The organism is Serratia sp. JSRIV006 (genome assembly GCF_019968685.1).
Classification (GTDB): domain Bacteria; phylum Pseudomonadota; class Gammaproteobacteria; order Enterobacterales; family Enterobacteriaceae; genus Chania; species Chania fonticola_B.
The window spans coordinates 4,136,104-4,193,774 of sequence record NZ_CP074137.1 but is presented as its reverse complement, the minus strand read 5'-3'; the positions used below and the strand labels follow the sequence as shown (position 1 = coordinate 4,193,774).

Annotated in this window: 46 protein-coding genes (2 of these 46 only partly in view); 15 read left to right on the top strand and 31 right to left on the bottom strand. The window is 54.2% G+C overall.

Going from position 1 to position 57,671, the window contains the following annotated elements; translation table 11 throughout:
• The 3 genes from yegS to KGP16_RS19415 form a co-directional block, all read right to left on the bottom strand.
• Positions 1 to 195, bottom strand: the 5' portion of a protein-coding gene (gene yegS, locus KGP16_RS19425) for a lipid kinase YegS (RefSeq protein ID WP_223500211.1). It extends 705 nt beyond the left edge of the window; the window shows 195 of its 900 coding nt (coding positions 1-195); it begins with the start codon at positions 193 to 195; its stop codon lies beyond the left edge, outside the window.
• Positions 196 to 731: 536 nt separating this feature from the next.
• Entirely contained in the window at positions 732 to 2,084 is a 1,353-nt protein-coding gene (yegQ, locus tag KGP16_RS19420; protein ID WP_021178794.1) for a tRNA 5-hydroxyuridine modification protein YegQ, read from the bottom strand.
• A gap of 180 nt (positions 2,085 to 2,264) precedes the next feature.
• The gene (locus KGP16_RS19415; RefSeq protein ID WP_021178793.1) at positions 2,265 to 2,603 is read right to left on the bottom strand and encodes a YegP family protein; all 339 of its coding nucleotides are present in this window, start codon (positions 2,601 to 2,603) and stop codon (positions 2,265 to 2,267) included.
• A 346-nt stretch (positions 2,604 to 2,949) separates the two neighbouring features.
• Between KGP16_RS19415 and KGP16_RS19410 the strand changes: the two genes are divergently transcribed.
• Both KGP16_RS19410 and KGP16_RS19405 read left to right on the top strand, forming a co-directional pair.
• Complete coding sequence (locus tag KGP16_RS19410) at positions 2,950 to 3,213, top strand: antitoxin (RefSeq protein WP_021178792.1); 264 nt, start codon at positions 2,950 to 2,952, stop codon at positions 3,211 to 3,213.
• A gap of 3 nt (positions 3,214 to 3,216) precedes the next feature.
• Positions 3,217 to 3,606, top strand: a complete 390-nt coding sequence (locus KGP16_RS19405; protein WP_021807143.1) for a type II toxin-antitoxin system VapC family toxin — start codon at positions 3,217 to 3,219, stop codon at positions 3,604 to 3,606.
• Between the two features lie 3 nt (positions 3,607 to 3,609).
• Here the strand turns inward: KGP16_RS19405 and baeR are convergent, their stop codons facing one another.
• The 6 genes from baeR to KGP16_RS19375 are packed head-to-tail and all read right to left on the bottom strand — an operon-like array spanning position 3,610 to position 14,643.
• On the bottom strand, positions 3,610 to 4,326 hold the full coding sequence (gene baeR, locus KGP16_RS19400) for a two-component system response regulator BaeR (RefSeq protein ID WP_021807142.1): 717 nt from the start codon (positions 4,324 to 4,326) through the stop codon (positions 3,610 to 3,612).
• A 12-nt stretch (positions 4,327 to 4,338) separates the two neighbouring features.
• On the bottom strand, positions 4,339 to 5,709 hold the full coding sequence (baeS, locus tag KGP16_RS19395; RefSeq protein WP_059201492.1) for a two-component system sensor histidine kinase BaeS: 1,371 nt from the start codon (positions 5,707 to 5,709) through the stop codon (positions 4,339 to 4,341).
• Complete coding sequence (locus KGP16_RS19390; RefSeq protein WP_223500210.1) at positions 5,706 to 7,151, bottom strand: MFS transporter; 1,446 nt, start codon at positions 7,149 to 7,151, stop codon at positions 5,706 to 5,708. The genes baeS and KGP16_RS19390 overlap by 4 nt, the downstream gene beginning before the upstream one ends.
• A gap of 33 nt (positions 7,152 to 7,184) precedes the next feature.
• The gene (gene mdtC, locus KGP16_RS19385; RefSeq protein WP_223500209.1) at positions 7,185 to 10,265 is read right to left on the bottom strand and encodes a multidrug efflux RND transporter permease subunit MdtC; all 3,081 of its coding nucleotides are present in this window, start codon (positions 10,263 to 10,265) and stop codon (positions 7,185 to 7,187) included.
• Positions 10,262 to 13,381, bottom strand: a complete 3,120-nt coding sequence (locus tag KGP16_RS19380; RefSeq protein WP_021807138.1) for an MdtB/MuxB family multidrug efflux RND transporter permease subunit — start codon at positions 13,379 to 13,381, stop codon at positions 10,262 to 10,264. Before KGP16_RS19380 ends, mdtC begins: the two co-directional genes overlap by 4 nt.
• Positions 13,381 to 14,643, bottom strand: a complete 1,263-nt coding sequence (locus tag KGP16_RS19375) for an MdtA/MuxA family multidrug efflux RND transporter periplasmic adaptor subunit (RefSeq protein WP_037376405.1) — start codon at positions 14,641 to 14,643, stop codon at positions 13,381 to 13,383. Before KGP16_RS19375 ends, KGP16_RS19380 begins: the two co-directional genes overlap by 1 nt.
• Before the next feature lie 272 nt (positions 14,644 to 14,915).
• Here KGP16_RS19375 and KGP16_RS19370 point away from each other — a divergent pair, with 272 nt between their 5' ends.
• Positions 14,916 to 15,869, top strand: coding sequence for an aldo/keto reductase (locus KGP16_RS19370; protein WP_223500208.1), 954 nt, complete (start codon positions 14,916 to 14,918; stop codon positions 15,867 to 15,869).
• Positions 15,870 to 15,911: 42 nt separating this feature from the next.
• Here the strand turns inward: KGP16_RS19370 and KGP16_RS19365 are convergent, their stop codons facing one another.
• Together KGP16_RS19365 and yegD are read right to left on the bottom strand one after the other, a co-directional pair.
• Positions 15,912 to 16,457 carry a GNAT family N-acetyltransferase gene (locus tag KGP16_RS19365; RefSeq protein ID WP_021807135.1) on the bottom strand — a complete coding sequence of 182 codons (546 nt, stop codon included), beginning with the start codon at positions 16,455 to 16,457 and terminating at the stop codon, positions 15,912 to 15,914.
• A gap of 40 nt (positions 16,458 to 16,497) precedes the next feature.
• Positions 16,498 to 17,850, bottom strand: coding sequence for a molecular chaperone (gene yegD, locus KGP16_RS19360; RefSeq protein WP_021807134.1), 1,353 nt, complete (start codon positions 17,848 to 17,850; stop codon positions 16,498 to 16,500).
• A gap of 185 nt (positions 17,851 to 18,035) precedes the next feature.
• Here yegD and alkA point away from each other — a divergent pair, with 185 nt between their 5' ends.
• Positions 18,036 to 19,544 (top strand): DNA-3-methyladenine glycosylase 2, encoded by a 1,509-nt coding sequence (gene alkA / locus KGP16_RS19355; RefSeq protein WP_094982763.1) that lies wholly within the window; start codon positions 18,036 to 18,038, stop codon positions 19,542 to 19,544.
• Here alkA and KGP16_RS19350 read toward each other — a convergent pair.
• The 3 genes from KGP16_RS19350 to KGP16_RS19340 all read right to left on the bottom strand — a co-directional run bounded on the left by KGP16_RS19350 (position 19,512) and on the right by KGP16_RS19340 (position 24,800).
• Positions 19,512 to 22,853 carry a diguanylate cyclase gene (locus tag KGP16_RS19350; protein WP_223500207.1) on the bottom strand — a complete coding sequence of 1,114 codons (3,342 nt, stop codon included), beginning with the start codon at positions 22,851 to 22,853 and terminating at the stop codon, positions 19,512 to 19,514. The genes alkA and KGP16_RS19350 overlap by 33 nt on opposite strands.
• Before the next feature lie 180 nt (positions 22,854 to 23,033).
• Positions 23,034 to 24,467 carry a magnesium transporter gene (mgtE, locus tag KGP16_RS19345; protein ID WP_021178779.1) on the bottom strand — a complete coding sequence of 478 codons (1,434 nt, stop codon included), beginning with the start codon at positions 24,465 to 24,467 and terminating at the stop codon, positions 23,034 to 23,036.
• Positions 24,468 to 24,632: 165 nt separating this feature from the next.
• Positions 24,633 to 24,800, bottom strand: coding sequence for a YfgG family protein (locus KGP16_RS19340; protein WP_065686557.1), 168 nt, complete (start codon positions 24,798 to 24,800; stop codon positions 24,633 to 24,635).
• A gap of 527 nt (positions 24,801 to 25,327) precedes the next feature.
• Here KGP16_RS19340 and KGP16_RS19335 point away from each other — a divergent pair.
• A complete protein-coding gene (locus KGP16_RS19335) occupies positions 25,328 to 27,574 on the top strand; it encodes an EAL domain-containing protein (protein ID WP_021807131.1) in 2,247 nt (748 codons plus the stop codon).
• A 107-nt stretch (positions 27,575 to 27,681) separates the two neighbouring features.
• Positions 27,682 to 28,836 carry an IS481 family transposase gene (locus KGP16_RS19330; RefSeq protein WP_371822128.1) on the top strand — a complete coding sequence of 385 codons (1,155 nt, stop codon included), beginning with the start codon at positions 27,682 to 27,684 and terminating at the stop codon, positions 28,834 to 28,836.
• Between the two features lie 445 nt (positions 28,837 to 29,281).
• On the opposite strand, the gene ppx is transcribed toward KGP16_RS19330, so the two are convergent.
• Positions 29,282 to 30,841 carry an exopolyphosphatase gene (gene ppx / locus KGP16_RS19325; protein ID WP_223500206.1) on the bottom strand — a complete coding sequence of 520 codons (1,560 nt, stop codon included), beginning with the start codon at positions 30,839 to 30,841 and terminating at the stop codon, positions 29,282 to 29,284.
• A 10-nt stretch (positions 30,842 to 30,851) separates the two neighbouring features.
• Complete coding sequence (gene ppk1, locus KGP16_RS19320; RefSeq protein ID WP_021807129.1) at positions 30,852 to 32,915, bottom strand: polyphosphate kinase 1; 2,064 nt, start codon at positions 32,913 to 32,915, stop codon at positions 30,852 to 30,854.
• A gap of 255 nt (positions 32,916 to 33,170) precedes the next feature.
• Here ppk1 and KGP16_RS19315 point away from each other — a divergent pair, with 255 nt between their 5' ends.
• Genes KGP16_RS19315 through pstB form a run of 3 tightly spaced genes read left to right on the top strand, consistent with a single transcriptional unit; the run spans position 33,171 to position 37,820 of the window.
• Positions 33,171 to 35,330 carry an ABC transporter permease subunit gene (locus KGP16_RS19315; RefSeq protein WP_218519047.1) on the top strand — a complete coding sequence of 720 codons (2,160 nt, stop codon included), beginning with the start codon at positions 33,171 to 33,173 and terminating at the stop codon, positions 35,328 to 35,330.
• Positions 35,327 to 36,979, top strand: a complete 1,653-nt coding sequence (gene pstA / locus KGP16_RS19310) for a phosphate ABC transporter permease PstA (RefSeq protein WP_094982759.1) — start codon at positions 35,327 to 35,329, stop codon at positions 36,977 to 36,979. The genes KGP16_RS19315 and pstA overlap by 4 nt, the downstream gene beginning before the upstream one ends.
• 28 nt (positions 36,980 to 37,007) lie before the next feature.
• Positions 37,008 to 37,820: a phosphate ABC transporter ATP-binding protein PstB gene (gene pstB, locus KGP16_RS19305; RefSeq protein WP_021178772.1), complete on the top strand. Its 813-nt coding sequence runs from the start codon at positions 37,008 to 37,010 to the stop codon at positions 37,818 to 37,820.
• Positions 37,821 to 37,832: 12 nt separating this feature from the next.
• Here the strand turns inward: pstB and KGP16_RS19300 are convergent, their stop codons facing one another.
• Positions 37,833 to 38,528 (bottom strand): polymer-forming cytoskeletal protein, encoded by a 696-nt coding sequence (locus KGP16_RS19300; protein ID WP_021807125.1) that lies wholly within the window; start codon positions 38,526 to 38,528, stop codon positions 37,833 to 37,835.
• Between the two features lie 355 nt (positions 38,529 to 38,883).
• Here KGP16_RS19300 and KGP16_RS19295 point away from each other — a divergent pair, with 355 nt between their 5' ends.
• The gene (locus KGP16_RS19295) at positions 38,884 to 39,390 is read left to right on the top strand and encodes a DUF1993 family protein (protein ID WP_021807124.1); all 507 of its coding nucleotides are present in this window, start codon (positions 38,884 to 38,886) and stop codon (positions 39,388 to 39,390) included.
• Between the two features lie 42 nt (positions 39,391 to 39,432).
• On the opposite strand, the gene speG is transcribed toward KGP16_RS19295, so the two are convergent.
• From speG to purM, 3 genes are all read right to left on the bottom strand, one after another.
• Positions 39,433 to 39,990, bottom strand: coding sequence for a spermidine N1-acetyltransferase (gene speG, locus KGP16_RS19290; protein ID WP_037376386.1), 558 nt, complete (start codon positions 39,988 to 39,990; stop codon positions 39,433 to 39,435).
• Between the two features lie 112 nt (positions 39,991 to 40,102).
• The gene (gene purN / locus KGP16_RS19285; protein ID WP_021807123.1) at positions 40,103 to 40,741 is read right to left on the bottom strand and encodes a phosphoribosylglycinamide formyltransferase; all 639 of its coding nucleotides are present in this window, start codon (positions 40,739 to 40,741) and stop codon (positions 40,103 to 40,105) included.
• Positions 40,741 to 41,778, bottom strand: a complete 1,038-nt coding sequence (gene purM, locus KGP16_RS19280; RefSeq protein ID WP_021807122.1) for a phosphoribosylformylglycinamidine cyclo-ligase — start codon at positions 41,776 to 41,778, stop codon at positions 40,741 to 40,743. The genes purN and purM overlap by 1 nt, the downstream gene beginning before the upstream one ends.
• A 255-nt stretch (positions 41,779 to 42,033) precedes the next feature.
• Here purM and upp point away from each other — a divergent pair, with 255 nt between their 5' ends.
• On the top strand, positions 42,034 to 42,660 hold the full coding sequence (gene upp, locus KGP16_RS19275; protein ID WP_024484908.1) for a uracil phosphoribosyltransferase: 627 nt from the start codon (positions 42,034 to 42,036) through the stop codon (positions 42,658 to 42,660).
• Between the two features lie 120 nt (positions 42,661 to 42,780).
• Positions 42,781 to 44,070: a uracil permease gene (uraA, locus tag KGP16_RS19270; protein WP_021178765.1), complete on the top strand. Its 1,290-nt coding sequence runs from the start codon at positions 42,781 to 42,783 to the stop codon at positions 44,068 to 44,070.
• 122 nt (positions 44,071 to 44,192) lie between these two features.
• On the opposite strand, the gene KGP16_RS19265 is transcribed toward uraA, so the two are convergent.
• The 10 genes from KGP16_RS19265 to KGP16_RS19220 all read right to left on the bottom strand — a co-directional run bounded on the left by KGP16_RS19265 (position 44,193) and on the right by KGP16_RS19220 (position 54,352).
• Complete coding sequence (locus KGP16_RS19265) at positions 44,193 to 44,693, bottom strand: hypothetical protein (protein ID WP_094982756.1); 501 nt, start codon at positions 44,691 to 44,693, stop codon at positions 44,193 to 44,195.
• Positions 44,683 to 45,477, bottom strand: a complete 795-nt coding sequence (locus tag KGP16_RS19260) for a winged helix-turn-helix domain-containing protein (RefSeq protein WP_094982755.1) — start codon at positions 45,475 to 45,477, stop codon at positions 44,683 to 44,685. Before KGP16_RS19260 ends, KGP16_RS19265 begins: the two co-directional genes overlap by 11 nt.
• Positions 45,478 to 45,680: 203 nt before the next feature.
• Entirely contained in the window at positions 45,681 to 46,391 is a 711-nt protein-coding gene (locus KGP16_RS19255) for a winged helix-turn-helix domain-containing protein (RefSeq protein WP_172413984.1), read from the bottom strand.
• Positions 46,392 to 46,634: 243 nt separating this feature from the next.
• Entirely contained in the window at positions 46,635 to 47,786 is a 1,152-nt protein-coding gene (locus KGP16_RS19250) for a fimbrial protein (protein ID WP_223500204.1), read from the bottom strand.
• Positions 47,787 to 47,788: 2 nt separating this feature from the next.
• A complete protein-coding gene (locus KGP16_RS19245) occupies positions 47,789 to 50,347 on the bottom strand; it encodes a fimbria/pilus outer membrane usher protein (protein ID WP_223500203.1) in 2,559 nt (852 codons plus the stop codon).
• A 47-nt stretch (positions 50,348 to 50,394) separates the two neighbouring features.
• On the bottom strand, positions 50,395 to 51,123 hold the full coding sequence (locus KGP16_RS19240; RefSeq protein ID WP_094982751.1) for a molecular chaperone: 729 nt from the start codon (positions 51,121 to 51,123) through the stop codon (positions 50,395 to 50,397).
• A 58-nt stretch (positions 51,124 to 51,181) separates the two neighbouring features.
• Positions 51,182 to 51,742: a fimbrial protein gene (locus KGP16_RS19235; RefSeq protein WP_021178761.1), complete on the bottom strand. Its 561-nt coding sequence runs from the start codon at positions 51,740 to 51,742 to the stop codon at positions 51,182 to 51,184.
• A 212-nt stretch (positions 51,743 to 51,954) separates the two neighbouring features.
• Positions 51,955 to 52,521, bottom strand: coding sequence for a LuxR C-terminal-related transcriptional regulator (locus KGP16_RS19230; RefSeq protein ID WP_094982750.1), 567 nt, complete (start codon positions 52,519 to 52,521; stop codon positions 51,955 to 51,957).
• A gap of 131 nt (positions 52,522 to 52,652) precedes the next feature.
• The gene (locus tag KGP16_RS19225; protein ID WP_094982749.1) at positions 52,653 to 53,033 is read right to left on the bottom strand and encodes a helix-turn-helix domain-containing protein; all 381 of its coding nucleotides are present in this window, start codon (positions 53,031 to 53,033) and stop codon (positions 52,653 to 52,655) included.
• An 821-nt stretch (positions 53,034 to 53,854) separates the two neighbouring features.
• Positions 53,855 to 54,352, bottom strand: a complete 498-nt coding sequence (locus tag KGP16_RS19220) for a hypothetical protein (protein WP_021807118.1) — start codon at positions 54,350 to 54,352, stop codon at positions 53,855 to 53,857.
• A gap of 172 nt (positions 54,353 to 54,524) precedes the next feature.
• Here KGP16_RS19220 and hda point away from each other — a divergent pair, with 172 nt between their 5' ends.
• Positions 54,525 to 55,226: a DnaA inactivator Hda gene (gene hda / locus KGP16_RS19215; RefSeq protein ID WP_024484905.1), complete on the top strand. Its 702-nt coding sequence runs from the start codon at positions 54,525 to 54,527 to the stop codon at positions 55,224 to 55,226.
• Positions 55,227 to 55,262: 36 nt separating this feature from the next.
• On the opposite strand, the gene KGP16_RS19210 is transcribed toward hda, so the two are convergent.
• The gene (locus tag KGP16_RS19210; protein ID WP_024484904.1) at positions 55,263 to 55,943 is read right to left on the bottom strand and encodes a GntR family transcriptional regulator; all 681 of its coding nucleotides are present in this window, start codon (positions 55,941 to 55,943) and stop codon (positions 55,263 to 55,265) included.
• 125 nt (positions 55,944 to 56,068) lie between these two features.
• Between KGP16_RS19210 and KGP16_RS19205 the strand changes: the two genes are divergently transcribed.
• Entirely contained in the window at positions 56,069 to 56,785 is a 717-nt protein-coding gene (locus KGP16_RS19205) for a DUF2848 domain-containing protein (RefSeq protein ID WP_094982748.1), read from the top strand.
• On the top strand, positions 56,785 to 57,671 hold the 5' portion of the coding sequence (locus KGP16_RS19200; RefSeq protein ID WP_094982747.1) for an amidase. The gene runs 463 nt beyond the window's last position; 887 of the gene's 1,350 nt are visible here — the first part of the coding sequence; its start codon is at positions 56,785 to 56,787; its stop codon lies beyond the right edge, outside the window. Before KGP16_RS19205 ends, KGP16_RS19200 begins: the two co-directional genes overlap by 1 nt.

Here is a 57,671-nt window from a genome sequence, read left to right as displayed (position 1 = left end):
ACCCCCGGCGATCACGGTTTCAACCCTCAGTTGGCTAGCCTCTTTGACGTAACGAGCGGCATCCCCCAGTTCCCAGGTGACGCGGACATGCAGGGTCTGGCCCTCATGGCGCAGCAGGTTCACCGCTGCGCGAACTTCCTCGTTGCCGGAGCTTTTACCATTGATGATAAGCAGTGCTGGTGCATATTGGTGCATTCCTGATCCTTATGGCGAAAAACGAATCGGCTGTCAAACGGTGGCCAGGTGGGGCTTCCCAGTAGTTTGAACCCTATACCAAGCCATTAACGATAAACCACAATCCGGTAGCGGGCCATAAGAATATTCAGGTAATGCCGCGTTTGGCTGCTACAGGGTATTTATATAATCAATGCCCAATGGGGGGAAATACCTTTCTTTCACGCAAGTTAAGCGTTGGTATTAACGACCTTATTAATCGCTATAGAATAATTTATATATTGCAGGGAAAATGATAATCCGCTTGGCGCAATGCAAGAAATATCCTAAAAAAACCAATGAAATTTTCAGCTGATTGAAATTTAAGGGGATAAAAAAGAAAAGGCCAACCCAAGGGAGATTGGGCTGGCTAAGGAGGTGGTTCCTAGTATTGCTATGCAAATATTTTCGTTATTAGTTTTAAGCAGCATGATAATAACCAAGCTGCGCGCTAATTGATGTGATCTGATTCTAATATTTGCCAAAAATTGCCACCCAGGTGGGTGGCGATAAACATCTTAACCGTTCTGGCTATCGTCCTGCGGCAAATTGCGGATCAACAACGCATAATTGAGGTCGATATCCTCGGGGATCGGCAAATAAACGATATGGCCGTTGCCCGGAGCGACATCGATCGTCTCGCCCTTCTTGTTCTGCAGGCTTTCCAGGGTAAACAACACGTTACCCCCTGGCGTCATCATCTCTACGCTGTCACCGACCAGGAATTTATTTTTTACATCCACTTCTGCCCAGCCGTTACGGCGCACCCCGGTAAATTCTCCGACAAACTGCTGCAGTTCGGAAATGGAGGAACCGTAATCATAGTTCTGGTGGGCATCATGCGTATGGCGGCGCAGGAAACCTTCGGTATAGCCACGATGAGCCAGGCCTTCCAGCGTGGTTAGCAGGCTTGGGTCGAAGGGCTTACCGGCAACGGCGTCGTCAATGGCACGGCGATAAACCTGTGCGGTACGGGCGCAGTAATAAAACGACTTGGTACGGCCTTCAATCTTCAGCGAATGTACGCCCAACTGGGTGAGTCGCTCTACGTGCTGGATGGCACGCAGATCTTTTGAGTTCATGATGTAGGTGCCGTGCTCGTCCTCAAACGCGCTCATGTACTCGCCGGGTTTCTGCGCTTCGGAAAGCATAAAGACTTTATCGGTTGGTGCGCCAATGCCCAGCGTCGGCTCAACGTTTTGCACCGCGATAGGCTCATGCAGATGCACGATGCTGCCGGTATCGTCTTCCTTGCCTTCTTCTGCCTTGTACTGCCAGCGGCAGGCATTGGTGCAGGTGCCTTGGTTGGGATCGCGTTTGTTGATGTAACCGGAAAGCAGGCAGCGGCCGGAATAGGCCATGCACAGTGCGCCATGCACGAAGATCTCCAGCTCCATTTCTGGTACCTGGCTACGGATTTCCGCCACTTCATCCAGCGACAGCTCGCGGGAAAGGATCACCCGCGTCAAGCCCATCTGCTGCCAGAACTTCACCGTTGCCCAGTTGACCGCGTTAGCCTGCACCGAGAGGTGAATGTCCATCTGCGGGAAGGCTTCGCGCACCATCATGATCAAACCGGGGTCGGACATGATTAGCGCGTCCGGGCCCATGTCGATCACCGGTTTCAGGTCACGCAGGAAGGTTTTCAGTTTGGCGTTGTGTGGCGCGATGTTAACCACCACGTAGAACCTTTTGCCTAGCGCATGGGCTTCGTTAATCCCGAGCTGCAGGTTCTCGTGGTTAAATTCGTTATTACGTACCCGCAGGCTGTAACGCGGCTGGCCGGCGTAAACCGCATCGGCCCCATAGGCAAAGGCGTAACGCATGTTTTTCAGCGTTCCCGCCGGGGAGAGGAGTTCTGGTGTAAACATAGTGATTCTCGGTCTGATTTCAGGTCAGCACCGCGCCACCCAATGGCGCAGTGAAAGCGGGGGATTGTAGCGGCAGCCCGCCAAGAAATCAGCAATTAACCGGAAATTTTCAAGGGAGATTGATCTTCATCATCAGAAAAACCGCGCGGTAGTGGATACCGCGCGCAGGCCGGATGAGATTTATACGCTTAAATCACGCACGTCTGTGGTTGGGCCATTCTTGATCACCGACTGAATCCCGCCTTTCGCTGCGCTATCCGAGCTGTACATCTGGCTGGTGCCAATCACCTGATGGTTTTTGGCTTTCAGCACGAAATAGGGTTTGTTGTTGCTGCTGATTTTCACTTCAAACTGCGCCTCATGAGGCGAATTGGTTTGCACGGACGCAATCCCGTTTTCCGCCGAGGCTTTGCTGGCATACATCTCGCTGGAGAGAATGATCTCGCCATTGCTGGCCTTCAGGTTGAAGTGATATTGCCCGTTGCTCGATTTTGTCAGCTCATAATGTCCGCTTGCCATGGTCCTGCTCCTGATTAGTGCCAATAAGAGAGATAAGTGTAGCTAATGTCTCAGCAAGCGTTTTTTTAACGGTGAAGTAATGCGTACCAGTGCACAGAAATGGGTGGCTTGTTGTATTCGTTGCCAGGTTGGGCTGGAGGGAGGTTGCCCCTGGTTACATTGGCGATTGCGTAGCGGTTCGCATCGTTGGCATAAAACGTTAGGAGGCAGATGATTTTGCTACGTTGAGAGGATAGGGTGGCTGATATCCGCATTCCTTATGCGAACAAAAAACAGGCAGCTTGGCCTTGGCATCCACTCAAAATAGGCATATGCTTTGGCCTATGCCAGCGTGAGGAGGTGCAATATGGAAAGAGTCGCCAAGCTTTTTAAAAACGGTAGAAATCAGGCGGTGAGATTGCCAGTGGAATTCGAATTCGATGTCGATCAGGTTTATATTCGCCGGGATGAACAGGGTAACGTTATCTTGTCGAAGCATCCAATGAAATTGGACTCCTGGCAACCGCTACTGACCATGCTGCAAAACGTGGCGGTTCCTGCTGACTTCCTGACTGCTGACGATCGCCAGCAAGGGGTAGCAGAACGGGATCCGTTCAAGGAGGAACAGTAAGTCATGTATATGTTCGACACTAACACGGTGAGCCAGCTTTTTCGTCAACATCCCCGGCTGCTTGCGGCTATGGGCCGGGTACCGCCATCGTCGGTGTGTATTTCCAGCATAACCCAGGCGGAACTGCTTTATGGTGTCGCCAAGCGGCAGAACAAGGCGCTAAAACAGACGGTGATGATGTTCCTGGACGCCGTCACCGTTTACTCCTGGGACTCTGCGGCGGCGCATTGCTATGGTGTCATGCGCGCAAGTATGGAAAAACAAGGCAGACCGATGGGGGCGTTGGATCAGCTTATTGCCGCACATGCGGTAAGCCGTGGCGCAACCATAGTGACCAGCGATCGGGCTTTCACTATGGTCGCGGAGCTTGAGGTGGAAGACTGGACGCTGTAAGCGTCACAGCCCATTGACCAGCCTACACTGTTCGGCTTCCCAGCGGTAGCCCACCCCGTAGACCGAACGGATAAACGCCTTGTCGCCGTCGATCAGCTCCAGCTTGCGGCGCAGGTTCTTGATATGGCTATCGATGGTACGGTCTGTCACCACCCGGTAATCGTCGTACAGATTGTTCAGCAGCTGTTCGCGTGAAAACACGTTGCCCGGCTGGCAGGCCAGGGTTTTCAGCAGGCGGAATTCCGCCGGAGTCAGATCCAGGATATGGCCCTGATAGCTGGCCTGAAAGCGTGGCTCATCAATTTGCAACAGTGAATCATCATCGCTATGTTCCTGGGGCCGATAGCAACGGCGCAGGATGGTTTTCACCCTGGCAACCACTTCGCGCGGGCTGTAAGGCTTGCAGATGTAGTCATCCGCCCCGATCTCCAGCCCCAGCAGGCGGTCGATCTCCTCGATTTTGGCGGTCACCATGATGACGGGGATATCGGTAAAACGGCGTAGCTCACGGCAAACGGTTAAGCCATCGCAGCCTGGCAGCATCAAATCCAGCAAAATAAGCGCCGGTGGATGTTCATGCACCGCCGGGATCACCTCGCTGCCGTTGCTCAGCCAGCGGGTGGCGTAGCCAGCAGCCTGCAGATAATCTACCAACAGTTGGCCCAGCTTGGGTTCATCTTCCACAATCAAGATTTGTAGTGGCTGATTTTGGTTTTCCATCAAACAACCTTATTATTCACCAGAGATGGGGAAATCTACTGTAATGCGCACGCCGCCTAAAGGCGAGTGTTGTGCGCGGATCTCACCGCCATGTGCCTCCACAATGTTCTGACAGATGGAGAGCCCCAGCCCCGAACCGCCGCTGGCGCGGTTACGCGATCCTTCAGTGCGATAAAAGCGTTCGAAGATGAGAGCCAACTGCTCGTCATTCACTCCTGGGGCGCTGTCCTGCCAGTAAATCCGCACCGTTCCCGGCAGGCGTTCGATACCAATCTCCAGCCGACCACCGGCATCGGTATAGCGTTGGCTGTTTTCCAACAGGTTGTTGAATAACTGGAGCAGTCGGTCAGGATCGCCAAACAGTGGCATCTGTTCCGGTAGATAGGTGACGATTTCCAACTGTTTGGCATGAAAACGTTCACGGAAGGCCGCCACTGCGATCTGCACCAGATGCACACAATCTACTGGCAATTTACGGTAGGCGAGGGCACCGAGATCGGAGAGTGACAGCTGGTGCAGATCGTCCACCAATTTGGTGAGGGTTGAGACTTCCGCCTGTAGCGAACTGAGCGAAGCCGGTGTGGGTTGGCGAACGCCGTCTTGCAGCGCCTCTAACTCACCACGCAGTACCGCCAGTGGGGTACGCAGCTCGTGGGAAACATCCGCCATTAGCGCCCGCCGCATCTGTTCGTTCTTTTCTAACGAAGTGGCAAGCTGGTTGAAATCCTGTGCTAGCCGACCCAGCTCATCTTGGCTGCTGACCGCCACCCGAGCGCTGAAATCACCCGCCGCTAGCCGATGGGTACCAGCAACCAGGCGTTTAACCGGTGCCAGCAGGCCGCGCGACATCAGCCAGGTGACTGCCGCCGCCAACAAGGTAGATAGCCCAACGATCATCCAGCTGGTGCGCTTCTGTTGGCGATCGAAGTTGATGTCCGCATTGCGCGTCAGCTTTTCCGGTGGAGTAGCCACTACCCAACCGACGATCTGATTGTTGTAATGAATCGGGTGTCGGGTGCTTTCTTTCGGGATCGGGCCGGAATGGCCTACCAACCGGTTATATTGACTGTCCACCACCCAGAATTGGGTGCGCCAGCCCTTGGGGGGCAGATTGTGGCTACTGTCGCTGTTCTGCTCAAACGAACGCATAATCTGATACACCACCTGATCGTTGTTACGCAGAAATTCCCAGTTGCCGTGGCGGCGATACTGATCTTCCAACGCGTCACCGAGCATGCTGATGCGCTGCTCATTGCTGTGCTTGATGTAATCGATAAAACCCCGTTCAAAGCTGACGCGTACGCCCCAGTGCATGGTGATCAACACCAACATGCAGGTGGCGAAGATCGCCATGAACAGCTTGCCGGTTATGCCAATTCTCATTGTTTCCTCGTGGAGCCGGTGCCCGGCTCTTTGGTCAACGTGCGGTTGGGGGCGATGTCGGTCGGTACGCGGGCGAAAGCCAGCGCCGGCAGGGCAATAATCAGCGCCATGCAGCCATAGCTGTAGATAAAGGCGTTGTGGATAGCCGGGCTATCGGCCACCACCTGATGATGCGCGAAGCTGCCAATCAGGATCCCGGCAATGCTGACGCCCAGGCTCATGGATAGCTGCATCACCATCGACAGCAGGCTGTTGCCGCTGCTGGCGAGCCGATCGGGCAGATCTTTCAGCGTCAGGGTATTCATGGCGGAAAAACGCAGGGAGTTAACCATACCCTGGAAGAACAGTACCACTGGCAGCAGATAAACCCAGCCCAGCATCGCCACCAGCGGAAAACTCAGGGTGACCAGCGCCAGCATCAGGGTGGCGGCCACCAGCACATTACGATAACCGAATCGGTTAACCACCTGCACCACGATGCGCTTCATGCCCATGCTGCCGATGATCATCGGGATCATCATCAATCCGGCGTGGAACGGGGAAAACCCCATACCCACTTGCAAAAACAACGGGGTCATAAAGGGCAACATCCCGCTGCCGATCCGCCCCAACAGGCTGCCGGTTAGCCCGATGCGGTAGGTTGCCGTCTTGAATAGTCGTAGTGAGAACAGCGCCCGGCTGTTACCTCGGGCATGCAACCAGTAGCCGGCCAGCGCAGCGCAACCCATAACCACCAGCCCGGCGATGGTGGCAGAGGAAAGCCCCATGCCTTTATGCCCGTCGAGCGCCAGCGTCAGCGTCGCCATGCCAATTGCCAACATGATAAAGCCGCTGATATCGAAACGCCGGGTCTGCATGGTGTAATTGGGCATCAGCAGCGCGGTGGCAATCGCTCCGGCGATCCCCACGGGAATGTTGATCAGGAAGATCCAGTGCCAACTGGCGTATTGCACCAGAAAGCCCCCCAAGGCGGGTCCCATCAGCGGGCCGATCTGGCCGGGTAGGGTGACGAAGGTCATCGCCGCCATATACTGTTCACGCGGGACGATTTTCATCACCGTCAGCCTGCCGACCGGCACCATCATCGCGCCGCCGATGCCCTGTATCACGCGGGAGGCCACCAGCTCATTCAGGGTTTCCGAACGGGCGCACAGGATCGACCCGAGCGTGAACAGCACGATGGCGCTGAAGAACACCCGTTTGACACCTACCCGATCCGCCAGCCATCCGCTGGCAGGTAGCATCACTGCGACCGTCAGCACATAGGAAACAATCACCGACTGCATGCGCAGCGGGTTTTCCCCCAGGCTGGCTGCCATGGAGGGCAGCGCGGTATTGACGATGGTGGTATCCAGCGTCTGCATAAAGAAGCCGAAAGCCACGATCCACAGCTGCCATCGCACCGAGGTGGACCCTGGTGGGGCGCTGGGTTTGATGTTCATCTCATAGGCCCTTATCTCCCGCGTTGCTGCCGATCAGTGAGGCAGCGGCGTCAGATTTTTACCGCGACGGAACTTCATCTGCAAGCGGTCAAAGTACAGATAGATCACCGGCGTGGTATACAGCGTCAACAATTGGCTCATCAGCAGCCCCCCGGCGATGGTGATCCCCAGCGGCTGCCTCAGCTCCGCCCCGTCCCCGCTGGTCAGAACCAGCGGCAAGGCGCCAAACAGGGCCGCCAATGTCGTCATCATGATGGGGCGAAAACGCAGTAAGCAGGCCTGGAAGATGGCCTCACGGGCGCTGATCCCGCCGTTGCGTTGCGCATCCAGGGCAAAGTCGACCATCATGATGGCATTCTTTTTAACGATACCAATCAACAGCATAATCCCGATTAGCGCAATCAGGCTAAACGGCGCGTCAAACAGTTCCAGTGCCAGCAATGCCCCGACTCCGGCAGAAGGTAGCGTGGACAGTATGGTCAGCGGATGGATATAGCTCTCATACAAAATACCTAGCACGATATATACCGTGGCGATGGCCGCCGCGATCAGGAACAGCTGTGATTTCAGCGTTTCCTGAAACACCTGTGCGGTACCGGCAAACGAGCCTCGCACGGTGGAGGGAACTCCCAGCTGCGTCATGGTCCGTTCGATGGCTGCCGTCGCCTCGGACAGGCTGCCACCGTCTGGCAGGTTGAACGAGATGGTAGAGGCTGCCGACAGCCCCTGATGGTTCACCGCCAGCGGTGCGTTGGCTGGCCGCCATTGGGCAAAGTAAGACAGCGGGATCGGCTGGCCGCTGCTGTTGATCACAAACATTTTGTCCAGCGAGCTCACGTCCTGGGTATAGGGCGGAGCTACCTCCATCACCACTTTGTATTGGTTCAGCGGCTGATAGATGGTGGAAATCTGGCGTTGTCCGAAAGCGTTGTTGAGCAGGTTGTTGGCGTCGTTGACCGAAATGCCCAGCCGCGACATGGTTTCGCGATCGTAGGTCAGATCCATTTCCGAGCCTTTGTCCTGCTGATCGGAGTTGACGTCCGCCAGCTCCGGCAACGCTGCCAGTGCGGTGCGGATCTTCGGTTCCCATTCGCGCAGTGCGCCAAGATCGTCGGCCAGCAGCGTGTATTGATAACTGGCGTTGGCCTGCCGCCCACCAACGCGAATGTCTTGTACAGCCATCAGGAACAGGCTAGCCCCCGGCTCTTTCGCCAGTTTGGCACGCAGGCGGGCGATCACCTTCTGAGCATCATCGGTGCGTTCCGACAGCGGTTTGAGGGAGATAAACATCGAGCCGCTATTGGTGCGCGAACCGCCGGTGAAACCGGTGACGTTATCCACGTCCTTGTCTTCCCGCACGATCTTCATAAACTCTTGCAGCTTACCGCGCATTGCCTGAAACGAAATGCTCTGGTCGGCCTGGATAAAGCCCATCAGGCGGCCGGTATCCTGCTCGGGGAAGAAGGTTTTTGGAATACTGATGTACAGCCAGACGTTAAGGGCAATCGTAGCCAGGAACACTGCCATTACCCAGCGGGAATGGCCTAATACCCAGTTGAGTGAGCGGCCATAGCCCTGCTGCAAACCCAGCAACATGCGGCCAAAACCCCGAATACGACGCTGTTCGCGCGGTGGCTGGTAGCGCAGCAGATAGGCGCACATCATTGGCGTCAGCGTCAGTGAAATCAGTAACGAAAGCCCGATCGACACCGAAAGCGTCACGGCAAATTCACGGAACAGCCTGCCTGGCAAGCCGGCCATAAACAGCAAGGGAATAAACACCGCCACCAGCGATACGCTCATGGAAAGCACGGTGAAACCGACTTCACGTACCCCTTGCAGGGCAGCTTTGATCGGTTTCATCCCGGCCTCGACGTGGCGCGAAATGTTTTCCAGCACCACGATGGCGTCATCCACCACAAAACCGGTGGCGATGGTGAGCGCCATCAGCGACAAGTTGTTCAGGCTGAAGCCGCACAGGTACATGGCGGCGAAGGAACCGATCAGGGAAACCGGTACGGCCACTGCCGGGATCAGCGTTGCGCGGCCAGAGCGCAGGAAGATGAAGACCACCAGGATCACCAGCCCGATGGCGATCACCAGTGATTGCTCTACTTCGGCCAGTGAGGCACGGATCGTCGGTGAGCGATCCTGGGCAATATTCAGTTCGATCGAGGCGGGGATGTTCTCCCGCAACGCGGGCAACTCGGCGCGGATACGATCCACGGTTTGAATGATATTGGCGCCGGGAGCACGGCTGATGGTCAGAATGATGGCCGGTTTGGCGTTGGTCATCCCGGCGTTGCGTACGTCCTGGACCGAATCGATGACGTTGGCCACATCGCTCAGCCGTACCGCCGCGCTGTTGTTATAGTGAATCACCAACGGTTGGTAGGCCGCCGCAGTTTTCAATTCGTCGTTGGCCTGGATCTGCCAGCGCTGCTGTGGGTCATCCACCGCGCCTTGCGGGCGGCGTACGTTGGCGTTGGCGATGGTTTGCCTTACCGCATCCAGTGAAATCCCCTGGTTGAATAAGGCACCGGGATTAAGCTCCACGCGTACCGCAGGTAAGGAACTGCCGCCGACCGAGACATCGCCTACGCCTTCCGTCTGGGCAATCTTTTGCGCCAGCTGCGTTGACGCGAAGTCATACAGCTGCCCTTGGTTGTAGGTATCCGAAGTCAGCGTCAGGATCATGATTGGCGCGTCGGACGGGTTGATCTTGCGATAGGTGGGTCGGCTTGGCATCCCGGTAGGCAATAAGCTTTGGGCGGCATTAATCGCAGCCTGTACGTCACGTGCAGCCCCGTTGATATCGCGATCGAGATCGAACTGCAGGATCACCCTGGTGCTGCCAAGTGAACTCGTCGAGGTCATTTCATTCACCCCGGCGATCCGGCCCAGGGCCCGTTCCAGCGGTGTAGCTACCGAGGAGGCCATGGTTTCCGGATCGGCGCCAGGTAACGAAGCGCTCACCAGAATGACGGGGAAATCCACTTGCGGCAGCGGCGATACCGGCAGCAGCCGAAAGCCAATCACCCCGGCGATGGTGATCGCCAGCGTCAACAGCGTTGTGGCAACCGGCCGGTAGATAAACAGGGCAAAGAATTTCACGGCAGCTCCTGCGGTTCTGGCTGGCGGTGGGTATTGCGAGCCAATTTATCAAACAGCAGGTAAATCACCGGCGTGGTGAACAGCGTCAGGATCTGGCTCATCACCAGACCACCGACCATACAGACGCCCAGCGGGCGGCGCAGTTCTGCCCCGACGCCAGTACTCAGCATCAGCGGCAATGCCCCCAGCAGCGCGGCCAGCGTGGTCATCAGGATCGGGCGAAAACGCAGCAGGCAGGCCTGATAGATGGCGTCGTACGGCGTCATCCCTTGCTCACGCTCGGCAGCCAATGCAAAGTCGATCATCATGATGGCGTTCTTTTTCACGATGCCGATCAGCAAGATGATGCCGATAATGGCGATCACATCCAGCTCATGGCCGGAGAGCATCAGTGCCAGCAGGGCCCCGACACCGGCGGTGGGCAGGGTCGAAAGAATGGTCACCGGGTGGATAAAGCTCTCATACAGCACGCCCAACACAATATACATCGCGACCACCGCCGCCAGGATCAGCCACAGCGTGCTGCCAAGGGCAGCCTGAAATGCCAACGTGGCCCCCTGGAACTGGGTGGTGATGTCTTTGGGCATGTTGAGATCTTTCTCAGCCTGAGTAATGGCCTCTACCGCTTCCCCGAGCGAGTAATTACCGGCCACGTTAAACGACACGGTGGCCGACGGGAACTGATCGAGATGGTTGATCGACAGCGGGCCAAAGCGCTCCTCTATTTTGGCGATGGTGCTTAATGGCACGATGGTGCCGTTGCTGCTGATCAGGCGGATATCGTTTAACGCTGAAAGCCCTGGTGTGCTGGAGACATCATGCTCCAGTACCACCCGATATTGGTTTGCCTGGGTGTAAATGGTTGAGATCAGGCGCTGGCCGAAGGCGTTATACAGCGCGCTGTCGACATCGCTCATGGTGATGCCAAGGCGCGAGGCCGAGTCTCGGTCGACATTCACATAGGCCACCAGCCCCTGATCCTGCCAGTTGCTGGTCACTTCGGCCAGTTGCGGGGCCTGCTGCAATTCGGCCATCAACTTCGGCACCCACAGGCTGAGGTCATCCAATGACATCGCCTGAAGGGTGAACTGGTACTGCGTGCGGCTCACCTGGGTGTCGATGGTCAGATCCTGCACCGGTTGCAGATACAGCTTCAAGCCGGGGAACTGCGCCGTCTGTTGCTGCAGGCGGGTAATGATCGCCGGGATGCGATCGCTACGTTCGCTCAGCGGTTTAAGGTTGATCTGCAAACGGCCGCTGTTGAGCGTGGCGTTGCTGCCGTCCACGCCAACAAAGGACGTCAGGCTTTCTACCGCCGGATCCTTGAGAATTTCGGCAGCAACCTGCTGCTGGCGCTCGGCCATGTTACTGAATGAAACGCTCTGTGGCGCTTCCAGCGTACCCTGAATAATGCCGTTATCCTGCACCGGGAAGAAGCCTTTTGGCATCAGCAGATACAGCAACACGGTCAGCGCCATGGTGCCGAAGACGACGCCTAACGTCAGCCACTGATGGTTCAGCACCACTTTCAGCCACACGCCGTATTGGGCGATCACCCGGTCAAAGAAACGCTCGCAAGCACGAGAGAAACGGTTTTGCTTACGCAGCGATTCGTGGCTAAGCATCCGGGCGCACATCATCGGCGTCAGCGTCAGCGAAACCAGCGCGGAAATCAGGATCGCCACTGCCAGCGTCACCGCAAACTCTCGGAACAGACGGCCAACGATATCGCCCATAAACAGCAGTGGGATCAGCACCGCTACCAGCGAGAAGGTCAGCGAGATAATGGTAAAGCCGATCTCTCCTGCCCCTTTCAGCGCCGCGTCGAGCGGTTTTTCACCTTTTTCGATATAGCGCGAGATATTCTCGATCACCACGATGGCGTCATCCACCACAAAGCCGGTGGCGATGGTCAGCGCCATCAGCGTCAGGTTGTTGATGGAGAAGTCGAGGAAATACATGACGGCAAAGGTGCCCACCAGGGAAAGCGGCACCGCCACGCTCGGGATAATGGTGGCGGGAACGTTACGCAGGAAGACGTAGATCACCATGATGACCAGGGCGATCGCCAGCAGCAGCTCAAACTGTACGTCACTGACCGAGGCCCGGATGGTGGTGGTGCGGTCGGTCAGCACCTTCACATCTACCGACTTTGGCAGGCTCTTGATCAGCTCTGGTAGCATCTCGCGAATACTGTCGGCGGTGGTGATCACGTTGGCACCCGGTTGGCGCTGAATATTCAGCACGATGGCCTGTTCTTTATTGGCCCATGCCGCCAGGCGGTTGTTCTCTGCGCCTTGCTCAATGGTGGCGATATCTTGCAGGCGGATGGCTGCTCCGTTCTGATAGGCGATAATCAGCTGACGGTAATCCTCAGCGGTTTTCATCTGATCGTTGGCAGAGAGTGTGACCGAACGCGTCGGGCCGTCCAGGCTACCTTTGGCCGAGTTGACGTTGGCGTTACTGATGGCGGTGCGAATGGTTTCGCTATCCAGCCCATAGGCGGCGACCGCCGTAGCATTGAGTTTCACCCGTACGGCCGGGCGCTGGCCGCCGGAGATGGTGACCAGACCGACCCCGGTAACCTGCGAAATCTTTTGCGCCACCCGGGTTTCCACCATGTCTTCTACCTGGGTCATCGGCATGGCGGTCGAGGTGACGGCCAGCGTCAGGATCGGTGGATCGGCCGGGTTAACCTTGCTGTAAATCGGCGGGTAGGGCAGATCGTTGGGCAGCAGGTTGGTGGCGGCATTGATGGCCGCCTGCACTTCCTGCTCGGCAACGTCCAGCGGCAGTTCAAGCTGGAATTGTAGGGTGATCACCGAGGCGCCACCGGAGCTCTGCGAGGCCATCTGCTTAAGGCCGGACATCTGGCCAAACTGGCGCTCCAACGGCGCGGTGATCGCCGAGGTGACCACATCCGGGCTGGCGCCAGGGTAGAGTGTGACGATCTGGATGGTTGGGTAATCCACTTCCGGCAGGGCAGAAACGGGCAGTGAGCGATAGCCAATGATCCCGGCCAGCATGATAGCCAGCATAAACAGCGTGGTGGCTACTGGGCGAAGAATAAACAGGCGGGAAGGCCCACCTCCGCTATGTGGGGACATCGACTGCATCAGGAGTTCCCCTGAGGTTTAGCGCGGTGCTTCGGTTGTTCTGCATTCGGGGTGGCCGTCGATGTATGAGGGGCCACCACTTCAACCTGCATGCCTTCGGTCAGGCGGTCGATCCCGTCGGTGACGACGCGGTCGCCCGCATTGACCCCGGCACTAATGACCACCTGCTGGCTATCCTGAATACCGGCGGTCACCCGATGTTTGCTGACCTTATTGTCTGCGCTCAGCAGCCAGACGAAGTTACCTTCGTTGCCCATTTGCAGCGCGGCGGTGGGGATCACCACCGCATTTTGCAGGGTGGCAACCTTCAGCCGGGCGTTAACGAACTGATTCGGGAACAGCGCATCGTCCTGATTGTCGAAGCGAGCCTTCAGTTTGATGGTACCCGTCGCGGTATCGATCTGGTTATCCAGGCTCAATAACTCACCGGTGGTTAACAACTGCTGGTTGGTGCGGTCCCATGCCTCGACGCTCACGGGGCCAGCTTTCTGTGCTTTGACCAGATCGGCGATATTGCTCTCCGGTAGGGTAAAGACTACATCGATCGGATGCGTTTGGGTGATCACCACGATGCCGGTAGTGCTGCCGCTGGCGATGTAATTGCCCACGTCAACCAGCTTAAGGCCCACGCGGCCATCAATCGGTGCGGTGATCTTACTGTAGGTTATTTGCAGTTTGGCGCTGTCCACCGCCCCTAGATCGGCCTTGATAGCCCCTTCGGTCTGGCGAACCAATGACTCCTGGGTATCCAGTTCCTGGCGCGATACCAGATTGGTTTTTGCCAACTGTTGGTAACGGGCGAGGTCGCGTTTGGCATTGGCCAGCGTCGCCTGATCTTTGGCTAACTGCCCCAGAGCCTGAGTTAATTGTACTTCGTAAGGGCGCGGGTCGATCTCAACCAGCAGGTCTCCCGCCTTGACCTGTTGGCCTTCGGTAAAGTGTATCGCCATCAATTGACCATCGACGCGGCTGGTGACGGTCACGGTGTTGGCCGCGGTGGCGGTGCCCAATCCCGAGAGGAAACGCGGCACGCTCTGCACTGTGGCGGTGGCGGCCTGCACTGGAGACATGGGAGACCCTCGTCTACCACCGGCTCTGCCTGCGGCTCCTGCTGGGCCTGAACCTGCCTGCTGCGCACCCGGCGCTGCACCGGTAGCCTGTGGCGCGCTAAAGTGACGCCAGATCAGAATGGCGCCAAGCACCACGATAACTATGGCTAGCAGGCGCAAGAGCAGTGTGCGGCGTTTGGGTTTTGTATTCATGGCGTTGGGCATTCTCTCCAGAGACAGTCGTGCGGGCAATCAGTTGCCAAAAGTGATACTCCTTACAGGATACTAGTTTAGCGAGCCGTCACGGTGTAAAAATGAAGGAAATATGGAGGAAGCGTCAGGTTTGTCGGCAGAGAATGTCTATTTTACCAAAACCACGCTTAGCTAGACATTTTCTGACATATAACCGATTCGTTTTAGCGTTCCAGCCGTTTTCGCGCTAATAATTTAGGGCGAATATTTCCTTTTCCCTCAGGAGCCACATCATGAGCAAGAAACCGTTGGGCCGTTCCGGCATTCAGGTCCCGCAACTGACCTTTGGCGGCAACGTGTTTGGTTGGACTGCAGACGAGGCCACGTCTTTCAGCCTGTTGGATGCGCTGGTAGCCAATCAGCTGAATTTTATTGATACCGCCGACGTTTATTCGAGCTGGGCGCCGGGCAACCAAGGTGGTGAGTCAGAAACGGTGATTGGTCACTGGCTGAAGAAAAGCGGCAAGCGCGACCAGGTGATCATCGCTACCAAGGTGGGAAAACCGATGGGCGAGGGCAAACAAGGCTTGTCGCCACGCTATATTCGTCAGGCCGTAGAGGCTTCGTTGCGCCGCCTGCAAACCGATTATATCGATCTTTATCAGTCCCATGATGATGACCAGGACACTCCGCTGGCGGAAACTCTGTCTGCATTTGATGAATTGATCAAAGCCGGGAAAGTGCGTGCCATTGGCGCTTCCAACTATCAGGCAGACCGGCTGGTGGAAGCACTGAAAGTCAGCGAGCAAAACGGACTGGCGCGCTATGAAACCCTGCAGCCGGAATATAATCTGTATGCCCGTGAAGGTTATGAGCAGGCGCTGGAAGCGGTGGCGCAGCAACAGGGGCTGGGGGTGATCAACTTCTTCTCACTGGCCAGTGGTTTCCTCACCGGCAAATATCGTAGCGCACAGGACGTGGGTAAGAGCCAGCGCGGAGATACCATTGTGTCGCGTTATCTGAACCCGCGCGGTTTCCGCATTCTGGCAGCCCTCGATCTGCTGGCAGAGAAGCACCAGACTACACCCGCACAGATCTCGTTGGCCTGGCTGATTGCTCGCCCAAGCATCACCGCGCCCATCGTCAGCGCCACCTCGTTAACCCAGTTGGATGAGTTGGTGAGTGCCACTCGGCTCCAATTGGCCGCCGAGGATATCAAGGCGCTGGATGAGGCAAGTGCCTGGTAAGGCCCCTAACATCAATTATTATTCAATGAGTTATTATCACCATTACTTGTTTGGCGACAGCTTACGATACAACACATGCTTGCGTAGTGGATGGCCCAGCGGTAAACGGGGATGCTCGAAGGTTTCACCGCTGAAGGTCATCCCGATGCGCTCCATCACCCGGCGGGAAGGGAGATTAATTTCAGCGGTAAAGGACACCACCTCTGGCAGTTGCAGCCTATTGAAAGCGATATCCAGTGCGCAACGTGCCGCTTCGCTGGCATAGCCTTGGCCCCAATGCTCCTTCGCCAACCGCCAGCCAATTTCCACGCAGGGCGAGCAGGGCAGATCGTCGCCAGGAATGGCTAGCCCGACAAAGCCGATAAAGGCAGCCTGATGCTTCACCTCGACGGCCCATAGCCCCCAGCCGTGTTGTTGCATAAATTGGCGGATACGATTGGCCTGGGCGTCGCTTTCAGCTCTGCTTAGCGTTGCCGGGAAGTATTTCATCACCTCAGGAGCGCTATTGAGCGCGGCAAAGGCGGGCAGATCGCTATCTTGCCAACCGCGCAGCAGCAATCTAGGTGTTTCACCAGTGATGATAGCCATAATGCTCCATTGTCAGGGGCGTTAGCCGCCCCTGCGTTAATCAACGAAACAGCGTCTGCGCCCAGCGTGCCAACCCGGCGGTGACCGAGCCAAAATCGTTGCCACCGACGATCGGGATCCCCGGCAACTGCTGTTGCAGTGCAGTTCTCAGCAGTGGTGAGCGCGCGCTACCACCGGTCAGGTAAATGACCTGCGGCTTACTTTGGCTGGTAGCCAGAGCGGCGCTAACCTGTTCCTGGATACGTAGCAGAGGTTGGGCAATGGCATCGGCCAACTGCTCCTGGCTGATCGTTTCTGCCAGCTCCGGCTGCACAAAATCCAGTTGAGCGCTGATGCTTGCCTGACCCGATAGCGCGATTTTACTCTCTTCCGCCGCACGTACCAGCCGATAGCTCAGGCGCTGCTGATGTACTTTCAACAGACGTTTCACCTTCTCGGGTTCGGCAGCGTCGCGGATCAGATCGCGCAGCATACGGCCATTGGCCGTGCTGTAGAAATCGATTTGGGCCGGGACGTCGTTGGTCGCTACCGCGTTCCAGTAAGGCAATGCAGGCATGGCAATGCCTTTCTCGGTTTCACCGCCCATACCGAACAGCGGCATCAGCTGTTTGAACGCCAGCATGATATCCAGATCGTTACCGCCTACGCGGCAACCGCTGTGCCCCAACAGGCTCTGTTGGCGATCGGCACGATCGCGCCATTGTGGCCCCATCAACAGCACCGAGCAGTCGGTGGTGCCGCCGCCGATATCGACTACCAGCACGGTTTTCTCTTCGCTTAGCGTCGCTTCAAAGTCCAGCCCGGCGGCAACCGGTTCGAACTGAAACTCGATCTCTTTGAAACCGGCCCGCTGTGCGGCGCGGTGCAAAATCCCCTGCGCCTGCTGGTTAGCCTCTTCACCGCCGGTGCCCTGGAAGTTGATCGGGCGGCCAATGACGGCCTGATCGATGCTGGTTTGTAACACGCTTTCCGCCTGGCGCTTGATGTGGAACATCATGGCGCACACCAGATCTTCAAATAGCGCAATCTGCTGTGGCTTAAGGCCGTTAGCCCCGAGGAAGGATTTCGGCGAGCGGACAAAATACACTTCTTCCGGATCTTCGATGTAGTGGGCCAGCGCCTGCAGGCCGAACAGCACGCTGTCGCCGTTGACCGGAATATCTTCTTCGCGGTTGAAAGTGATGGCGCGGCGCAGCAGCTGCTGGTTTTCCTCGCTGCCGGTTGGCACCTGCCAGTGGCGATGCAGGCACTCACTCACCGCCTCACGCGTCGGTGCGCACAGCATCGAAGGGAGATACGGTTCGTTGTTTTCCAACGTCAGTAATTCAGGGCCCTGGTCGCGCATAACGGCGACAGAACAGTTGGCAGTGCCATAATCGAAGCCAATAAACATTTTTCGTTCCCCATGCCGATGAAGGGGGGCGACTTTACCCGAGACTGGTCTGCCGAGCAACGAGTGGGCCGCTAACTGGCGAAAAATTTAGCGGCAATCGCGGCGGCATGGTTAACTTGATGGCAGCGATATCAAACAGGTTAATGTCCGATTCCCGCACGTCAGCCACAGGTCCGAGCGCCATAATGAACAAAAAACTGACTCCGAGCGATGCCATGAAGAATCAACAACAGGCGCTGTATAGCGCGCTGAGTGCGCGTGACCGTAAGTTTGACGGACGATTTTTTGTCGGTGTCTCCTCCACCGGTATCTATTGCAGGCCGGTATGTAGTGCCCGCACGCCGAAAATCGAAAATTGTACCTTTTATCCCAGCGCCGCCGCCGCCGAACTGGCCGGTTTTCGCCCCTGCCTGAAATGCCGCCCCGAATTGGCTCCAGGGCTGGCGCTGATCGATCTGGGCAATCGCTATGCTCAGGTTGCGGTTCAGCTGATTGAGCAGGGCTATCTTTCAGAGCATAGCTGTGAACAGCTGGCTACCCGTCTGGGGATTTCCGATCGCCATCTGCGGCGCATTTTTGCCGAGCAGTTCGGCGCTTCCCCCATTGATTACGCCCAGTCGCACCGTCTGTTGCAGGCCAAACGGCTGCTGGCGGATACCGATTTGCCCCTGAGCGAGGTGGCGTTTGCCGCCGGGTTTGGCAGCCTGCGGCGTTTTAATGAGCTGTTTAAGGCCCGTTATCGCCTGATCCCTTCGGTATTGCGCAGCACTGCTGGCCGAAGTGAGCGGGCCGCCACCAGTGGACTGGTATTTCATCTGGGGTATCGGCCACCTTACGATTGGCCGCGTATGCTGGGATTCTTACAGACTCGTGCGGTCAGCGGCGTGGAAAGCGTTGCCGGTCAACAATACTGTCGTTCGATCGCGGTGGATCAGGGCGGCGTCGAATATTGCGGTTGGGTGAGCGTCCAGCCGGAAGAGGCGCGAAACCGGGTGCGGGTGGAAATTGCCCCATCGCTCAGCAGAGTGACGACCGAAGTCCTGCGGCGCATTCGCCAACTGTTCGATCTGGATGCCGCGCCGGACCGCATTTGCGAGGCGTTAGGTACGTTAGCGGCGGATGCGCCCGGCTTACGTTTGCCAGGCTGCGTCAACAGCTTTGAGCAGGCTACGCGTGCGGTGTTGGGGCAGTTGGTCAGCGTCAAGATGGCGGCTACCTTTGCCGGACGGATGGCCGAACGCTGGGGAACGGCGCTGGAGCAGCCGTATGGCGATATCACTCATGTTTTTCCGCAGGCGGTGCGGATCGCCCAGTTGCAACCGGAAGATCTGCGTCCATTGGGCGTACAACTGAAGCGCGCGGCGGCGCTGATTGAAATTGCACGCAGGGTAACAGAAGGGCGTTTGCAGCTGGATAACGTGCTGGATATCGAACAGGGTATCAAGGAGTTAACTTCATTACCGGGGATAGGCAGTTGGACCGCCAGCTATATCGCGATGCGGGCCTGGTCATGGCCGGACGTTTTTCTGGCGGGGGACTATCTGATCAAACAGCGTTTCCCCGGCATGACGCCGCGCCAGATTGAGCGCTATGCCGAACGCTGGCGGCCTTGGCGTTCCTACGCCACCTTGCATCTGTGGCATAACGATCGTTGGGCTCCTTCAGTGAATACCGAAGTAGCCGCCGCTGAGTAACTCGCTCAGCGGTAGCTCCAGCGCAACGGTGTCACCGTCTACCAGATCGACCCCGATGGCTGTCAGCGCACTTAGCGTAACCTGTTGATGTGCAGGCCCGGCTAGAGTTTGAGTATTAATACGTTGCGCGGCACCATGGATCATCGACACCATCAGCTCATCCATTTGGTTACAGTGGACGTCGGTGATAAAACGCTCGTCGATGCGGATGTAATCGATAGTCTGGCCGTTTAATTGATTGAAGGCGTTCAGGTTGCGGCCAAAACCATTGACGATCAGCTTGCAGCCCATCTGCTGCAAACGGCGCATAAAGTCACCGCCGTCCTCTGGGTGATCGAGCACGATGGTCTCGTCCACCATCAGATACAGCGCGCTGGCTGGCAGCACTGAAGCCGCCAGTAACTCCAGCAAATAACTTTGAAAATCAATATCCAGCACGCTATCCGTGGCTAATGGCAGCGCAATGGCCAGCCCCTTGCGGTGTAGAGCCTCTGCGTGTCTTTCCAGTACCTGACTTACCAACCAGCGATCGACATCCGGCAGCAGGCCGTAGAGCTGGGCGGCGGCGAGGAAGGATTCAGCGGCTAGCAGGCGTTCGTCGGGTGGGGTAACGTACAGCTTTAGCTGATAGAAACAGACCGCCTGCGGCGTTTTAGGCGGCGAGGCTGCCCTGACGCGTAACAGCAATTGCTGATTATCGATAATATCTAGTACTTCCTGGCGCGTTAGCAGCTCATGCTGGCGCTCCATCTGCTGTTTTTGCCGAGCTTCATAAATATAAACCTGGCCGCGGCCATGGTGCTTGGCGGTATAACAGGCGATATCGGCCTGTGCCAATAGCTCGCTGCTCTTGCCGCTGGTGGCACCGATTTGCGTAATACCGGCACTGGCTCCGACATGATAAATCTTGCCCGCCCAGCAGAATGAGTGTTCGCCGATTTGCTCGATCATCTTTTGCATCAGTTGCTTGGCCTGTTCCAACGAACAGTCGAACAGTATCAGGCCAAATTCGTCGCCACCGAGCCGTGCCAGGCAGTCGCTGTTACGCAGCTGGCGTTGCATCAACTGGCCAATCTCCCTGAGCAAGGCATCGCCTGCTGCGTGTCCGGCGCTATCGTTAACCGCCTTGAACCTGTCGAGATCGAGGAACACCAGCGAGTGCTGTTGCTGGCTTTCGGCCGCGCTGGCAATGGCGCCCTTCAGCCGCTTTTCGAAGCTGGTACGGTTTTTCAGATCGGTCAGTGCATCGTGTGAGGCGTTGTAGCTGAGCTTTTTCATCAGTTCTCGCGAGGCGCTGACATCCTGCAACACCATCACTGCCCCCATCACCTCGCCCTCGATGGTTTTCAGCGGCGATACCGATTCCTGGACGTCGAAGCGGCGGCCGTCGCGGCTATGCAGTACCAGCGCGTATTCTGCTGGCAGGGGAGGACCCTCTTGCAGGCAGTTTTTCACCGGATTTTCTATCTCTGGGCCATCCTTGCCGTCGGTCATCCGTACTACGCCGTTGATCGGCATACCGAGCGCCAACTCCAGCGGCCAACCGCACATTTGTTCAGCTACCGGGTTCATAAAGGTGATGCGCATTTCGCGGTCGGTGGAGATCACCCCTTCGCCGATGGCGTCCAGCGTAATGTGTAAACGTTCCTTCTCTTCGTGCAGCGCTTCGGCCAGCGATTTGATTTCCGTCATGTCGATATTGGTACCGATCATCCGCTTCGGCTCGCCGTGCTCATCGAAAATGGTATTGCCCTGGCCGCGAATATGACGAATTCCCCCCAGCCGGGTCTTGATGCGGAACTCCATCACAAATGGCTGGTGCCGATCGCTGAGCGTAGCCACTTGTCGCCCGATGCGTTCGCGATCTTCCTCCAGCAGTAAAGAGTTCCATAGGGCCAGAGTGGGAGTTTGATCCGGCGTCAGTTCGTACAACTCGAACATCCTTTTGTCCCAGGTGAGCTTATCTCCGTTCAACATCCATTCCCACACGCCGATCCCGCCAGCCTGATTAGCTAGCGTTATGCGTTCCACCAGGCTGCGGTTCTCCGCTTCGGTGCGTTTTAGTTCGTTGATATCTTCTACTTGAGAAATAAAGTACAGCGGTTGGCCCTGCGGATCGCGCACCAGGGATACCGCCAGCAGTGTCCAGACGCTCTCACCGTCGCTACGAATATAGCGTTTTTCCATGGTGTAGCTGCTGATATGGCCATCAAGCAGGTCCTGTAACTGTGTCAGATCGGCATTTAAATCATCGGGATGGGTGATTTCTTGAAACGTCAGGCGGCGCAGGGTTTCTGGGGGATAGCGCAGCAGCTTGCACAGCGCCTGATTGACCTGTAACCATTTCCCTTCTGGTGAGACCAGCGCCATGCCGATGGCTGAATACTCCAACGCATTACGAAAACGCGTTTCACTTTCCACGATATGCTCTTTTTCCACCCGAAAAGCATGCATCACCATCGCCATGGCGTGGGCTGGGATCAGGATCAACATCAGTGGCAGGTAGATTGTCACATCGCTTAAAAACGCCCCGTTCTCTTGAAAATGTAACAGTCCGAGCGAGATCAACACCGTAATCATCAGGGTCGTGGTAAAACAGATGATAAAGGCTTCGAGCCGCGGCAGGCTGATCGCTGCCCACAGCAACGGCAGGATGATAAAGGTAAACGGGAAGGGCATGTTGAGCAGTGCCAGATAGCTGAAGGTCAGTGTTCCCAGCAATACCAACAACAGTTCGAACAGGTTCAGCGTTCTTAACATTGAGCGGCGATAAACCAGCCCGATCGGCGCCAGAGCCAGTACGCCGATCGCCTCGGAAATAAACCAGATGCTGAAGGGTTGCCAAAAGGTTTCCCCAGGCGCGGGCGCTAGTGAGGCTGCCAGCAGTGCGCTGAACATGGGCATGAAGATCACGGCGCAGAACACAAATTTCAACCAGCTTGCCAAGCCGTTCAACGGGTCGTCTGGCTGCAGTATTCGCCGTAGCAGCAGGGTACAGACAGTGGCTTCCAGCAGGTTAATCAGCGTGAGTTTGACCGGGAACCAACTGAGACCGAACAGCAGGAAACTGGCAAGACACATGCCGATCCCGCAGAGGATCAAGTGCAATGGCCAATTGCGCGGTGGCTGGTGGAACATCAGCATGATGACGGCGGCAGTCGGGAACCACAGCGGGGTAAAGTGGCTGGATTCTGCTGACAGCGTCAGGCACAGGTAGGCCAACAGAAATACAATCAGTGCGCTCAGCAACGAGTGGGTGAACAAGACACCTTTAGCTTTGAGTGGGTGCTGCGTTGCGCTGAGATCCATCGGTAACCTTCACTTTGTGCTATCGACCACTAAACCCCGCCGCCATAGGGAAGTACAGCGGACGAGGAATACCTATCCAAGTATATACCCAACCTCTATCAAGACACACCGTTGCGATTCGGCACTTTCTCCGCAAGGGAAACCAGCGATTTGCTCTGGTCGAGCTAGCGGTGACACTGACTAAAGCAGAAACACGGTTGCCAGCCCCAGGAAGATAAAGAAGCCACCGGTATCGGTCAGGGCAGTGATCAGTACGCTGGAGCCCACGGCAGGATCGCGGCCCAGTTTGAGCATGGTCATCGGTATGATCACCCCCATTAGCGCGGCTACCAGCAGGTTCAGCATCATGGCCAGCGTCATCACGCCCCCCATTGCCAGGTCGCCATACAGCAGATAGGTGACCAGCCCCATGATGCCACCCCAGACGATCCCGTTGATGATGGCTACGCCCAGCTCTCTGAACAACAGGCGTGAAATATTGCCCTCTTCGATCTGATGCAGCGCCAGCGCGCGCACGATCATGGTAATGGTCTGGTTGCCGGTATTGCCGCCGATACCGGCGACGATAGGCATCAAGGCGGCCAGCGCCACCAATTGTGAAATGGTGTGTTCAAACAGGCCAATGACCCTGGAGGCGATAAAGGCGGTACAGAGGTTGATGGCCAGCCAGGCCCAACGGGTTTTCACTGCCTTGCTGACCGGGGCAAACACGTCTTCTTCCGGGCTTAATCCGCCCATGCGACGCAGAGTGGTATCGCTTTCTTCGTTAACCACGTCAACGATCTCTTCGATGGTTAACCGCCCCATCAGTTTGCCTTTGGCATCGATCACCGGGGCGCTGATCAGGTCATAACGTTCGAACGCGCTGGCCGCCGCTTCGGCTTTGTCTTCCGGCTGGAAGGTGGTGGGATCGCTATCCATCACCTTAAACACCGGGGTTTGCGGATCGTTAAGCAGGATCGCGGTCAGCGGCAGCTCGCCTAACAGGGTATTTTTGCGGTCGGTGACGAACAGCTTATCGGTGGCGTCCGGGATGGTTTTGCGTTGACGCAGGAAGCGGTGTACGGCCCCCAAAGAGACATCAGGGCGTACCGAGACCAGTTCAAAGTCCATCATCCAGCCGACGGTATCCTTACCGTAATGGACCATCTCGCGCACCTGCTCACGCTGCTCTGGCTCCAGTGAGGTCAGCAGGCGGCCCATCAGGTTACGTGGCAGGTATTGCGCCAGATAGGCCTGTTCATCGACATCCAGGGTTTTGATCGCCTTGAGCAGGTCTTTATCGCTCATCTCTTCGATCAGGCTATCCCAGACGGGTTCGGCAACTTCTACCAGGGTTTGGCCGCGCTTGTTGTTATCCACCAGCCGCCACAGCGCCAGGCGTTCATCTTGTGGCAGCGCTTCTAGCAGGTCCGCCAGGTCAGCGGCGTGCATATCTTGCAGCAAGTGGGTGATTTCGGCGGTATGATTAAGCAGTTCGCCTTCGCTGAGTTGCTTTTCATCCCCTGAGCGGCCAAGAATGCCGTCAACCAAAGGGGTATTATTTAACAGTAGGCTTAGGATGCGCTGACGATACTCAGCGACTTTTTTGACGTTATGTGTTGCGGCGGACATGGAATTCCTTAACGCTGACTTGGCACACCGGGTTCCTTTTAGACTATCTTTAAAAGATAGAGCATAGCGGCAGTTGGCGTGATTTTTATCAATCTGATGGTGCAGGGTCAGCAGCTTTGGCGTGCCAGTGACTCAGGGTGATGGTCGCTTGGTAGGGCAAGATAATCACCGATTATCCACGCGGGCTTCCTGGGTCTGCGGTTCAGGCAGCGATCTTTTTTCCTGATGATGGGGAATAGCGGCAATGGCGGCATACAGCAGGCGACCGACTAGAATGATGAAACTGATCAGCAGCACGACTTTGGTCATGCGCCCGGTTGTGGTCTTTCTCATGGTTCATTGAGCCCGTCGGTTTTTCCCATTGGCATTGTTCAAGCACCCTGTTGGGGCTGCCGCTGGAAAATGATGGTGGCGATTACTGTTGTTTGACACATGCCTGCCATGACTAACATTGATTTAAATTGTAAATGGAATTCTAGGCTCTGATGACAAAAGATGTCCATTTATTTCCGTGCGTTTGATCGAGCAATTTAGCTGGGGTTTATGTCCACCACTTTTTAAGTGGTTACTCGAAATGCACGGGATATAGATTTTGTCTGATTTTTTGTTGTGTATTAATAGGTTATTATCGGCCTATGACGTGTCATATGGATTTTTATTAGCCTTTTCTCTATTAATTGATCGTGGTCAAATCTTAAGCTATCGCAGAGAATAGAATTCACAGCCATTCTTGATGCTGGAACCGTATGTCTCAGCTTGCTCCCCGAATGGTTCTGTGGTGGGATCGGATCCTGCTTTCTCTGCGATTTAAAACGCTTAAGCGACGAAGTGAATCACGCCTTAGCGGATACTGTGTCTTGATGGGTATTTTAAAGTTCTGGAATAATTTACGTGACCGTTGGTGGGGGCAGCCTATTGTGCTGAGCCTACTGCTGGTGCCGCTTGCAGGCTGGCTATCGCCGCGCCTGATGCTGCCTGATGGCAAAGTGTATCTGGTTTATCTACCGCTAGTGGTCTGCTTTTCTTTGCTGATGGTTTATGACTGGCGTGCCATGCCTGGCATCGCTTTGGCTATCCTTATCCGCTATTCCAACCGCGCCGGCGGCAGCGAAGTCGACGTGATCATGACGTTGCTGTATGTGGGATGTCTGAGCATTTGCTGGTGGGGCTATCGCTGCCAGTCGCAGCGCCACTGGTGTGTGGGACTCACCGAGTTGAAGCTGGGTAAACACCGGCTTATCTGGCTGGTGCTGATGCCGCCAGTGCTGTTTATTTTTGGTTTACAGCTGGTTATCGGCCTCGATTTGTTGCCGGACGAACTCGGCATGCTTTCCGGAAGCGGTAATCACCTGCATGCACTGATAAACTTTCAGGCCATTCTGATTGGCTGCCTGTCCTCCATGCAACTGTTCTATTTCGTCTTACGGATCATTAAGAACCCCAAGTTTGCTCGCGTACTGCTGGGAAGGATCCGTCGTGAGATGGCGCCATCGGTTAAAAAAAGTGAGCTGCAGCTGTGGGTCGTGGTGCTGCTTGCCTTGGTCGTGGTGCTTGCCTACCACACGGCTGATACCAATGCCATGCAGGTGCCCGACTACAGCCTGACGCTGTTATTGCCAGTAATGCTGTATAGCGCCATGCGCTTTGGCTACCTGTTCAACTGTATTATCTGGGCGGCAACCCTTCTGGTGCTGTTCTTTAACTATCCGGGTTATGTGCAATGGGACAGCCTGCTGCATAACCTGACCATGATCTCGTCAATGATGCTGGCGTTCACCCTCAGTATTTTGCTGACATCTGCGGTGCATACTCGCCAGCGGATGGACCATGCGAAGGCGCAAAGCGCCTCGTTAAAAGATCCGGTCATCGGCTTACCCAACCTGCGTGCATTGAAGCGCGATCTGGCCAAGGTGCCGCGTTCGACGCTGTGTTTCCTGCGGATTTCCGAGCTGGATTTGCTCAGCCGTAACTATGGCATGCAGTTGCGCATCCGGTTCAAACAGAAGCTGGCGAGCAGCCTGCGCACGGTGCTGGAGGAAGGGGAGGACGTCTATCACCTGCCGGGGTACGATCTGGTGCTGCGGCTCAACGGTTCCGACGGTGAGGCCCGGGTGGCCAAAATCCACAGCACGCTGGAGAAGTTTCGTCTGGTGTGGAACGGTCTGCCAATCCATCCACCGCTGGGAATTAGCTACTGTGGAGTCTATTCGGAAGTGGAACACCTGCATCTGTTACTGGGGGAATTGAGCTCGTTGGCGGAAATGTCTCTGACCAGTGGCCGGCCTGAAAACGTGCAGAACGATCATCATGTGGTTCAGGATGAAATCAAGCGCAAGGTCGCCTTGTTACACTGGGTACAACGCTCGCTGGATAATGACGGTTTCATGTTGATGGCTCAACCGATTGTCGGGGTTCGCGGCGATTCTTACCATGAGATCCTGCTGCGTATGCTGGATGATGAAGGGAACGTTATTCCTCCCAACGAATTCCTGCCGGTGGTGCATGAATTCGGGTTGGCTTACCAGTTGGATATGTGGGTACTGCGCCAAACCTTGCAGTTTATGGAGCTCTATCGCGAAGGTATGCCTAGCGCGCGCTTTGCCGTGAATCTGTCACCGTCCTCGCTGTGTCGCCCAAGCCTGTGCCAAGACGTGCGCGATGCCTTGCGGCAATACCAGATTGAGCCTTATCAACTGGTGTTGGAAGTGACGGAGTCTCATCTGGTGCAGGATGTGAAATATGCCAAAAATTCGCTGAAAGAGCTGCGTCAGTTAGGTTGCCGTATTGCCCTGGATGATTTTGGCACCGGCTATGCCACCTACGATCGACTGAAGGAGCTGCATGTCGATATCTTGAAGATCGACGGCAGTTTTGTGCAGGATATGCTGACCAGCAAAGTGGATTACCAGATCATTGCGTCAATCTGCAAGGTGGCGCTGATGAGAAGGTTGTCGATTGTGGCGGAATATGTTGAGTCGCCCGAGCAGCGCGATGCGCTTAAAAGCCTCGGCGTGGATTATATGCAGGGCTACTTTATCGGCAAACCTCAATTGTTGGCGTCTCTAGTGCCGATGGAGGCACAACCGGAAGACGAAGAGTCTGACTGAGAACGTGGCCCCTCACCCTAACCCTCTCCCTGTACAGACCGGGGACATCATGAACACTTGTTCGGGGACATGGTAGACACTTACAACATAGGTATGAGTACTTCTGAGTGGAGTTGCTTATGCCGTGGGATGAGAGATCTGCCATGTCATTACGTACCGAGTTTGTGCTTTTCGCCTCGCAAGAAGGCGCTAATATCCGTGCGCTATGCCGCCAGTTCGGCATAGCGCCTGCTACCGCATACAAGTGGTTACATCGCTGGCAGTCTGATGGGAGGGCCGGTCTGAACGAACGTTCTCGAGTGCCACACCATTCCCCCAGCAGAACCTCTGACACCGTTGTCCAACATCTCCGCGCTGCGCACCTGACCCATCCGATGTGGGGCGCGCGCAAGCTCAAGCGGTGGCTCGAGATGCAGGGGCATACGTTACCGGCCGCCAGCACCGTGCATAACCTCATGCGCCGCCATGACCTGCTACCGGGCGGTCCGTCACCGACGCCCACCGTCGGACGCTTTGAACATGACGCACCGAACCGACTCTGGCAGATGGACTTTAAAGGCCACTTCCCCTTCGCCGAAGGGCGTTGTCATCCGCTGACCTTGCTGGATGACCATTCGCGCTTCTCGCTCTGTCTGGCGCACTGCCCGGACGAGCGACGTGTCACCGTGCAGTCACAGTTGATAGCGGTGTTCGAACGTTATGGCTTGCCGGAGAGAATGACCATGGATAATGGTGCCCCCTGGGGCGACACGACGGGCAGTTGGACCGCGCTGGAACTGTGGCTGATGCGTCAGGGTATCCGGGTGGGTCACTCTCGGCCTTATCATCCTCAGACTCAGGGTAAGCTGGAGCGCTTCCACCGCAGCCTGAAGGCAGAGCTCCTGCAGGGACGGTGGTTTACCCATGCCGCGCAGTTGCAGGAGGTGTTCGACGCCTGGCGAAATACCTACAACCTGGAGCGTCCACACGAAGCCCTGTCAATGGCGGTACCGGCGTCCCGTTATCAGCCTTCATCGCGACAGTACAATGGCAATCCGGCGGCAGCCGAGTATGACGAGGGGGTTTTGGTCAGGAAAGTGGATGTCAGTGGAAAACTGAGCCTGAAAGGGATGGGTCTGAAAGTGGGCAAGGCCTTTATCGGTGAATATGTCGGACTGAAGGAAAGTGAGAGAGAGGGCTACTACGAGGTATGGTGGTACAGCACGAAAGTGGGGACGATCGACCTGAGAAATAGGTCGATCATCATGGGTAAAGGATGTTAAAAAGTGTTCACCATGTCCTTGAACACCTGTCTACCATGTCCCCGGTCTGTACACTCCCACAGGGAGAGGGAACCGATCGAGCGTGGTTGAAATGGTAGTGATTCATCTTGGATGAGAGACGATCGAGTACGCTGATTTTTCTGCGCCATGCTCCATCTTTGTTCTTCTTACTCCGTATTTACAGCACACCGGTCAGCTCCCTCTAGTACAGGGAGAGGGGGACCGGGCGAGTACGCTGATTTTTCTGCGCCATGCTCCATCTTCGTTCTTCTTACTCCGTATTTACCGAAGCAGCACAGTCCAACCAAGCACTCCGGTCAGCTCCCTCATCGGGTACGCTTACATCATCCTCGTTCTTCTTACTCCGTATTTACCGAAGCAGCACAGGCCAACCAAGCGCTCCGGTCAGCTCCCTCTCCCTGTGGGAGAGGGTTGGGGTGAGGGGTTACGCGGCAGGTTTTGTGTCTGCGTCCTGCTCGCCTTCTTCTTCTATCACCAGTTTCCAGCCAACCACGTCATTCCAGTATTCCTGCTCACGCTCAAAATCGAGCTGTACCAGGTTGTTCTGCGACAGATAGCCCGCCGGGAAGCGCAGCGTCCAGTGATTGTCATCCGTGACCAGGCGCAGGGTTTCCGGCGTGGTGGTGGCCTGACGCTGATTGTTAAGCAGGGTGCTCAGGCGTAACAGCTGGATCAGCGGCAGATAGTACTTCTTCTTGAACAGGTTCAAGCGGGGTAACTCTTCGAGCTTGATCGCTTTACGCTGGAAACGCACCAGCGCTGACAGCAGCAACTGCTGCTCCTGGTTGAAGCCTGGCAGGTTGGTATTTTGCAGAATATAGGCGGAGTGGCGGTGCATACCGCTGTGGTTGATGCTCAGCCCCACCTCATGCAGCATGGCGGCCCATTTCAGCAGCGCTTCCAACTGTGGCTGCACCAGCTTGGTGTTTTGCGCCATCCACTGAGCGTACAACAGCTCGGTGGTTTCGAGCACGCGCTTGGCCTGCTCGCGGTCAATATTATAGTGATCGGCCAGACTTTTGGCCGTGCGGCTGCGAATATCCTGGTGGCGGAAGCGGCCCTCCATTTCATACAACACGCCTTCGCGCAGGGCACCGTCGGACAGACGCAGATCGCGGATTGCCAGCGCATCAAATACCCCACACAGGATCGCCAGCCCCGGCACAAATACCGATTGGCGATCTTCCGACAGGCCCGGCAGGCTCAGGGCGCTGAAGTTTTTAAACTGCACCACTTGCTCAACCAGCAACTCCAGCCGTTCAAGGGTAATCAAACCGTCTTTTTCACCCATGGCCACCAAAACTTCGTGAGCGGCCTTGATGGTGCCAGATGCCCCCAAGGCATATTGCCAGCCCTGGATGCGGTATTGCCAGGCCAGGGTTTCCAATTTTTGTGCGGCGGCCAGGCGTGCTCGTTTAAAGTTGGTTTTGCTGATCTCCCCTTCAGGGAAGAACAGGTGGGCAAAGCTCACGCAGCCCATGCGGCGGCTCTCTGCCAGCAGAGGCTCGAAATCCTCCCCGATCACCAGTTCGGTAGAGCCACCGCCGATGTCGATCACCAGCTTGCGGCCTTTTTCCGGCTGAGTATGCTCGACCCCCATAAAAATCAGACGGGCCTCTTCCTGCCCGGCGATGATTTCGATCGGATAAGGGATCACTTTTTCCGCCCGCTTGAGGAACACTTCGGCATTCACCGCCTGACGCAGGGTGTGGGTACCCACGATGGTGACGTTATCCGCTGGGAACCCCTGTAATCGCTCGGCGAACAGCGCCAGGCAGGCCAAGCCCCGCTCCATGGCTTCTTCACTGAGCACGTTGTTGCTATCCAATCCATCGGCAAGGTGTACCCGCTGTTTTAAACGGCCTAACACCTGTAAGGCGCCGTTAACGACGCGGGCGATCACCATATGGAAACTGTTCGAGCCAAGATCGATGGCAGCGATTTCCTGTGGCTTATTATTGGTTACAGTGCTTTTTAGCGGCATAGTGGCTGGCCTAGTTGTCCGGTTGTTCCAGAGCTTTTAAATACTCATAAATGGCCACCTGTGCACGGACCTTACGGCGATTGCCACGCGGTACATACTGGTTGCTCAGTTCTTTATCGATATAGCGGGCCTTGACCGTATCGCTAAACAGCAGCTCCAGAATGTCCAGAACGCGCTGTTTGAGCGCCGGATCCAGCAGCGATACAGCCACTTCGATACGGTAATCTATGTTACGGGTCATCCAGTCGGCGGAAGAGAGATAAACCCGTTTGTCACCTTTGTTTTCGAAAACGTATACCCGATCGTGTTCCAGATAACGGTCGACGATGCTGATAACCTGAATATTGTCACTAATTCCCGGCAGGTTGGGGATCAGCGAACACATGCCGCGCACCAACAGACGGATTTTCACGCCGGCAGCGGCAGCGGTATATAACCGATCTACCAGCCCTTTATCCACCAGATTATTTATTTTCAACATAATAGCGGCGTTTTCACCGGCTAATGCGTTGGCAATTTCACGATCGATCAGATCGTACAGCATGCGGCGGGAGTTCTGCGGCGAAACCATCAGGTTGTCGAAGGAGACCGGCCGGTACGGATTTTCAATAAAATTGAATACCCGGCGTACTTCGTTAGTGATGCGTGAATCGGCGGTCAGCAGCGAGTAGTCGGTGTAGATACGGGCGGTTTTTTCGTTAAAGTTGCCGGTACCAATATGAGCATAGCGCACAATATCGTCGCCTTCACGGCGCGAGATCAGGAATAGTTTGGCGTGAATTTTCAGCCCCGGAGCGGAGAAGATCACGTGCACCCCGGCCTCGGTCAAGCGTTTGGCCCAGTGGATATTGGCCTCTTCGTCGAAGCGTGCCTGTAGCTCGACTACCACGGTCACTTTCTTGCCGTTATGCGCCGCATGGATCATCGATTCGATAATGCGTGAGTCTTTGGCTACCCGATAGATATTGATTTTTATCGCCAGCACGCTGGGATCGAACGACGCCTGACGCAGCAGCTCCAGCACGTGTTCAAAGGTGTGGTACGGGTAGTACAGCAGCACGTCTTTTTCGCGGATGGCATCGAAGCCGTTGCGGAATTTATCGAACCAGATATGCCGCAGGCGCGGTAGCGGGCGGTTGACCAGATTGGCCTTGCCGACGTTCGGGAAACTGATGAAGTCTTTAAAATTGTGGTAACGGCCACCGGCGATCACCGAGTCGTAGTTGGATATCCCCAGCTTGTTACGCAGCAACTCCACCATCTCGTTGGGCATATCGCGCTGATACACAAAGCGTACCGGCTCAGCGGTCAGGCGTTGTTTCAGGCTCGACGACATGAGTTCCAACAGGCTGGATTCCATTTCGGTCACCAGATCGTATTCTGCATCGCGCGTCATTTTCATCGAATAGGCGTTGAGCGCATCATAGTCGAAGAAGCCCTTGAAGATGTCGTCCAGGCAATAGCGCAGGATGTTGTCCAGCAGGATCATCGGCTTGCGTCTGCGGGGGGCTTCCGGCGGCAGATTGACGAAGCGGGGCACTTTGTCGGAAGGAATTTCCAGTAACGCATAATCGATGCGCGTACCGCGAATGATCTCCACCGCCAGATAGGTGTAATCGTCCTTCAGGAACTGCACCAGATTGGTGTCGTGATTGATCAGGATCGGCGTGATGTGCTGGCGCAAATGATGCTTGAAGTATTGCCGCAGCCAGATTTGCTGGTTCTCCGACACCTGACGCTCGTTGATCAGGAAGATCTGGTTGCGCGCCATCTCCAGCAGCAGATCGTTGTACAGGCTGTCGAACTCCTGATCGGTCTTCAGCACCTTGGCCTGAATTTTTTTCAGCAAATGACGTGACGCGCCACCTGAACCCTGTTCTTCGCTGATCAAGATGCGCCGTTTCAGATCGGCAAAGCGGACTTTATAGAATTCATCCAGGTTATTGGAGTAAATGCCCAGAAATCGCATGCGCTCAATCAAGGGATTGCTCTTATCTGCGGCTTCCTGCAACACGCGTTCATTAAAGGATAACCAGCTTAATTCTTTATCGATGTAGAGCTTTTCCTGACCCATTGCTACTCCAGTTCAATTTTAGAAAAGGATCGGACTTATCGCCGAATACCGCTCTAGTGTCCTTCTTCATTATTGCGAGAGATTGACAACAATGTCCAACATATCTGAGGAGTTATCCCGCCGTATTGCCCGCCGCAAATTGTTATTCCTCCAGCATGGCTCCCGGCAACTTTGTCATGCAAACGTCACAAAACTGACATAAGATGCCCGGTTATCTTTGGGTGCAAGCCCGACAACGGAACCGACGACAGGCAAATGGCACAGACAACGCTTAACCGACATCCCCGCGATCGCCTGCGTGCGCACGTTGATCGTGGCGTACAAGGAGCCGTGACCGTCAGCGGGCTGCTGGTATTGATGACGCTGATGCTGATCTTTGTCTATCTATTGCTTTCGGTTTTACCGCTGTTCAAACCGGCCTCGCTAGGCACTTCACGCGTATTGCCAATGAGCTACAGCTCCCCGGCGCTGGCTATCGGGATGGACGTACAGCAGCGTATTGGTTATCGCATCGATCGCCAGGGGGAAGGGCATTTTTATCCGTTGCAGGCACCGAACAATACTCCTATACAGCAAACGCTATTGAGCCAGCCAACATTATTGGCTCATGCGGTTGGAGAGCGTGACCTGTTTGCCCTGGCGCGGGCGGATGGCCGATTGATAGTTACCCAGGCCGATTTTGCACCGGCGGGCGGTGGTGAACCGCAGTGGCGCTTTCCGCTGGGGCAGGAGCCCTTGGCGTTTGATCCCCATGGGCAAGCACTGACATTGCTAAGCCTGGCGCAAGTCCGCCGGGGCAACTTCCTGCTGGCGGCGGTAACGGACGATAACCGGCTGCTGTTTGGGCGTTTCAGCCCGACGCTTCAGGGCCAACCCACGGAAATCCCTTTGACCGACGTGCCACAACAACTGTTGCTAACGCCGGATGGCCGCCAGCTTTATCTGTTAACTGGCAACCAACTGGCCCGTTATCAGATTGAAGGGGCGCAGCCGCAGCTGCGAGAGACGCGAACCCTGGGTGAACATCCTCCCTACCGTCTGACGGCGTTGCCGGGGGGGAGCGCATTATTGATCCAGGCTGGCGACGGTAGCCTGCGTGAATGGTTTGACGTGGAGAAAAACCAGCGCTATCAGTTAGCACCGATACAGCAATTTGCCCATCAGACTACCACGCAGGAGTTGTTGGTCGCCGAGCCATATCGGCGGGTATTCGCAACCTTGCAGCCGCAGGGCGAGTTCGCCTTGTTTTCCAGTATCCAGTCCAAGCCGTTGCTGAAGGACAAGCTCCCCGTCAACGTACAACAGATGGCGTTTGCCCCACGTGGCGACGGTCTGTTGCTGGAAACTGCCCAGGGTTGGCAGCATTACGCCGTGGATAATCTCTATCCAGACGTCACCTGGCGTTCCCTGTGGCAGCGGCTGTGGTATGAGAACTACCCTGAACCGGCGTATGTGTGGCAATCCACTTCGGGTGAAGATAGCTACCAGGCTAAATTCAGCCTGATGCCGGTGATCTTTGGCACCTTCAAGGCGGCAGCGTACTCCATGTTATTCGCCATCCCGCTGGCGCTGGCCGGGGCGATCTATACCGCCTGCTTTATGTCGGCAGGGTTAAGGCGGGTCGTCAAACCGGCGGTCGAGGTGATGGGCGCGTTACCAACGGTGGTGATTGGGCTGGTGGCCGGTATCTGGCTGGCGCCGATGATCGAACGTTATCTGCTGGCCGTGTTGGCCTTGCCGTTCCTGTTGGCCGGGGTCGTGCTGTTATGCAGTTGGCTGGTTAACCGATTTACGACGCGGCCTTGGTCACCGGGTTGGGATTTACTGTTGCTGTTACCTGTAGTGGTGCTAACGGTTTGGCTGGCGCTTGCCGTAGGGCCTTGGCTGGAGCTTAAGCTGTTTGGTGAGCCGCTGCATTTCTGGTTGGGCGAGGACTTCGACCAGCGCAATACGTTGGTGGTGGGCGTGGCGATGGGCTTCGCACTGGTGCCGATTATCTTTTCGCTGGCAGAGGATGCGTTGTTCAGCGTGCCTGCCTCGCTTAGCCGGGGGTCATTGGCCCTGGGGGCTACCCAGTGGCAAACCGTGTTGCGCGTAGTGTTGCCTTCCGCCAGCGCCGGTATTTTCTCTGCGCTGATGATCGGTTTTGGCCGCGCGGTGGGGGAAACCATGATCGTGCTGATGGCCACCGGCAACACGCCGCTGATCGACGGCAGCCTGTTCCAGGGCTTACGGGCGATGGCGGCCAATATCGCGATCGAAATGCCAGAGGCCGTCACGGGCAGTAGCCATTATCGGGTGCTGTTCCTGACCGCGCTGGTGCTGTTTATCTTTACCTTTGTGTTTAACACGCTGGCGGAGGCGGTACGTTTACGCTTGCGTAAGCGCTATACGCTGAACCAGGAGACACCATGAGAAGCTGGGTGAAAAGCGGCTCCCCGTGGATTTGGCTGACGGCGGCATCGGTGGCCATCAGCCTGCTGGCGCTGATCGGCATTTTACTGCTGCTGGCCGGGCAGGGGACGCGTTATTTCTGGCCTAGCCCGGTCTATCAGTTCGAGCTGAATCAGACGGCCGCAGGCCCGGTAACGATCGTGGGGGAGCTGTATCAACGGCAGACGATCTCGCGCCAGCAATTGCAAGACGCCGGTGTTGCGTTGCCACCAGGGGAAGCGCAAAGCTTTATCCGCTACCTGATCAAAGTGGGAAACCGGGAAAGCGAAGGGCAGGATTTCCGTACTTTGCTGGCCAGTGACGTCGGTAGAATGACCACCCCACGCGATTTATTAGTGTTGGAGCGTAACAGCAACGGCACCGCGTACGGCTACCTAGCCGGTTTACTGGAGGATGGCCAACCGTTGACCGGCAGCGATCTCAGCCAGGCGTTGCAACAGCGCTTGCCGCAGATTTCGGCGCTGACGCGACAGGCGCGTGATATTCAGTTCCGCGACATGGCGCGGATTAACGAACAGTTTGAACATTTGCGCCTGCATGAAAAGAGCCTGCAGCGTGAGAATAAGCTGGATGCACGTTGGCAAGCCTCTATCCGTGCCGAACGGCAGGAGTTGCAACGCCAATACCGCCAGCTTGCAGGCAAACTGCAAGGGTTGGAACGCGATCGCCAGCGTGATGCCTTGCTGCTGCGTGACATGCACGGGCAGGTTCACACCATTGCCCTGAGCCAGGTGCGCGATGCCTGGTATCCCAATGACATGAGCAGCGGGCAGAAGCTGGCGCATTGGACCAAGCAAGTACAAAAATTCCTGACCGACAGCCCACGAGAAGCCAATACCGAAGGGGGCGTGTTCCCGGCGATCTTTGGTACCGTGTTGATGGTGATCCTGATGTCGATCGTGGTGATGCCGTTTGGCGTGATTGCCGCCGTCTATCTGCACGAGTATGCCGGTAATAATCTGCTGACGCGGCTGATCCGCATCTCGGTAGTGAATCTGGCGGGGGTGCCGTCGATCGTCTACGGGGTATTTGGTCTGGGGTTCTTTGTCTATATGGTGGGGGGCTCGCTCGATCGGCTGTTTTACGCCGATTCCTTGCCGAACCCGACGTTCGGCACACCGGGCGTGCTGTGGGCCGCCTTGACCCTGGCATTGCTGACCTTGCCGGTGGTGATTGTTGCCACTGAAGAAGGGTTGTCGCGTATTCCCGTTTCGTTGCGCCAGGGGTCTTTGGCTCTGGGAGCCACCCGGGCGGAAACGCTCTGGCGGATCGTGCTGCCGATGGCGGCACCGGCGATGATGACCGGCCTGATCCTGGCCGTAGCACGAGCGGCGGGGGAAACGGCACCGCTTATGCTGGTTGGCGTGGTGAAATCGGTACCGGTGCTGCCGGTGGACGATATTTTCCCCTATTTGCACCTGGAACGTAAATTCATGCACCTGAGCTTCCAGATTTACGATATGGCGTTTCAGAGCCCTAGCGTAGAAGCGGCGCGGCCACTGGTGTTTGCCACGGCATTCCTGCTGGTGTTAATTGTTGTTGGGTTGAATCTGACGGCAATGGGCATCCGGCATTCGCTAAGGGAACGGTATAAAGCATGGTCGCAGTAACTAGGTTGAATCTTTTGGGGAGCGCCAAATGAGTCTGATAACGCCGGGCAGCCTACCCCGGTTGGATGTCCAGCAGTTGGCCGATGAGCATACCGCGCTGGCGGTCAACGGTCTGGATCTGTTTTATGGTGACAAGCAGGTGCTGCACAATATTTCCCTGCGCATTCCCAAACACCGGGTGACGGCGCTGATCGGCCCTTCTGGCTGCGGCAAGTCGACGCTGTTGCGCTGCTTTAACCGGATGAACGATCTGGTGGATCGCTGCCGGATTGACGGCGAACTGCAGCTTAATGGCGAAACCATTTCCGGCCCGCAGATTGACGTTGCCGCATTGCGGCGGCGCGTGGGCATGGTATTCCAGCGGCCCAACCCGTTCCCGAAATCGATCTACGAAAACGTGGTTTACGGCCTGCGCTTACAGGGCGTCCGCGACAGGCGTATTCTGGATGAAGCCGTAGAGCGATCCTTGCGTGCCGCCGCGCTGTGGCACGAGGTGAAAGATCGGCTACGGGAAAATGCGTTCCGCCTGTCCAGCGGCCAACAACAACGGTTGGTGATTGCACGGGCGATCGCGGTTGAACCGGAAGTGTTGCTGCTTGATGAGCCGACCTCTGCGCTGGATCCGATTTCCACCTTAACCATCGAGGAGTTGATTTCGGTGCTGAAACAGCGCTACAGCGTGGTGCTGGTGACTCACAACATGCAGCAGGCCGCGCGGGTTTCCGACTATACGGCGTTTATCCACCAGGGGACGCTGGTGGAATATAACGATACCGACGCGATTTTCACTTCGCCACGCCAACGCCGCACAGAGGATTACATCACTGGCCGCTATGGTTGACGGGCGAGGAGCTTAATTGGCATGCTTGCTCGGCTGCGGGGTCGGTTGTTCCTGCTGTTCAGGTTCAACCTTTTTCAGCGCGGTCACTTTTGCCTGAGAGGGCTGGGCCTGAGGAGGCGTTTTTTGCATCAGCTGCGACTGGCCAATAAACAGACCGCCTTTCTCGATGGAGATTTCGTCGGCGAAAATATCCCCGCGCATGCTGCCCTTAGGCTGGATTGACAGCGAGTCGGCGAAGCAACGGCCTTCAACCGGGCCATTGATCATGATCTGCTGGGCGCGGATCTCGCCTTTGACATGGCCGCTGGTTTCAATACGCACCATGTGGCTGCAAATGATGTTTCCCTCAACCCGACCTTCGACAATGATATTGCCATCGCCTTCGATCACGCCGGTGAACAGTGCACCATTGGAGATAAAGGTGTCTTTCTTGGCACGGATTGGCTTAATGGCGTCGGCAACTTCAGGCAGGGTGTTTGGCTCAGAGTGAGCAACCGGCTGAGGCACGGGCTGATCGATCAGCTCCTGCGCTTTTTCTTCATTAACGGCTTTATTTTTCTTATTGAATGACAGCATTTGATTCGTCCTTGTTATTTTGTAGATAAACGCCAGCGTTGCCAACAGTGCCAGGACTAAGGCGGCCAGCAGCGCGCGTTTTATGTAGATACCGGTGAAGCTGATCCCTGTCAGCCAGAGAACGATGGACAACGTCCATAATCCCCATATACACCATAATAAGTTGTAATTACGCATGTTTTTCAGGCCGTTTGAAGTCCATTCGCCGCGAAAGTGCGGGATGCCAAGCGGCAGCCAGCGTGACGGTTCCTGTTAGGCTATCCGTAGTAGCGAGTGATGATACCTAATATTGTCGCCTAATTCACCACTCGCTTGACCAACCAAGGATAATCTGAAGTGGCCACGCAAATTGTTTATTTGTGTGATTATTAAGGCTAAATTGATTTTGTGCATGAATATTGGGCGCGGACACAACCTGTCAAACAACTCAACGACAATACTCTGGCAACCGGCGTAAGATGGCTGGTCACTCACATCTGGAGGTTGTATGTCTTTATCGATTTATGCCCATTCCCCAATGCAGTTTGTCCGTGGTTTGCAGATCCTGTCGGCGTTACTGAAAAAAGGTGAGCAGTTCTTGCAGCAGAAGCAGCAGGCTGAAAGCGTGCTGTTAGAAGCCCGACTGGCGCCAGATATGTTTCCACTGCTGCGGCAGGTACAGATTGCCAGCGATGCTGCCAAAGGCGCAGTGGCCAGATTAGCCGGGCAGGAAGTACCGTCCATGCCGGATAACGAAGCCAGCTTTGCCGAGCTGTACCAGCGTATCGAAAAAACTATCGCCTATGTGCAGGGCTTCCAGGCGGCCGATTTCGCCGAGGCCGATGGCCGCAATATTGAGATAAAAAGCAAAACGCGTGATTTTCACTTCACCGCGCAAGATTTCCTGCTGACTTTCGCCCTCCCCAACTTTTATTTCCATCTGACCACCGCCTACAACATCCTGCGTAATCAGGGTGTGGAAGTGGGGAAATGGGATTATCTGGGTGCGAAGTAATTCTGGATCTTTCGGGGAGAGGAATATCTCCCCGGTTTACTGCTATTTAACCAATGGCCTATCGCCAGGCTGGGCAGTCTTGAACTTCGCCAAATACTGCGGCTGGAAGATGCACATGCGCAGCACGGTGCGGTATGCGCCGCTAACGAAGAATTCGTCAATCAGTTCGCCTTCCACCTCAAAGCCCAGCTTGCTGTAAATATGGATCGCCTTCGGGTTTTCTTTATCGACGATCAAATACAGCTTATACAGGTTAAGTACCGAGAAGCCGTAGTCCATCGCCAGTTTGGCGGCGGTGCTGGCGTAGCCTTTGCCCTGATGCGCCGGATCGATGATGATCTGGAATTCGGCGCGGCGGTGAATATGGTCGATCTCTACCAGTTCAACCAGCCCGACTTTGGCCCCTTCATGCTCGATGATAAAACGCCGTTCGCTCTGGTCGTGAATGTGTTTATCGTACAGATCGGAAAGCTCGACAAAGGCTTCATAGGGTTCTTCGAACCAGTAGCGCATGACGCTGGCGTTGTTATCCATCTGGTGAACAAACGCCAGATCTTCCCGCTCCAGCGGGCGTAGCCTGACGTTGGTGGTACTCGACATACATTCTCCTCGGTATTATTAATCTGGCAAAAGTATAACCTCAGGAGCTGATTGAAGGCGAAAAAAAACGGCACCGTGAAAGGCACCGTTTAGCTTGCGGTTAAATTGCGGGTCAGTCGGCGGCATAGCCTTGTGCTGGCAGGCGTTCACCATCCAGCCAGGCAGCGTTGTCGCGCATTGCCAGCCGCCCTTCGATAAACCAGCTCACCACCAGAGGGTATATGGTGTGTTCCTGGGTTTGCACCCGCTCAATGACCTCATCTTCCTCGTCACCGGGGAAGATCGGCACCTTGGCTTGCAGGATCACCGGGCCACCGTCGAGCTGCTCCGTGACGAAATGTACCGAAGTGCCATGCTCGGCATCGCCGTTGTCGATAGCTTGGCGATGGGTATGCAACCCGGGGTATTTCGGCAGCAGGGAAGGGTGGATATTCAGCATGCGCCCGGCATAGCGCTGCACAAACGCGTTGCTGAGAATGCGCATATAACCGGCCAGCACCACCAGATCGGGTTGGTATTGGTCGATAGCTTGCGCCAGCGCGGCGTCAAAGGCTTCGCGATCGGCAAAGGATTTGGCATCCAGCGCTTGAGCGGCAATGCCAGCCTCTTCGGCACGCTGCAGGCCATAAGCCTGTGCGTTGTTGCTGAGTACCGCCACGATAGTGGCGGCGATCCGGCCCTGTTGGCAGGCGTCGATCAGTGCCTGGAGATTACTCCCCTGGCCGGAGACCAACACCACAATCTTTTTCATCACTGGATGACCACTTGTTGTTCGTCAGAAGAAGCGGTCAGTTTACCAATCTGCCAGGCTTTTTCACCCGCGGCGGTCAATATTGCGATGGCTTTTTCTACCGACTCCTGTGGCAGCGCGATCACCATACCGACACCGCAGTTAAAGGTTCGGTACATTTCATGGCGGCTCACGTTGCCCGCCTGCTGCAACCAACTAAACACGGCAGGCCACTGCCAGCTAGATTCGTCGATCACCGCCTGCATCCCTTCTGGCAGCACGCGTGGGATGTTTTCCCAGAAGCCGCCACCGGTCAGGTGAGCAATCGCGTGCACTTCCACTTTCTCGATCAATTCCAGTACCGATTTGACGTAAATCTTGGTCGGCTCGAGCAGATGATCTGCCAGCGGTTTGCCTGCCAGGTCGGTGGTAGTGGGGTCGGTCTTGCTCACTTCCAGGATCTTGCGCACCAGCGAATAACCGTTGGAGTGCGGGCCTGAAGCGCCCAGTGCGATCAGCGCATCGCCAGACTGCACTTTGCTGCCGTCGATGATTTCGGATTTTTCAACCACGCCCACGCAGAAACCGGCGACGTCATAGTCTTCACCGTGGTACATGCCGGGCATTTCGGCGGTCTCACCACCCACTAACGCACAGCCGGATTGTTTACAGCCTTCGGCAATCCCGGTGATCACGCTGGCGGCGGTATCCACATCCAGCTTGCCGGTGGCGAAGTAATCGAGGAAGAACAGCGGCTCAGCGCCCTGAACCACCAGATCGTTAACGCACATCGCCACCAGATCGATACCGATGGTGTCGTGGCGTTTTAAATCCATTGCCAGACGCAGCTTGGTGCCCACGCCGTCGGTGCCGGATACCAGTATCGGCTCGCGGTATTTCTGCGGCAACGCGCACAGGGCGCCAAAACCGCCCAGTCCACCCATGACTTCCGGGCGGCGGGTCTGTTTCACTACACCTTTGATGCGGTCTACCAATGCGTTGCCAGCATCGATATCGACACCTGCGTCTTTATAGCTGAGAGAGGTTTTGTCGGTCACTGCGCGATCCCCACGACGGTTTGCGGTTTGAGAACGGTGCTTCCGGCGGTGATGCCGGAACCAGGCGCGGCAATTCTAACAGCGCAAGCAAACGTTTGCGAGAACCATGTGAGCCCGCTCGAACTTTTCGTCTTCTATACTGTTGATCACTCTTTTGTTGATCTCGATCCGGCTATTGGTAGTGGCGTCGGGAGCAAAAGGCGGTATAATCCGGCGATTTTTTTGGCCGTCAACCACCTTAATAGGAGAAAAATGATGAAGATCGTTGAGGTGAAACACCCGCTGGTTAAGCACAAGCTTGGTCTGATGCGCGAACACGATATCAGCACCAAACGCTTTCGTGAGCTGGCTTCTGAAGTGGGTAGTTTGCTGACCTATGAAGCGACCGCCGATCTGGTGACAGAGAAAGTTACCATCGAAGGCTGGTGTGGGCCGGTTGAAGTTGAGCAGATTAAAGGGAAAAAAATTACCGTAGTGCCTATCCTGCGTGCCGGTCTGGGCATGATGGAAGGGGTGCTGGAGCACGTACCGAGTGCTCGTATCAGCGTGGTTGGGGTTTATCGTGATGAAGAAACCCTGGAGCCGGTCCCTTATTTCCAGAAACTGGTTTCCAACATTGACGAGCGCATGGCGCTGGTGGTTGACCCAATGCTGGCTACCGGTGGTTCGATGATCGCCACTATCGACCTGCTGAAGAAAGCCGGTTGCAGCAGCATCAAGGTGTTGGTGCTGGTCGCCGCTCCTGAAGGGATCGCCGCGCTGGAGAAAGCGCATCCAGATGTTGAGCTGTATACCGCGTCGATCGATCAATGTCTGAATGACAAAGGGTACATCGTGCCTGGCCTGGGTGATGCAGGCGATAAGATATTTGGTACCAAATAATAAATAAGCCGACCTGAGAGTCGGCTTTTTAATGCCCTTTGGATTGCTAACACTGGCAATCCATTGGGTATTAATCACCAAGCTAACACAACTGATACTAACTCAGAGGAAAAACACCCCATGACCCGTCGCGCCATCGGCGTTAGTGAACGCCCGCCGTTGTTCCAGACCATCCCACTCAGCTTCCAGCATTTGTTTGCCATGTTCGGGGCCACCGTGCTGGTGCCGATCCTGTTCAAGATCAACCCGGCGACGGTGCTGTTGTTCAACGGCGTGGGGACATTGCTGTATCTGTTTATCTGTAAAGGCAAGATACCTGCCTATCTGGGGTCCAGCTTTGCGTTTATTTCACCGGTGTTGCTGCTGTTGCCGCTGGGGTATGAGGTTGCACTGGGTGGTTTTATCATGTGTGGCGTGCTGTTCTGCCTGGTGGCGCTGATCGTCAAGAAGGCCGGAACCGGCTGGCTGGACGTGATGTTCCCGCCTGCGGCGATGGGCGCAATCGTTGCCGTCATCGGTTTGGAACTGGCGGGCGTGGCGGCCAATATGGCCGGGCTATTACCGGCGGAAGGCACCTCCGCAGATAGCACAACCATCACGATTTCACTGGTGACGCTGGGTGTTACCGTTTTGGGCTCGGTGCTGTTCCGCGGCTTCCTGGCGATTATCCCGATACTGATCGGGGTGTTGGTAGGCTATGCACTGTCGTTCTTTATGGGGGTGGTAGATCTGACACCAATCCGTGATGCGCACTGGTTTGCCCTGCCGACCTTCTACACGCCACGCTTTGAGTGGTTTGCTATCTTCACCATTCTGCCTGCGGCTTTGGTGGTGATTGCCGAGCACGTTGGTCACCTGGTCGTCACGGCGAACATCGTCAAGAAAGACCTGTTGCGCGATCCGGGCCTGCACCGCTCAATGTTTGCCAACGGGATTTCTACCGTGATCTCCGGCTTCTTCGGCTCTACTCCTAACACCACTTATGGTGAGAACATCGGTGTCATGGCCATCACCAAGGTTTATAGCACCTGGGTGATCGGCGGCGCGGCTATTCTGGCCATTCTACTTTCCTGCGTAGGCAAGCTGGCGGCGGCGATCCAGGTGGTACCGGTGCCGGTAATGGGCGGTGTTTCCCTGTTGCTGTATGGTGTAATTGGCGCTTCGGGTATCCGCGTATTGATCGAATCCAAGGTGGATTACAACAAGGCGCAGAACCTGATCCTGACTTCGGTGATCCTGATTATTGGCGTTAGCGGCGCGAAAGTGCATATCGGTGCAGCGGAGCTGAAAGGTATGGCGCTGGCGACCATCGTTGGCGTCGGCCTGAGCCTGCTGTTCAAACTGATCAGCCTGTACCGCAAGGAAGAAGAAGTGATCGATGTGCCAGAAGAACGACTGGATCAAAAATAACCCATAAAGGCCTATTAGCCTGCTGGCCATTGATTATGCCAATATTACTCACCTTAACGGTGAGAATATTGGCTTCATGGACAGGCGATGTATCTCGAGTGCATCTGCAAAAGGGTGTCCGGTTATAACCGATTACAGTACAAGATCGGAATATCGGGGTCATAGATAAAATACCCTTGCTTACCTGCCAGGCGTATGGCGTAGCTTGACAAACTGTTTACTTTCGAATAAACATCTGGCACAAGGCGTTTTTCAATATTTTCAGGAATAGTGTCTCGGGCATATTTGTTGATATAAAGGGTTTTAAAAAAATACAACCCATTATCGTCAACTTGGTAGCTGACAATGATATCACGCCTGATATAGTACGTTTTCTCCCCATCATTATAGTTTGCGGTTACTGAAAATTTACCTCTGCCATCATCTTTGTTGCTATCGCCTTTTAAGTCTATTGAAATATTATAATTGGCGACTAATCCAGGTTTTGGGACGTCAAATTTCAAATAAAGATTAGATTCGCAAGAGATACTTTCTGTTTTGTTTTTTGAGTAAAAAAAATAATACGCTATGGCCAGGATGGCACATGTTAGCATTACTAATGAAATGATGGATTTAGTTTTCATAGCCAGACCAATGATATGATTTACAATTACTTCTAGCATCACCATCAATGCGATTATCACATATGAAAATAGATTCCCTTTTAATTTCGGGATTTCCAAAATAATACAAAGACTGGTTCCCTACTTTATCGCACTGTATGTTGTGCTTATCAATTTTTGATTTGATATATAATAATGTGAATTTTCCATCTTTCTGATAGATATTACAGTGTTGATATTTCCCCATTAATGAGTAATTTATTATTGGCGGGTTTTTAGTGTTGTAAACATAAAGTAATGAAACAATAATGAGGGTGGAGGCTATCACTAAATAATAGGTGCTACTTCTTTTTAATAAGCTGTTTTTTTGGGGGGGGAACGCATTGATTGCTAATGCCGGTTGTTCTTCTACCTGTTGCTGTTGTTCTTGATGATCTTCTTGTTTTACGTACTCGACTTCATCCTGAAATGGCTCAATAGTAAACTCTTGCGGAATATTAAACCCGGAGCGCGGAGTTGTTTTAATAATGTTTTTATCTAATCCCAGTGAGCAAAGGTGTTTTCTCAGGATATAGATATGCTGATATAGGGTATTAGTGCCTACAATGACACCTTTCTGTCCCCAAATGTCATCGATAAGCTCATCTGGAGAGACAATTTGATGATCTGCATCAATGAGTTTCTGTAAACATTTAGCCGCAGGGTTAGAAAGCTTTACTTTTACTTCTGGCTCATTAAGGTTGAAAACTTCCCCGTCAGTAATATTGTAAACTATCTTTTTATCTATCAAGTAGTAACCAACCATCTCAATCCTCTGAGCAATGAATGCCACCCATAATAATAGGATTATTCTCAGTGCATGTAAAGTCTTATCCGGATTTAATTTAACAACTATATAGTGGCTAAGCGTAAACCGACAACGTAGGATCGCCAGATACCAGTGCCTTGCTTTAGTAGAAAGTGCCGGAGGAGGGGGCCCTTACTCCGGCTCCGCATATTGCCTGCGTATCAGATGCGGGTGCAGTACAATAGTGTGGTATCGGCCTGGCCTACCAGATAGCCTTGTTTGCCAACCAGGCATATTGTGTCATCCGCCAAATCCTTCACTATATGTTTGCTTGGGCTTTGACAAGCGGGCTCTCTGTTATGCGCTTTTGAATTGATATAGCTCCAGGATAAATTATCAGAGGAGCTATAGAGGGGACAGTTTCCATTTTGATACGAAAGCGAGACATTATTTAACGGTTGGCGATCGCTATTAACCAACAAAATGATTAGGCTAATAATAAACGGAATGAAATAAAATAGCTTATGCCACCCGGATGAACTCTCAACCAGGGTCGGGATGCTAGCATTTTCTGCGCATCGCAATTCATCCTCCATCCGCTCAATAGTAAAGTTTGTGGATATATTAAATCCGAGCTGCGGCGTGGTTTTAATAATATCTCTATCTATGCCTAAAGCCCCAAAGTTTTTTCTTAACATATAAATATGTTGGTAAAGCGTATTCGGGCCGACAACCATTCCTTTTTGACCCCATATATCCTTAACAAGAGCATCTTGTGATATGATCTGATGCTTGGCATCAATCAGGATCCGTAGGCACTCTGCGCCAGGTTTTGACAGTTTTATTTTTAAATTCGGCTTACTCAGCTTAAAAATGACACCTTCTACGCTATTATAAACTATAGTTTTATTAATTAGGTAATCATTACTCATTTCAAGCTCCTTCATGTTAAGAATAGTCTGAAGGCGGTGAGTCTAGCATATAGAATATGCTAGACCACAGAAAGGATTACAGGGATATAAGTATCATAATCAGAAAGCAAGAGAGATAAGGGCTGAAGGTGTGTTTGCTGGCCGTCTTTTGTTAGTTAGGTTCAGAAAAATGCCGCCATGGTTGGCGGCATTGAAGGGGGATAATTATCATTCTTATTGCGTATGATACCATTGACTAGTTTGCTAATAATAATTGATGGTGAATACAACCTTGCTGTCTGCTTTACCGGGTGTCACTTTGTTTTCTGTCTTGATATACCTGGCTACCAATGGAATAGTCAGGTTGGTACTGGCACTATTGCTAACGGCGATCCGCTGCTCATTGCCGAGATTGAACAGGGTATTGCTAGCCTTGTTACCCGAAGCCAGCTGGATACCAACGCCGTTTGCCGTGTTGTTTGATGGCTCTAACTTGACGATGCCGTTGGCGGCGTTGATATTACCATATAATGCAGATAGCTTAAGTCCAATGGCATTACCGGTATATTTTAACCCGGAAATCGCGCCGGTTAAGTGCATCGTGTTAAAGGCATTATCGATATAACCATAGAACCTTGGGCAGTTGGTCATCTTGATTGAGGCATCACGCCATTCGCTTGAACCTTGTGCCATCATGTCAAAAATATCCCATGAGCCGAGATCGACAGTATAATCTGGTACGCTACAGGTTTGAGATATTACTTTTAAGCTACCACTAAATTTGACCGTATAGGGTTTCCATGTGAAAACCACGGCACTACCATTGGCTACGGTGTAATCATTACGAATAGTGACAGTAGGTAAGGAACTGCCGTTCACGCTGCCTGGGGTGATATTGCCGGTTTTTATCAATATCATCGTGATAGTTGTCCATACCTGTACATCAGGAATACTAGCCCTGGTATCACTGTACCACTGAAAGGCTGTGGCATTAACGCCGGTATTGCCCCTTGCGATAACCACGCCAATGCCAGGAATATTCGTGTTGTATATCTTTCCTGAGAAAGTCCCCCCCTGCCAACTGGACAGCGACTGCGGCATGTTGGTGAGATAAATATATTGCCTGTCCGTATAGGGGCCGCTACCATCACACTTGCCATGGGGTGCCTTGGCATAATCCTTGGTTGATGTGATATTTTGCCGATAGATGATTGAACCGACAGGCAGTTCATTACCCACGGTGATATTTCCTCCCTGTAATGGGAAGGCATCGGTTCTAACCGGTACATCGATCTTGCAGGTTAGCGCTAAACCAGCCGAACTGTAGGCAACCAGAACGACCAATAAGGCGTGCAAGCTATAGTTAGTTAAGGTCGATCGAATGCTTTCAAGCCACCCGTTAGTAAACCTGTTCATTGTTAATCCTCCCGGCAGATTGAATCAAAGCGGATAATGTTTTTAATGGTCGAGCCTGGTTGCTTAGGCGGTAAAATATAATTCAGCTGGCAGTATTGACCCGGTTGGCTACCCCACTTGACCGTAAGCTGGTCCCGTTGCTTTTCTACCCGCGCGTAGATTTGCCCCATCTGACCAACGCTGCCGATGTTGTTTTTCACACTGTCGAACACTTCGGCCCCAAACGGCACCGCTTCGCCATTAGCGCGTTGTGCCATGATCAACAGCGGTGTCCCTTGCTGGGTTTTAAACGTCACCTTGCTCACCGCACCTGCATGTGGGGCAACTTTGTCACTGGTATTTTCCAACTCGACCTCGTACGGCATGCCTTTTGGATCGATGGTGATTTCATTCATCTCATACGGGTTCAGATAAGGGACGGCGGCGTGTCCCCATGGATCGATGCGCACACCGGAATAGCCGCCGACCTTGGCGCCCGTCGCCCCCTTGGCTTCAACCACGGCGAAGGTATCGCCGGTATAAGGGGTCATGACAACACCTTGCGGCCAGGCGATCATCGTGCCACTCAGCCCAGCCGACGCATTCTGGTAATGTCTGCCCGCGCCGTAAGTGGCGGTCATATGGGTATAAGCTGAGCGGTAACCGCCGTTGAGCGCCATGCTGCTGCCCCCACCCTGGTTATAATGCATCGCGCTGGCACCGTAGTTGTATTGGTAGTCCTCCCCGGCACTGCCGGAAATCCCGACTTGTTGGCCACTTTGCCCCGTGGTGCTGTGATTCAGACTGGCACTCAGCGATGGTAGATTGGCATTTTCTTTACGCCCTAATGGCATGCTGAGGTTAAGCAGCCAGTTGGTTTCCATCCCGCCCCGCATGCCGCGAACGCGCCCGGCGCTCAGGCTGTAGCTGATATCGCGATACTCGTTGCTGTAGCCCAGTTGATATTGAAGATCGGTATTGCCTTGATTCCAGTAATCCTGGGTATAACCGGTGACATACATTTGCCCCCAACCGGCTGGCAGCCCCTGATTCATGGTGATATTAAAGCGGTTACGTGGCCGCCAGATATTGTCAGCCGACTGGCCGCGCTGCTCGGCATCGATCGCCCTCATGGCGGTCATATAGTCGTAATAGCCGGAGGTTGAATAGCGATAGGCGGCGATGGTCAGGTTGCTGTTGGTTGCCGGCAAGAACTTGCTGTAGCTCAACTGGAAGCTCTGCCCGCTGTTCATCCGCTCTTTGGTGCTATTCAGATGGACTCGAGCTTGGCTGATATCGGCGGAGAACGCGCCAATGGAGGTGCTCAATGCTGCCCCCAATTGCAGCGCATAGTAATCATTACTTGCCTGCAGGCCGCCGTAGCCGGTCAGGGTATTGGTCAACCCGCGCTGGTAAGTGGCCTGGACTAGAGTGGGGTTTGTGGACAGCGAGATATCATTGAGCTTACCCGCTACCACATCGTAGTGGTGGGTTCCTGGGCGTAACAACTGGGCGACTGATGCATAAGGAACCTGGAAGTTCTGCACACTGCCGTCTGCTTCCTTCACCGTTACGTCCAGATTGCCGCCAAAGCCGGTCGGGTACAGGTCGTCAATCACAAAGGCCCCCGGCGATACCGTGGTCTCATAAATAACCAGACTATTCTGGCGCACGGTTACCCGCGCATTGGTCCGTGCGATCCCACGGATATTGGGGGCATATCCGCGCAGGGAAGGGGCCAGCATGCGGTCGTCGTTGACTAGTTCAACCCCTCTGAATGGCAGAGTATCAAACACCTGTCCTTTGGTGCTGGTTTCCCCTAGGCGCACGCGACCCAAGATCGCCGGAATATCGCGTTCGACATAGTTGTTAATCGACTGGTATTGCCCGCCGATCCTCTGCTGCCAGTTATAATTCCCGTCGTGGCGGAAATACCAAGCGCCGATATTGATGCCTGCATTTATCCCGGTGTAGACCGAGTTACTGGTTTCTCCACGTGAGTGCGTGGTATAGACGTTGGTGTTGTATCCTAACAGCAGCGCAGGGATGCCCTTATCCCACAGCTCCGGGCTGACATAGCCGCGCGCGATATTTTGCATCATTGCTTGCGGGATGCTGATATCCAGGCGCTGTAATCCTGAGTCGAACGCCACCTGAGCCTGTGGGATCAGGTGGGTGAGTGGATAGCAACTTTGTTCATTGCGTAGTGCCTCGGTAAAAGAGGTTGGCAGTTGGCTGTAGTTAAAGTTGATTTTTTTCAGGATGGCTGGTGACAAGCAAGGTAAGACTTGCTTATCCGCCTGCTCGACAAACAACACCTTTTCGTGTGTCGCCAATTCGCCGTTAACAAAGATATCGGCCGGGTAGGTGCCTGGTGAAGCGGCCGCGCCGTGTTCAAAACGGGATAAATCAACCGCCTCTGCCTCAGACGAGCTTAGAAATATCGGGTCGAAACGCACGCTAGTTCCCGTAGGAGCATCGTTGCGCAAAATCGCTGGCGTATCTTCTGTGGCATGGGCCGCAGGCATGACGGCCAACATTACCATGGTAGCCAATAGAGAATAATGGAATGGATGACGCATAGTAGATAAACAACCCTGTTTATATTTATCCCAAATAAAACGACGGATTAAAGAACAGCCTTCACTGTTTTAACCGCCCCCCAGTCGTTAACGTATTCGTAGGAGATTGCAGTTCCCGCAGGTAAAGTGCGCGCGTCTTTCAGTGTGAAATGTTGAACGCCGCCAGGAGGAACCATCTCGCCTTCCGTAGAGAACGTATTTCCCCCTTGATGCACGACCACCGAGACTAACGAAACGTAATAGGCCGAGGAGTTGGCTGCCTGAAGTTTTCCGTTGCTAAATGACCAAACCAATTTTTCGGCGGCGTCGGCCGCTTTGGTGTTATCGGCAATGGCAGCCGGACGATAGAAGATTTTTATCCGGGTACGGAAGGCGACCTGCAGGCGATTGGGCGCGATATTTTCCTTCACTGGTGGAATTTCCAATACGTTCAGCCAATACACGGATTCTTTATTTTCAGGCAGCGCAGGAGATGCGGTATAACTCAGGCGCAGCGTCTGGCTTTTATTGGGATCGATGCGGTTAATGGGCGGCGTCAGAATAAAGGGTACGCGGATTTTTTCCGGTTTGGCATCGGAGTCGCCGGTATCAATCCAGCTTTGTACCAACATGGGAGCCTGTCCGACATTCGATAATTTAACGGTCACTTCCTTGTCATTCCCTGGATAAACCACGCGGGTCCCATTGACCACAATACTGGCCGAGCCAGGCAGCGGGGAAATCAGAAGAAAGCATAAAGCGGCCCAGAGTGTTAACGGGAATGATTTGCTGAACATAAATGCACTATCCTTGAACAATGAACAGGGAGGTTACCCTCCCTGATAAATCAAAACATTATTTGTATTGCAGGTTATAAACTACGCTACTGGTCACGGTACCCGGCGTGGTTTGGCCATTGGCATAATATTCAACGGCGTAAGGCAACAGCGCGGTACCCTTGGCCTGATCGATATCGATATAAGTCATATCGTTGACCTGGTTGGTGCTACCGATGTCGATGACTTTATAGTTGCCAGACACGTCCAGTAATTGCAGATCAACCTTGGTGGCGCTACCGCCAACGTTTTTCAGGCGCCCAGTGCCCAGGTCTACCGTATTGCCCGGCTGGAAGAACGCCGAAACCTTGGAATGGCCACCTGCAGTGCCGATCACACATTTGGAGATGTTCATCTTGAAAGAGGCACGGCCGGTGGTGTCACCAGCGCTGGTCAGTTCGGTTACGCTAACGGTGGGTAGAATGATGGTGGCATCTGCGCCCTGGCCTTCGATGTCCACGTCACAGGTGCTGTCAGTCAGCAGGCCATTAAACGTAATGGTACCGGTTGAGGCAGCCTGTACAGAAGTAGCCAAACCCAGTGCAGCCAGCAGAGAAAGACTAACAATTGTTTTTTTCATCTTTAAAATGTCCTTTATAGATCGAGTATCGTTACCATCATGGTAATACTTGGTGTGTAAGTAGGTTGTAGCGAACAATAAGTGGCTTATTAATTCGTCACGCCTCCTTTTTTAAACGTAAAGCTACGTTCAAACCTGTCGCCCATTAATACGGCTACCTTTAACGAGCGGTTAAATTATCTGACTTGGTTTAAATGACGGATTTACACGCTTCAGTGCAGTCCGAGGATTTTAACCTTCATCATCAATTCCTGATTGCTGAGTACGCCTAGTCGTTTCATTGAATTACGCTTGTGGGTACTAATCGTTTTAACGCTTTTGTGGGTCAACTGCGCCACCCGGTGTGGGCTATGGCCCATCGATAAATGCCGCACCGTTTCCCTCTCCATTTCAGACAAGTTCAACATTGGGGGGCTGTTTATATCAAACCGGCCCATTAAGAACAGCATCGATAATTTTTTTTGTAATTCTTGTTTTAATCTGGTGATGGTTATATCCAGATCGAACAGGCAAATGCTCCAGTCGGTAGGGGTACCTTGTAACAAACGCTGGCAGCGTTCAGAACAAAAAACGATGCTGGGTGTCTTCGGTTTTGGTCGGTTAACAAAAGGCAGCACGTCGGTCAGGCACTTCTGGCTGATTATCCATATGTCGATTTGAGGTATTGCCTGCCCTGGCTCCAAAGGCATGCGTAGCGGAATATCGGCCAAGACGCTTTCTACTCCATATTTAAAAAATGAGTCAACCCCATAAATATTGATTGCTGGCTTATACTTCATTTCTTCCTCAAAGATACAGTTCTGGCAGTGGGTACAATAGGGACCAGGGTTAATATTAACCTGGCTTACTGTTTTTAACTGCAAGTTGATAATCGGACTCTTGGCTGAGTGTATTGCTTGTTAGACCATTTTTAATAGTAAAGCGTTTTTATATCGGCCCTTGAAATACTGACGCCTTTGCTTCTGGATGTAATGATAATTTCTTCTGAAATACCCAATAACGCCAGTTTTGACTTAAGTTCTTTGAGTTCTTGCCACAGGAATTGGTTGGAAGATGAATAGTTCATCTTGCCAATGACCTCGCTTAGCAATTCCTGACGGCTGACATACTTGTCTCCGGCATGCTTGAGTAAATAGGTGAGTATGGCCATCGTCACTTCTTTTAACGAGACGATCGCGCAGGAGAAGTTGGCGCTAGGTTTGTCCGTGCTGAGACGAACTATCCTGTTATGCTTGACATCGATTTGCAGATCCGGCTCAACCCAGAAGCCAAATAGTTTTTTCCTATCCATTTCCTAAAACTCCTGTTATTAGGTAGAGAGCCTATCCGTTGGTAAGACAATTCTATGTTCATACTCATATAAAACAATACGTTTGATATCCTGATCTTAGGGTTTCCATTTTGTAACAAAATGGAGTTTTTGACTAAACAACTTCACTTTATTGGATATAAAAACCGCCAAATCAAGGAGGGCTAAATTTTGTGCTGCAACTGATCATGGTCTTTACCCTAGCATAAAATTTTAAAAATAAATTTAAATTGGTATAAAATGCTTTCTTGTTTTGTAAGTTTAATTTATTCAATTACTTATGTATAAATCTGCAATTGCGTTGATTCTTATTTTGTGGCCAATAATCTTGGAAGATTTATAGCCGTTTTAATTTCTGACTCATCAGAGAATACTGAACCTGTTCAAGCTGCGATTCCCGTTTGTCAGGCTCATATTACGGAGTATCCAGCGGTATAAAACTCAAAGTTTATCATTCTATCTCAATGAGATGGCCTAACTAACCTATAAGGTATTGGTGTAAACTAATTGTATTTATAATGTTGCTTTTTTGGTTTTTAGGCGGTTTTTTATTGGGGCATTTAACAGAGGCAGATTGCACCTCATTAACCAGAAAAATCTTAATGAGGTGTTAATCTTCACATTAATGATAACGCTTGGGCCATACGCCAAAAGTGGGTTTGGCCAAGTCTATTTGATGGAAGGTATATCAGACACTTTAACACCGGTTTTGGTAAATAGAGGGGTGGGAAGGCAGGAAAGAAATGACGGGCGGGTAGCCAAGCGGGCGCAGCACATGCCGCGCCCATACAGAGCAACTCTGTTTATTGATTGGCGGGTTGGGCCGGCTGTTCGGTTTTACCGTCGGCTTGTTGAGCCTTATTGTCCATGCTGTTCTTGAGCTGTTCGGTTTTTGCCTTGGCCTGTTGTGCCAGATCGTTAGCTCCGTTAATCGCATCGGCCTTGATGTTTTTGGCCTGATCGATCAGCTGCTGGCTTTGTTTGTCTGCATCCTGTTTGATCGCTGCAGCTTTGGCCTTGGCCTCATCAGTGAGGGCATCTGCCTGCTTGGCGGCGTCATCTTTAATGGCGGAAGCCTGATCCTTCAGCTGTTCCGTCTGGGCCGCTGCAGCCTGCTTGATTTCTTCCGCTTTGGCCTTGGCATCGTCGGTCAGTTGATCCGCTTTCTTTTCCGCCGCATCTTTCATTTGTTCGGCACTGTCTTTGGCCTTATCCAGGTGGGAATCGACCTTGGCATCATCGCAGCCCACCAGCAGTAAACCTACCATTGAGGCCAATAGCACTTTATTCCACGCTTTCACGGTCTAACTCCTTTCGGTGATCGTCAATTTGTACGACTTATCTTAGAACAGCTTTGTCGTATAAGACAAATTTGGCAACTAAATCGCGTTGTTCTCATGGCGGGTTCAACAGCGGTTGCTTTCTGTGGTAGACTCATTGCGTTTTCCTGCCAGTTTTGGTTGAGGTGCTTTTCTGAATACGCCGGCACAGCTTTCATTGCCACTTTATCTACCCGATGATGAAACTTTTGCCAGTTTTTATCCGGGTGAGAACCCATCCTTATTAGCCGCGATCCAATCCGCAGTCCGTCAGGAGCATGGTAGCTACATCTATTTCTGGTCACGCGAAGGCGGGGGACGCAGCCATTTGCTGCATGCGGCCTGTGCCGAACTCTCGCAGCGTGGCGAAGCAGTAGGCTATGTGCCCCTGGATAAGCGGGCCTATTTTGTGCCCGAAGTGCTGGACGGCATGGAACAGCTGGCGTTGGTCTGCATTGATAACATCGAGTGTATTGCCGGTGATGAAGAATGGGAAATGGCGATTTTCAATCTCTATAACCGCATTCTGGAAACTGGCCGCACCCGCCTGTTTATCACTGGCGATCGTCCGCCGCGCCAGCTAAATCTGCATTTGCCGGATCTGGCCTCGCGCCTGGATTGGGGGCAGATCTACAAGCTACAGCCACTGTCGGACGAAGAGAAACTACAGGCGTTGCAGCTGCGCGCCAAACTGCGTGGTTTCGAACTGCCGGAAGACGTGGGCCGTTTCCTGCTCAAGCGCCTGGATCGTGAAATGCGCACGCTGTTTATGACGCTCGATCAGCTGGATCGCGCGTCGATCACGGCACAACGCAAGCTGACCATTCCGTTTGTGAAGGAAATTCTGGGGCTGTAGCGGGTCACTACTCCCCATTACCCATTTTTAGGTTATTCACCCTTCGTGTAACAGCGCACTGCGGAATGACAGGATATGCGCCTGTGCAGCACTAGCTGCGGCGTCGCTGTCCTGTGCGGCCAACGCGCTGATAATCGCCCGGTGTTCGTCAATAACTTCCTGCATATGCCCTTCCCGCGACAGCGTGCTGGCCCAGAAACGTTGGGCTCTGGCGTGCAGTACGCTCAGAATATCCGTCAACATGTTATTCCCGGCGATCTGCGCCAGCTCCTGATGGAATTGATGATCCAACGTCATCATCCGTACCCGGTCACGATCCAGGCTGGCGGCTTCGATCTGCTGATTCAGCGCGTTCAGTGCGGCAACCTGTGGCTGGGTGATCTTGGCACTGGCCAGGCGCATACACAGCATTTCATTGGCCAGCCGGACATCAATCAACTCTAACGCATCGTCTATAGACAGCGGTGAGACCATCACCCCTTTGCGCGGGATCACCTGCAGCAAACCCTCATTCGCCAGACGGTGGATCGCCTGATTGATCGGCGTTCTGCCCATATCCAGCTCACCCATTACCTGCGCGGTATTGAGGTATTCACCCGGTTTGTAACTTAACGTCACCAATGCCTGCTTGAAGCGGCGGTAGGCCACTTCATTGAGCGACAAACCGGCTTCCTCTGCTACCGGGAACCCTCGATCTTCTGCGTCAATGGTCTTCACATACTACTCCTGCAAGAAGAAATTTTTAGACATGGTACACAAAAACGTCACATGGCAGTCGCTTAGTTGTTAACTGAAGATATAGTGAAATTTCACACCATTTTAACCAAAGGGACACAATTGCCATGAGGCTGACCTTTACTTTACCAGAAACCTGTAGTGCCAAGACGCTGGATGCTGACATCGATCATCTGGTCATCGCTGGCTGGACCGGTCGTGATTATAAGGCAATTCAACATCATATCCAGGAGCTGGCCGAGCTGGGCGTCCCTCAACCCAGCAGCGTCCCGCTGTTTTACCGTGTGGCGGTTAATCAACTTAGCCAGGGCGAATGCATCGAAGTGATCGGCGAGGCGACCTCCGGCGAAGCGGAACCGCTGATTTTCAGCCATGGCGGCGAACTGTATGTCTCATTAGCGTCCGATCATACCGATCGTCAGTTGGAAGTACAGAGCGTAGCACTGTCCAAGCAGATCTGCGTTAAACCGATAGCGCGTGCTGCCTGGCCGTTACACGAAGTGAGCGATCACTGGGACTCCTTGATCTTGCGTTCATGGATTAAGGAAAACGGCGCGTTTCAGCTTTATCAGCAGGGGACTCTCGCCAGCCTGCGCACCCCCGGTGATTTGCTCGAACGCTATCTGAGTGGGCAGCAACTGCCAGAAAGCGGCATGGCGCTCCCCCTGCTACCGAGTGATGGCCTGGCAATGACCTGTGGCACGGTGGCGGCGATTGGAGGGATCCGGCCATCAGCCGAGTTCCGTATGGAACTGGTGGATGAGGTGTTGGGGCGCACCATCGCCCATAGCTATCGCAGTATCGAACTGCCGGTGGTGGCGTGATGGCGAAATTAACGCTTGTGCAGGCCGCCGCCGGGTTGGCTAGTGGAGAGTTTACCTCTAGGCAGTTGATCGCCGATGCCATGGCGCAGATCGTCGATCCGCAAGGGGAAGGGGAGCGTACTTTTACTCAGGTGTATGCCGAATGGGCACAACAGCAGGCGCTGGCGGCTGACCAACGTCGTGCAGCAGGCAAACCGCTGTCCCCTTTGGATGGCGTGCCGGTTTCGATCAAAGACCTGTTTGACGTGAGCGGACAGGTGACTACCGCCGGTTCTTGGGTGCTGGCTGATGCTGCGGTGGCCAAGAAGCACGCTGCGATAGTGGAGCGTCTGTTGCAGGCGGGAGCGGTGGTGATCGGTAAAACCAACATGACCGAGTTCGCCTACTCCGGGCTGGGACTCAATCCGCATTTTGGTACCCCTGCAAATCCTTGGGATCGTGCCGTCCGGCGTATCCCCGGCGGATCGTCTTCCGGTGCGGCAGTCTCGGTAGCCGACGGTATGTGCTGCGGTGCTGTTGGCAGTGATACCGGGGGATCGGTACGTATTCCGGCCGCTTTCTGTGGCTTGACCGGCTATAAGCCTACCGCCCGTCGAATGGCCAGCGGTGGACTGCTGCCGTTGTCGCCTTCGCTGGACTCTATTGGGGTGATTGCTCATGACGTTGCCAGCTGTATCGCACTGGATGCGGCGATCGCCGAGCAAGCGCTACGGCCTGAGTCACAATCCTTGGAGAGTGCACGTTTTGCCGTCCCGCAAACGTTAGTGCTGGATAGCTTGGACGAAGAGGTTGCAGCGGCGTTTGAGCGCACCTTGAAACGTTTGGCCCAGGCCGGTGCGCAGATTGAAGCTATCCCTTGCAGCGAATTCGCCGAATTGGCGGAGAT

Excerpts from the sequence above, each read along its gene's own strand:
- KGP16_RS19390 (WP_223500210.1), bottom strand. The coding sequence starts at position 7,151 with ATGAACATCAAACCCAGCGCCCCACCAGGGTCCACCTCGGTGCGATGG.
- pstB (WP_021178772.1), top strand. The coding sequence starts at position 37,008 with ATGAGTCTGATAACGCCGGGCAGCCTACCCCGGTTGGATGTCCAGCAG.
- KGP16_RS19315 (WP_218519047.1), top strand. The coding sequence starts at position 33,171 with ATGGCACAGACAACGCTTAACCGACATCCCCGCGATCGCCTGCGTGCG.
- KGP16_RS19335 (WP_021807131.1), top strand. The coding sequence starts at position 25,328 with ATGGGTATTTTAAAGTTCTGGAATAATTTACGTGACCGTTGGTGGGGG.
- speG (WP_037376386.1), bottom strand. The coding sequence starts at position 39,990 with ATGTCGAGTACCACCAACGTCAGGCTACGCCCGCTGGAGCGGGAAGAT.
- KGP16_RS19415 (WP_021178793.1), bottom strand. The coding sequence starts at position 2,603 with ATGGCAAGCGGACATTATGAGCTGACAAAATCGAGCAACGGGCAATAT.
- KGP16_RS19375 (WP_037376405.1), bottom strand. The coding sequence starts at position 14,643 with ATGAATACAAAACCCAAACGCCGCACACTGCTCTTGCGCCTGCTAGCC.
- KGP16_RS19240 (WP_094982751.1), bottom strand. The coding sequence starts at position 51,123 with ATGTTCAGCAAATCATTCCCGTTAACACTCTGGGCCGCTTTATGCTTT.
- KGP16_RS19225 (WP_094982749.1), bottom strand. The coding sequence starts at position 53,033 with ATGGATAGGAAAAAACTATTTGGCTTCTGGGTTGAGCCGGATCTGCAA.
- yegD (WP_021807134.1), bottom strand. The coding sequence starts at position 17,850 with ATGTTTATTGGCTTCGATTATGGCACTGCCAACTGTTCTGTCGCCGTT.
- KGP16_RS19255 (WP_172413984.1), bottom strand. The coding sequence starts at position 46,391 with ATGAGTAATGATTACCTAATTAATAAAACTATAGTTTATAATAGCGTA.
- KGP16_RS19350 (WP_223500207.1), bottom strand. The coding sequence starts at position 22,853 with ATGGATCTCAGCGCAACGCAGCACCCACTCAAAGCTAAAGGTGTCTTG.
- KGP16_RS19295 (WP_021807124.1), top strand. The coding sequence starts at position 38,884 with ATGTCTTTATCGATTTATGCCCATTCCCCAATGCAGTTTGTCCGTGGT.
- purN (WP_021807123.1), bottom strand. The coding sequence starts at position 40,741 with ATGAAAAAGATTGTGGTGTTGGTCTCCGGCCAGGGGAGTAATCTCCAG.
- mgtE (WP_021178779.1), bottom strand. The coding sequence starts at position 24,467 with ATGTCCGCCGCAACACATAACGTCAAAAAAGTCGCTGAGTATCGTCAG.
- KGP16_RS19250 (WP_223500204.1), bottom strand. The coding sequence starts at position 47,786 with ATGAACAGGTTTACTAACGGGTGGCTTGAAAGCATTCGATCGACCTTA.
- KGP16_RS19370 (WP_223500208.1), top strand. The coding sequence starts at position 14,916 with ATGAGCAAGAAACCGTTGGGCCGTTCCGGCATTCAGGTCCCGCAACTG.
- ppx (WP_223500206.1), bottom strand. The coding sequence starts at position 30,841 with ATGCCGCTAAAAAGCACTGTAACCAATAATAAGCCACAGGAAATCGCT.
- baeR (WP_021807142.1), bottom strand. The coding sequence starts at position 4,326 with ATGGAAAACCAAAATCAGCCACTACAAATCTTGATTGTGGAAGATGAA.
- KGP16_RS19410 (WP_021178792.1), top strand. The coding sequence starts at position 2,950 with ATGGAAAGAGTCGCCAAGCTTTTTAAAAACGGTAGAAATCAGGCGGTG.
- baeS (WP_059201492.1), bottom strand. The coding sequence starts at position 5,709 with ATGAGAATTGGCATAACCGGCAAGCTGTTCATGGCGATCTTCGCCACC.
- KGP16_RS19230 (WP_094982750.1), bottom strand. The coding sequence starts at position 52,521 with ATGAAGTATAAGCCAGCAATCAATATTTATGGGGTTGACTCATTTTTT.
- KGP16_RS19380 (WP_021807138.1), bottom strand. The coding sequence starts at position 13,381 with ATGCAGTCGATGTCCCCACATAGCGGAGGTGGGCCTTCCCGCCTGTTT.
- KGP16_RS19265 (WP_094982756.1), bottom strand. The coding sequence starts at position 44,693 with ATGAAAACTAAATCCATCATTTCATTAGTAATGCTAACATGTGCCATC.
- upp (WP_024484908.1), top strand. The coding sequence starts at position 42,034 with ATGAAGATCGTTGAGGTGAAACACCCGCTGGTTAAGCACAAGCTTGGT.
- pstA (WP_094982759.1), top strand. The coding sequence starts at position 35,327 with ATGAGAAGCTGGGTGAAAAGCGGCTCCCCGTGGATTTGGCTGACGGCG.
- yegQ (WP_021178794.1), bottom strand. The coding sequence starts at position 2,084 with ATGTTTACACCAGAACTCCTCTCCCCGGCGGGAACGCTGAAAAACATG.
- KGP16_RS19405 (WP_021807143.1), top strand. The coding sequence starts at position 3,217 with ATGTATATGTTCGACACTAACACGGTGAGCCAGCTTTTTCGTCAACAT.
- alkA (WP_094982763.1), top strand. The coding sequence starts at position 18,036 with ATGAACAAAAAACTGACTCCGAGCGATGCCATGAAGAATCAACAACAG.
- KGP16_RS19245 (WP_223500203.1), bottom strand. The coding sequence starts at position 50,347 with ATGCGTCATCCATTCCATTATTCTCTATTGGCTACCATGGTAATGTTG.
- uraA (WP_021178765.1), top strand. The coding sequence starts at position 42,781 with ATGACCCGTCGCGCCATCGGCGTTAGTGAACGCCCGCCGTTGTTCCAG.
- KGP16_RS19205 (WP_094982748.1), top strand. The coding sequence starts at position 56,069 with ATGAGGCTGACCTTTACTTTACCAGAAACCTGTAGTGCCAAGACGCTG.
- KGP16_RS19235 (WP_021178761.1), bottom strand. The coding sequence starts at position 51,742 with ATGAAAAAAACAATTGTTAGTCTTTCTCTGCTGGCTGCACTGGGTTTG.
- KGP16_RS19340 (WP_065686557.1), bottom strand. The coding sequence starts at position 24,800 with ATGAGAAAGACCACAACCGGGCGCATGACCAAAGTCGTGCTGCTGATC.
- ppk1 (WP_021807129.1), bottom strand. The coding sequence starts at position 32,915 with ATGGGTCAGGAAAAGCTCTACATCGATAAAGAATTAAGCTGGTTATCC.
- KGP16_RS19365 (WP_021807135.1), bottom strand. The coding sequence starts at position 16,457 with ATGGCTATCATCACTGGTGAAACACCTAGATTGCTGCTGCGCGGTTGG.
- KGP16_RS19260 (WP_094982755.1), bottom strand. The coding sequence starts at position 45,477 with ATGGTTGGTTACTACTTGATAGATAAAAAGATAGTTTACAATATTACT.